This is a genomic window from Rossellomorea orangium (assembly GCF_019334305.1).
Classification (GTDB): domain Bacteria; phylum Bacillota; class Bacilli; order Bacillales; family Bacillaceae_B; genus Rossellomorea.
Genome location: NZ_JAHWGH010000027.1, coordinates 2,609 through 58,485, shown reverse-complemented (window position 1 = coordinate 58,485; position 55,877 = coordinate 2,609). Strand labels below are relative to the sequence as shown.

Sequence of the window (55,877 nt, the reverse complement as noted above, 5' to 3'; positions counted from 1 at the left end):
ACTCTCCGATAAAAGTTTGAATAGCTCTTAAAATAAATCTAGAATTAACGTTGACGTTATTGTCTTGTTTTGTTCAGTTTTCAAGGTTCAATGTGTAAATGCTTCGTTTGAAGCGACCCTTTAAATATTACATTATTAACTCGTTCGAGTCAATAACTTTTTTTAAAAAGTTTTTTGTGTTGTTTGTCGCGTTTTGCGGCAACAGATAATACTATACCACCATAAATAAACGTGCGCAAGAGTTTTATTGATTCTTTTTTGCTGAATGATTAATATCCGTCAATCGACACTGTTTTTATTCACTTTACCGTAATGCCAGCTGGAGGAAAGAGAGTCTTTCTTCCTAATGAGTGCACAATGCTAGTAACTACCATGCTCGTTATTGAGATTCAAAAAAAAAACAGCCGAGGCTAATGCCCCGGCTGTTTTTCATATCCTATTAGTCACGATGACGCATTAATGGGAATAATAATACGTCACGGATGGATGGGGAATTCGTTAACAGCATAACCAGTCTGTCGATCCCGATTCCCAGGCCACCTGTTGGCGGCATACCGTATTCAAGCGCCTCGATGAAGTCATTATCCATCATGTGGGCTTCGTCGTTTCCTTCTTCTCTCTCTTTTAACTGTGCCTCAAAGCGTTCTCTTTGATCGATCGGATCATTAAGCTCCGTGAAGGCATTGGCATGTTCACGGCCCACGATGAATAGCTCAAAGCGGTCAGTGAAACGTGGGTCCTCATCATTTTTCTTCGCAAGTGGAGAGATTTCCACTGGGTGACCATAGATGAATGTAGGCTGAATCAGTTTATCTTCTACTTTTTGTTCGAAGAATTCATTCACTACGTGACCATATTGCATATTGTCTTTGATTTCGATGCCGTGTTCCTTGGCAAGGGCACGAGCATCTTCGTCGGACATTTCCTTCCAGAAATCTACGCCAGTATGCTCTTTAACCGCGTCTACCATATGAAGACGGGTCCACTCGGGCTCAAGATTGATTTCGTATTCTCCATATTGAACGGTAGTTGAACCGAAAACATCCTTCGCGATGTGAGCGACAAGATTTTCAGTTAGAGCCATGATGTCGCGATAGTCTGCATATGCTTCATAAAGTTCGATCATCGTGAACTCAGGATTATGTCTTGTTGAGACACCTTCGTTACGGAATACACGTCCGATTTCGTATACTTTTTCAAGTCCACCAACAATCAGGCGCTTTAAGTGCAGCTCGATTGCGATACGCATGAATAATGGCATATCAAGAGCGTTGTGGTGTGTATTGAACGGGCGGGCAGATGCTCCTCCTGCTATGGCATGCATCATTGGTGTTTCTACTTCTAAGTAGCCATTGTTATCCAGGTATCTTCTCATTGATTGGATGATACGGCTGCGGGCGATGAATGTTTCCTTGCTTTCCTGGCTTGTAATAAGGTCCAGGTAACGTTGACGATAGCGTTGTTCTACGTCTTTTAAACCATGGAACTTCTCAGGCAGCGGGCGAAGTGCCTTCGTCAAAAGATGGAACTCTTTCGCTTTAACAGAAAGTTCTCCTACCTTCGTTTTGAAAACTGTACCCGTAATCCCAACGATATCCCCAAGGTCTGCAGTGTTGAACAGCTCATAGGCCTCTTCGCCGATTGCATCTTTACGGACATAGATCTGAACTTGTCCAGCAAGGTCCTGTAAATGTGCAAATCCTGCTTTTCCTTTTCCACGTTTGGTCATGATACGACCTGCGATGGTTACATTGATATCTTTCTCTTCTAACTCTTCTTTAGAAAATTCATCAAATTGAGATTTGATCTCAGATGAACTGTGTGTACGATCATAACGTTTACCGAATGGATCCTGTCCTTTTTCACGGATGGCCTCCATTTTTTCGCGTCTGACTCGAAGCTGGTCATTGATTTCTTCGTGACTCATATGTTTCACTCCTATTCTATCTGCTTGCTTTACTAGACTAATACGATTATATACCATACTATTTTACACAATATCTATGTTTGTAACACCCCTAAAGTATGAGTTATTTCAGAAACACACGATCAGGGGTTAGAAAGGGATTGAAAAAATCCAAAAAAGGCCGATCCAACCTGGTGACGGTGTCACGAATTGGTTCAAGCCTTTTCTAGGATAACATAAAAAGATATACAGGTGAATCAACCGGCATTCAACTGGCTTTACTGCCTGTAGCAAAGCTCTTACCCCCATATCTATTTCTGTATATTACTCGACTAAGTCGATTCACTCGCTGCGCTGAGTTTCTTCCTGCGGGATGAGGTCTTGCAGTGGTATGTTCAACACCTCTGCTACTTCCACTAAGAAGTCCTCTTTCGGTACCCGACTCCCTCTTTCCACTTCTCCAAGGACTGAAACGGAAATGTCCAATTCCTTAGCCAAACCTTCCTGGGTATAGCCCTTTAGCTTTCTGAATGCACGAATGCGTCTTCCCCATTTATCTGTTTCCATAACCGAACTCCTTCTCTGTCAGGTATTTCGTCCAGAAATTCAACGAACGGGGCATTAATGGACGGGTGCTCGATACGCGGAGCCACCTCTAATAACGGAATCAATACGAATGCTCTTTCTTGCATCCTTGGATGAGGAATGAGAAGATCCTCTGATTCAACCATTAAGCGATTATAGAGTAAAATATCAAGGTCTATGATTCTCGGACCCCATTTGAACTCCCTTTCCCTTCCAAGGTCGATTTCCACCTGCAAGCACTGATGTAATAGAGTTTCTGGACTTAAACTGGTACGAATTTCGATGACCATATTTAAAAATTGATCTTGTTCTGTAAATCCTACCGGGTCTGTTTCATACATAGAGGATCGTTTCGTTACTTCTATCTTACCATGACTGCCTAAAATGTTTATGGCTTTTTCTAAATAACTCTCACGGTCCCCCATATTGGAACCAAGGGAAATATATGCAGTATTCATCCTATCGACTCCTATTAATCTCCACTGCCACCGATTGGTAATGACCAGGAATAGGCGGGTCAGGCTTGATTAGTGTAATTTTACAGCTCTTTACGACTTTGAATGTTTCCAGGATTTGGGAAGAGATGTCTTCAGCCACCGCTTCGACTAAATTCTTGGGCACTCCCTCCACAACAGATTTAGTGATGGAATAGATCTCCGCATAGTTGACGGAGTCTTCAAGCTGATCGCTTTGTCCGGACTTCCTTAAATCTAAATGCAACTCTACGCTAACACGAAAACGTTGTCCAAGTTTGTTTTCTTCCTGGAACACACCGTGATAACCGTAAAACTCCATCTCATTCAATAGGATCTTATCCATTCATATTCTCCTTCCCGACTAATACGTCCATCATTTTCGCCATGCGTGCCATTTCTTTTACATCATGGACCCTCACGATCTGGCAGCCTTTTTGAATTCCATAACATACCGTCGCTCCCGTACCTTCCATTCGTTCCTCCACCGGCAGATCAAGCACATGTCCAATGACAGACTTTCGTGACGTTCCCAAGAGCACAGGATACCCCAGTGAAACAAGGACATCCAGGTTTCTCATCATTTCTATGTTCAATTGTACTGTTTTGGCGAAACCAATGCCAGGATCGAGGATGATTTGGTCGTCTTTCACACCCGCTTCTTTCACCAGAAAGATGCTTTCCTGCAGGTCCTGGATCGCATCCCGCATGAAGTGGCTGTAATGTTGGTTGTCCCGGTTATGCATGAGGATGATGGGGGCACCTGTCTCCGCAGCGACTTGTGGCATTTCTGGATCCTTTTTCGCACCCCACACATCGTTAATGATGCTTGCTCCCGCTTCGAGGGCTTTTCGTGCCGTTGCAGCCTTATAAGTGTCGATGGAGATCGGGACATTCACTTCTTGAGAGATCGCCTCTATGATCGGGACGACCCGTACTATTTCTTCTTCAGCAGGAACGAATCGGTGCCCGGGACGGGTAGACTCCCCGCCTATATCAATGATATCCGCACCCATGGCCACCATTTCTTTCGCGCGTTCTACCGCCATGCTTAACTCATTGAAAGATCCTCCGTCCGAAAACGAGTCGGGCGTGATATTTAATATTCCCATGATGAGAGTCTTCCTGGAATAATCAAGTTCATATTTACCGCACTTCATTTCATCATTCCCCCTTTCTTAATTCCTCAATTGAATTTAAGTGTCGTTTATATTTTTCGTACTGTTCATGAAAGAGCCCGACATACTTTCCGTTTGCCCCCGGAAAACGCGTAGAACTCAACTTGTTAACCGGGACGATTTCTTGAACAGAATTCGTGAAAAACACTTCATCGGCTTTAAGGATGTCTGCTTCTTCAAACATCCCCACCCGTACAGGCATATCCAGTATGCCGGAAAGAGCAAGGATGAACTGACGGGTAATGCCATTTAGCAATCCGGTTTCCACCGATGGGGTACATAATTCTCCGTCCTTTAACCAGAAGAGGTTGGAGGTGATCCCTTCACAAAGGTGTCCATCTCCCGTCAGAAAGATCCCTTCTTTATCCATTGATGCCCCGATTTCCCTTTTGGCCGCCATATTGTTCAGGTAATGGTGGGATTTCAGGCGTTCAGCCGTTTCAGGAGTATTTCGCCTTACGTTTAGAAACACCGCTTCTTTTTCTTTTAACGGTACCGAATGGGGTAAGTTTTTTTGAAACAGGATGACAGTTGCATCCTCATAGGGGCTGGTCCTTAACCCGACCTCCCCTGGGCCGCCAGAAATGTTGAAACGGCAGTAAGCATCCTTGAGACCGTTCTTTTTTAACAGGTCCGTGATGATACGCCGGATTTTTTCCTCATCCAGGTCTGCCTCGATATTCATTTCCTTCATGCCGGCAGCAAGCCTCTTTAAGTGGTCCTTTAGCAAAAACGGATGACCGTCATACGTTCGGAACGTTTCAAATACTCCCATACCGTACAAGTATCCGTGATCAAATGGAGAGATGACTGCTTCTGATGCATGAACGATCTTGCCATTTAAATACACATACATGGATCAGACCAACCCGACTTTTTTATATGCATTCAGGAAATTCAGTAACAGCCGTTTCCCCTGCTCTGTCATGATGGATTCGGGATGAAATTGTACTCCCTCGATAGGCAGATACTTATGCCGGATCGCCATGATTTCCCCTTGTGCCGTTTGGGCTGAAATATCAAAGCAATCTGGCAGGGTTTCCCGTTTTACGATCAGGGAATGATATCTCGTTGCATTGAACCCATCCGGCATTTCCTCGAAGATCGTTTTTCCATCATGGATCATCGGGGAGACCTTTCCGTGCATTAACCGTTCGGCACGCACAACATCGCCGCCAAACACTTGGGCAATCGACTGGTGGCCGAGACAGACGCCGAAGATCGGAATCTTCCCGGCAAATGTTCGGATGGCCTCAAGACTGATACCCGCTTCGTTCGGACTGCAGGGTCCTGGTGAAATCATCAGATAATCAGGGCATAAAGATTCAATTTCATCTAGGGTGATCTCATCGTTTCGTTTAACGATCAGCTCTTCCCCAAGCTCCCCTAAAAATTGCACGAGATTATAAGTGAATGAATCATAGTTATCAATCATGAGGATCATAGATTTTCTCCTTCCGCCATCGCCTTTGCTACCCATAGTGCTTTTGCTTTTTTAAGAGATTCTTTGTATTCATACGCTGGGTTGGAATCGATCACGACCCCTGCTCCTGCTTGGATATGACCTTTTCCTTCTTTTACAAGCATCGTCCTGATGACGATATTCAATTCCATATCGCCATTCACACCGATCCAGCCAATGGATCCTGTGTAAATGCCCCGTCTGACCGGTTCGAGTTCTTCGATGATTTCCATCGTCCTCACTTTGGGTGCACCAGTAATCGTTCCCCCGGGGAAAACAGACCTGATCAAGTCTGCTCCCGTTTTGGTTTCATCCAGAGTCCCTCTTACATTGGACACAATATGCATGACGTGGGAATACTTTTCGATCACCATGAATTCATCCACTTCTACTGTCCCGTATTGGCACACCCGTCCCAGGTCATTGCGTTCCAGGTCTACAAGCATGACATGCTCGGCTCTTTCTTTTTCATTGTTGATCAGTTCAGAGGCAAGTCTCTCATCCTCTTCGGCGTCCTTGCCGCGGGAGCGTGTACCAGCAATCGGCCTTGTGCTTACTTCCGTTCCTTTTTTCTTCACAAGCAGTTCTGGTGATCCGGATACAATTTGAAAATCGGGACTGTGAATATAACTCATATAAGGCGACGGATTTAATTCCCGAAGCTTTTGATATACCCTATAAGGCTCGACCTTCAATTGCTGAGACTGCCTGACGGATAGATTGACTTGAAAGACATCCCCGTCTGAGATATAAGACTGAATCTTCTTCACTGCCTCTGAGAATTCTCCTTCTCCCATCGAGACTTCAATTTCAGCCGGTTCGTGATGCACCGGAGGTTTCCCTGTCACTTCCATAGATGAGAGGGCATCCATCCAAGAACCCGTCCAATGTGCAAGCATTGTTTCAGCTAATTCCGGTTCTTCATCAGACAGAATCATCGTCCACATACAATTCTCCTCATGATCAAAGACCACCCATTGCTTCAAATAATAGAAATAAAGTTCAGGTATTTCCAGATCATCACGTCCGAGTGAAGGGAGACTTTCAATCTTTCTTGCATAATCATAGCTTATAAACCCGATCACTCCTCCTTGAAAGTCCGGGAGATCTTTCCTTCTTTCCGTTCGAAGGGGCTCCATCCATTTCTCAAGCTGAATCAACGGATCTCCAAGTATGGTTTCAGTTCCGGATAGGTCTTGTATTTCCAACCCTTCCGGAACACTTTGTAAAATGACGTCAGGTCGTAGTCCGGCAACACTATATCGTCCACCCCGTCCACTTTCTAGCAAAATATGATGTATCTCTTGCTGACTAAGCTGTTCGTATGCTGCAAAAAATTGCTCTTTAGTTGAATGGTTTTTATGAAAATATAGGTGCTGCACTGACCCCTCACACTCCTAATCTTTATCTCCCTTCATGATACATGAACTTTCGCATGGTTTCATCGTTAAAAAATTGAAATTCTTGACCAATCAACATAAAAAAACAGATCCTGAAATTCTTCAGGATCCGCAATCGTATTCTTATTCTTCGTCAAATTGATAAAGAGGGGTGCTTAGATAGCGTTCTCCGTTACTTGGGATGATGGCGAGTACTTTTTTACCCTTACCTAACTCCTTCGCCACTTCAAGGGCTGCATAGATGGCTGCACCGGAGGAAATACCACCCAGGATCCCTTCTTCCTTCGCCGCTCTTCTTGCATAGTCAAAAGCTGAATCTTTATCCACCTGAATAATATGGTCATATACTTCCGTGTTCAGAATATCCGGAATGAATCCCGCACCGATTCCCTGGATTTTGTGAGGGCCAGGTTTTCCTCCCGACAACACAGGGGAATCCGATGGTTCGACGGCATATAGTTCAACGGATGGGTAATGCTTTTTCAGGACTTCTCCCACTCCTGTTATCGTCCCACCTGTACCGATACCGGCAATGAAGGCATCCAGTTGATCGCCCATTTGCTCTACGATCTCAGGACCCGTTGTTTCCCGATGGACTTTAGGATTAGCCTCATTTTTAAATTGTTGCGGCATGAAGTAGCCTTTCTCTTTTGCTAATTCTTCTGCTTTACGTATGGCTCCTCCCATTCCTTCAGCACCTGGTGTCAATACCAATTCTGCACCATACGCGCGCAGCAGATTCCGTCGTTCCATACTCATCGTGTCCGGCATGACGAGTAACGAGCGGTACCCTTTAGCCGCAGCGACCATGGCCAAGCCGATGCCCGTGTTTCCACTCGTCGGTTCCACAATCGTATCTCCCGGTTTAATCGTTCCTGCCGCTTCGCCTGCTTCGATCATCGCTAGGGCAATGCGATCCTTTACAGAACTGCCCGGATTCATATATTCTAATTTCAAATAAACATCCGCACTGTTTTCATCAACTAATCGATTGAGTTTTACCACTGGAGTTTGACCTATTAATTCTGAAATTGAATTGGCTATCCTCACCGTTCATCACTCCTAATTCCAAGTAAATTTGTTGGTTTTAATAAAATGTAACAATATTCAATAAATTTGTCAACGATATTGCTTTCCTTTCCGAAGGCTCCCATTTACCTCAAGCCACCGGTCCCCTTACTCTATCACTCACCTACATTTATATGCACATGACACTTATCCTATGTTTCGTTGAAACGGAAAGAACTATGTAAAAGGAGCTGACCAATTGTAGGTCAGCTCCCCCTTTTATTCATGCTTACCGTAAAACCAATCGACTTTCATTTCATCCCAAAAGGATTCCGGTTTCAGAGGCGTTTCAACTTGTTCCAAAGCAATCTGTCTGCGAATTTGTGATTTTACATCTTTATACGCAAAATGCCTTTCCTTCAGGATGTCGTCTACATAATAGATGACATACCCTTCATCCTGTTGAATCGGAGACGTCCATTCACCTTGTGACAGAGGTTCCACTTCACCTTTCGCTTCATCAGAAAGAATATCCCCCTCAAGTGGAACATACCCTATGTCTCCTCCTAAATGTGCGCTTTGCTCATCAATTGAGCGCTCAATGGCGAGCGCTTCAAAATTTGACCCGGCATCCAGTTCTTCAATTACCTGCTCTACTTCGGTACGATCCGCTACCTTCAGCTGTTTAAGCTTGTACATTTTAGGGATGGAATATTGATCCTCATTTTGGGTGTAGAATTTCTCCAACTCTTTTTCAGGAATTTGAACATCCTTCGTAATAAGCTCTTCCAACAATAACTCAGATCTAATTTGCTTCTTTAACGTCTCTTCATCCTCGAAATTCTCTTCGTCATACGCATTATACACGGATTGGATCAGATAATATTCTTGCTCTACTTCTTTATTCGACACATCAATATCATATTTCTCTGCTAATTGTTCAATCACCTTTTGATTGATCAGTGCCCGAAGCTCTTCTTTACCATGCTGCTGTTCAAGTGAATACAACCAATCCTCCCGGGTTACGGACTCACCGCCAACCGATGCCACGACTTCCGGTGTACCGACTTTACCTGAAGACCAGTTCCACACAAGTGTGATCAGGTTGGTGACAAGGAGCACCCCGATGATACCCATGAGTACAGATCGTTTAATTCTCATTTCTCCCAATCTCCCTGGACGTGATTTATTACTCTGCGCTTGATTTCAGTTCTTCTAATTCCTCTTTAGAAAACACATACACTTCATTACAGAAGTGGCAGCTTGCTTCCGCACTGCCATCTTCATCGATCATTTCCTGGATTTCCTGCTCGCCTAAGCTGATGATGGCATTTGAAAAGCGATCTTTGCTGCATTGGCACTTAAATTCCACCGGCATCGTTTCCAGTACTTTGACTTCCCCTTCTCCCAGTACTTCTTCCAATACCTCTTCAGGCGTAAGCCCTTTTTCAATCAATTTCGAGATTGGAGGAATTTTAGCCAGGCGTTCTTCAATCTTCGTAATCGTTGCATCGTCTGTTCCAGGCATAAGCTGCAGGATGAATCCTCCTGCTGCAAGGATAGTATTATCGGGATTCACCAGGACACCCACCCCTACGGAAGAAGGCACTTGTTCGGATGTTACGAAATAATACGTGAAGTCTTCTCCAAGCTCCCCAGAAACGATCGGAACCTGACCTGAGAAATGATCCCTCATTCCTATATCTTTGACAATCGATAAAGTTCCGGTCGTACCAACCGCACGGGCGACATCAAGCTTTCCGTGCTCGTTCAAATCGAAGTGCACATGAGGATTGGTCACGTACCCTCTCACTTGCCCCTTTGCATTACTATCCACCAGGATGGCACCGATCGGGCCGCCACCTTCTACTTTGATCGTTAATTTATTATCACCTTTCAGCATAGCGCCCATCATGACACCGGCACTGATGCTCCGGCCCAGCGCTGCTGATGCAGTCGGCCATGTATCATGTCTTCGTTGCGCCTCTCCTACTGTATCCGTGCTTTTCACTGCATAAGCACGGACCTGCCCGTCATAGGCTAATGCTTTCACTAAATAGTCGCTCATGGTTGAAGCTCCTTTCTTCTCAGCTCATATTTCTCTTGTAGATTAATTTCAGCCCTTTTAATGTCAGGAATGGGTCTACGACATCGATGCTATTGGATTCTTTCGATATCAGTGTTGCTAATCCTCCCGTCGCAATGACCGTTGGTTCTTTCTTACTTTGTGCTTTCATTCTTTGAACGATACCCTCTACTTGTCCAACATACCCATAAAGGATACCCGCCTGCATGGCTGTAACGGTATTCTTTCCGATGATCTGCTCTGGACGTGCAATTTCAATCCTTGGCAGTTTGGCCGCCTTCGAGTAAAGGGCTTCCGTTGATATGCCTATTCCCGGTGCGATCGCACCACCCATATATTGTCGTTCCTCATTGATATAGCAATACGTTGTGGCTGTTCCAAAGTCAACGATGATGAGAGGTCCACCATATTCATGTATGCCAGCGACAGCATTCACAATTCGGTCCGCTCCGACTTCCCTTGGATTTTCATACATAATATTTAAACCAGTCTTGATCCCTGGACCAACAACCAGTGGAGTGATATGAAAATACTTCTCACACATACGTTCTAAACTAAACATGATTGGAGGAACAACGGAAGAAATAATAATCCCGTCAATCTCTTCAAACGTCAGATTCACATGCTCAAACAGATTCTTTACAAGCATCCCGAACTCATCTTCCGTTTTATGTCGATTCGTTTCAGCTCTCCAATGATATTTTAAGTGGTCATTTTCATACACACCAAACACGATATTGGTATTCCCTACATCCATTACAAAAATCAATATCCTCACCTACTAAGCCAATTGTTTTCACACTGCCAACATCATACCATAATTTATTTAGAATAGGTACAAAAGCGCAAGGGCTTTGCACAGAGGCGACAAGCATAAGATGAACATGACTAAAAGGCGGGTTTTTGCCTTTTGGGCATGTTTAGCTTATGACCTCGAGCCTCTAAGCCCTGGAGCTGGATGAAACAAAAGCGGAACCGGCTTGGTCAGATCCGACAAGCATAAGATGAATGGGCCGGGAAGGCGGTTTTGCTGGCCCAGCAAACCATGACAACCCGTGTGTCAGCAGAATCCAGCCGTTTTCTGGAATAATCCAGCGGAAATACTTCTTTATTCAGCCAGAATCGCTGAAAATCCAGACGATTCAAAGAAAGATCCGGCCGAAACAGAACATAATCCAGCCGTTAAACAATATTTCCCAAATCAACAAAAAATCTAATCCAGACTCTGCCCGGCACAATACAAAAAAGATGCACCCACGAATGGATGCATCCTTCTTTATTTACGTGCGATCAGAATTAGTATCGTCTTCCTTAGAAGCCGTGTCTTCTTCAATCACGTTCTCTTCATTTTTCTTTTGGATATTCACCTTCACGTCACCGTTATCCTGGTCGGATTCATATGTGCGTTCCGGTAGTTTGCCGTGATCCATTAAAGACTTGATCTGAGCGGCATCCAATGTTTCGACATCTAATAATGTTTTGGCGATGAGTTCAAGCTTGTCGCGATTTTCAGTAAGGATTCGCTTCGCTCTCTCATAGCTGTCTTTGATTAGACGCTGCATTTCTAAGTCAATTTCATAAGCGATGGCATCTGAATAGTTTTGTTCACTATTGATGTCACGGCCCAGGAATACTTGACCACCTTGTGATTGACCGAACTGAAGCGGTCCAAGTTTATCACTCATGCCGTATTCAGTGACCATTTTACGGGCAATTCCAGTTGCACGTTGGAAGTCATTGTGTGCACCGGTGGAAACATCACCGAAGATGATTTCCTCTGCCACACGACCACCGAGTAAGCCGGTGATCTTATCGAGAAGCTCAGGCTTCGTCATAAAGTAACGATCTTCTTTAGGAAGCATAACAGCATAGCCGCCTGCTTGACCACGAGGAACGATGGTCACCTTATGTACCATGTCTGCTTCATCAAGGACTAATCCGATCACGGTGTGACCCGCTTCGTGGAATGCCACGATTTTACGTTCTTTTTCAGAAATGACGCGGCTCTTCTTGGCAGGACCTGCAATGACACGGTCCGTTGCTTCATCGATATCGCGCATATCAATTTTCTTCTTATCTTCTCGTGCTGCAACAAGTGCTGCTTCGTTCAGAAGATTTTCTAAATCGGCTCCGGAGAAGCCAGGTGTTCTCATCGCAATCGCCTTTAGATCCACTGAATCATCAAGAGGTTTATTATGAGAATGTACTTTAAGAACAGCTTCACGGCCTTTTAAGTCAGGACGATCTACTGTAATTTGACGGTCGAAACGTCCTGGACGCAATAATGCTGGATCCAGAATGTCAGGTCGGTTCGTTGCAGCGACGATGATGATTCCTTCGTTCGCGCCGAAACCGTCCATTTCAACAAGTAACTGGTTCAGGGTTTGTTCACGCTCATCGTGACCTCCGCCCAAGCCTGCTCCACGTTGACGACCGACTGCATCAATCTCATCAATGAAGATGATACATGGTGCATTCTTCTTCGCGTTTTCAAATAAGTCACGTACACGAGACGCACCGACACCGACAAACATTTCAACGAAGTCGGAACCACTGATCGAGAAGAAAGGAACTCCCGCTTCTCCAGCGACTGCTCGTGCAAGTAGGGTTTTACCTGTACCTGGAGGTCCCACTAGAAGGACACCCTTTGGAATACGGGCACCCACTTCGGAGAACTTGCGTGGATCCTTAAGGAATTCCACTACCTCTACAAGCTCTTGCTTTTCCTCGTCCGCTCCGGCTACATCTTTAAAGCGGACTTTCTTCTTCTCTTCACTGTAAAGCTTAGCCTTACTCTTACCGAAGTTCATGACACGGCTTCCGCCGCCCTGAGCCTGGTTAAGTAAGAAGAAGAACAGAATGAAGATGATGACAAACGGAATGATGGTCGTGAAGAAAGATACCCAGCCGCTTGTTTCCTTGGCCTGTAAAACTTCCACATCGATGCCCTGCTCTGACGCAGCCGCATTGATCTTATCCATCAGTTTTCCATCTGTGGTAAGGACATAAGTCAAGAAGTACTCTCCTTCTTTAGCGCCTTCCATCTGTCCTTTTACTTCATAAACACCTCTGCCAGGTTGAATTGAAAAAGAAGAAACGTCTCCGTCTTCAAGGTTATTAATAAATGTACTGTACTCGATATTTTTGGTTGGCTCGTTGTTGTTGCTGAAATAACTCACCACACCTATGATCACTAAAAAGACCAGTAAATAGAATATGGTGTTTCGAAAGATCCGGTTCATCCCTTACCTCCTCCCACGGGTAAACAAACTAAGTAAAATAGTATCATAGAAAATCATGGCATTACAACAAATTGCACTTACAAGATTCCTCTTTAGAATATACTTATTCTCCTGTTGTATACACTCTTGGTTTTAAAACACCGATATACGGCAGATTACGATATCTTTCAGCGTAATCAAGGCCATATCCGACCACGAATTCGTCAGGAACGATAAAGCCTACGTAGTCTGCTTTGATGTCTGCTTTACGGCCGCTTGGCTTGTCTAGCAGAGTGACAATGCTGATGGATTTCGCTTTACGATAACGGAAAAGCTCAACCAGATAGCTTAATGTTAATCCGCTGTCGATGATATCTTCAATGATGAGGATATCACGGCCTTCCACTTTCGTATCTAAATCTTTCACAATCTTTACTTCTCCTGAAGAGACAGTAGAGTTCCCGTAACTGGATACATCCATGAAATCCATTTCCATATGTGTATCCATACGCTTGCAAAGGTCAGCCATGAATGGCATTGCACCTTTTAACACACCTATTGCCAAAGGAAAGCGGTCTTGATATTCCTCCGTTAATTGTGCACCCAACACTTTAATCTTTTCTTGAAGTTCTTCTTCTGAAATTAACACTTTCTCAATATCTTGGTTTAACAATGTTCAACTGCCTCCTAGAAGATGATTGCTTGTAAATTGTAGTACTAAACTATTCTCTTGCTCTTCTCCCAAATCGTAAATGGACTTTTTCATTCCCGGAACCCATAGTATATGGTTTTCTGCATCCACTACTATCGGCCATTCATCACGAAGATGTGCAGGGATTTTTTGGTCTATGAAGAGGGCTTTTAGCTTCTTAGAGCCTTCCATTCCCTTCACTTTCATTCGATCCTTACTTCTTCTCGTACGCACGTATAGCGGTAGGGACACTGTGCTTGGATCAAGATAGATCACATCACCGGCCCGGTCCAGAACGGGCGGGGAAGAATAGAGAAGGAACTGATATCCACCTTGGATGTCCAGCCTGTTGTTAACCTGAAGCTCATAACAGTATGGAACCTCGATTAAGGCTAAATCCCCAAAGTGAAAATAGCATGTATGATACGCACGCGTTACCTTTAGCCCCTTTGGTAAATCTAAGCTGGCATTCGGCGTTTTTCCTTTTAAAATACCCAATACATCGTAAATATGTATAGACGATAAGGAAGATGGTCTTAGTTTGTAAAGATAGTTTAATATTAGATTAATCCCTCTTCTTTGTAAAGGCTGAGCCATCGCAAGAAAACCATCGATATGTAAAGTCGAGTAATCCCCGGTGTTATTCCATACCTTATTCAACTTTTCCCTTGTTAATTCCTCTAAGTATGCCTCATCTTCTGTCAATTCTTCACTAAATCGTTGGAATTGGAGATGTACATGGGGGTTTTCCTGTTTCAAGAACGGAAGGATCCTCTTTCTAAACCGGTTCCTCGTATAATCTTCCTTTTCATTACTTGGATCTCTTCTCGGGATGAGACCATGTGTTTCACAATACCTTTCGATTTCCTCTTTTGTCACTGAAAGAAGCGGCCGGATGATCTCACCACCGGCAAATGGTCGCTTTACCGGTATACCAGCCCTGCCCGCACCGGATGCTCCCCTTGTCAATTTCATCAGGATGGTTTCCACCTGATCATCCCCGTGGTGACCGAGAGCCAATTTGGTAGCAGATACCTCTTCCATGACCTCTTTTAAAAACCCATAACGGATCTGACGTGCCTTATCTTGCAGGCTGCCATTTGTCCGCTCGATTTCCGTTGAAACATCTACCCTTTCTCCGTGAAAAGGGATGTGACGACGGTTGCAGAATTCCCTGACAAACAGAAGCTCCTGAAAGGACTCTTCGCCCCTGAACATATGATCAAGATGGGCCGCTTCTACATCTACTCCCAGTTCAACCTTGTTCTCATCAAGAAAGTGGAGCAGTGCTAAGGAATCGGGTCCGCCTGACACAGCCACTACGATGCGGTCTCCCTTTTCAATCAGCTGATGTTCGCGTATGAAACGTTTTGTTGTATCCTCAAACATTGTGATCCTCTTCCTCAAACCATTTTCCCCATTGTATCAATTTATTCTGCATTCTCACACTGATATGCTACAACAATTCTCCATAAATATACAAAACATACAGAAGTGACACAATGATGACAACAAGGACGGTTTCCAGGAAATGACCGGTCTTTTTACTCCTTTGGTTCTGATATCTGCTGGTGTGGGCAGAAGAGGTTCTTGCAGTGGAGTGATTAGGGACCGGCCTCTGCGCTTTCGGCTTCGGCTGCTGCGTTGCTTGGACATGGGATAGTCCGTGCAAGAGGCTCTCCCTCATTTCATTGGCGGATAGAAATTTCCCTTCCAATGCATCCTGGATCGTTCCTGCAAACCTTTTTAATTGGTCCCTGGAATCGATCGCCTTCCTCAGTTGTTTCATATTCCCCTCGGGAGCCTTCGTGAAACGCGTTGGATACGCGAGGTTGATGAGAATCATCCCTACGGAGAAAAGATCATAAGACGGCTCTGCCTTCCTTGATCCCCCTATCCAATATCCTCTATCAAAAAACTCCGTAAACTCCTTTATGGCACGGCCATTGATGGTGGTACCACCAACATCGATACAGCGAATACGGTAAGGAGGACCCGTCACGATCAAATTTTCCGGCTTTAAATCCCCGAACACCCATCCTTCTTTATGAATGCGTTCCAGATCTGAAAGAAGCTGGGCAATGAGGACACCTGTCCAGGAAAACCCCTTGGACTGCACAAATGAGAGCAGGTCGGTCCCCTGTATATATTCCATTACATAAAAGTGGATTTTTTGACCCCTGACCTCCCAATCATCCACATCAAGAAGCTTTGGCCCAAGGGGTGAGCCTTGGACCTTTGAGAAAGCTTTTAATACATTGACTTCTGAAGTGATCGAGACATTACTGTCACTCATCTTTAACGCCTGGTACCCTGCTGACCCTTGCACCAGATATACCATCCCATTGGCACCATAGCCCAGTTCCTTCACAATGGTATAAATATGCTTGTACCATTTACCTCTTATAACTGTTCCAGGGGGGAAACTAAATGGTTTCTTCGAAGTATTGTTCATCATCGCCACGAGAGAGCAATCCCCTTAATGAACGTTTTTTCTTAAAGTGTGTAATGGCCTCTGAAATCGCCGGTCCTGTTGGAGTGATCCCACCTGGAGACAGTTTAGAGAAAATACTTGTCAATGTTTCAAGCTTCGGTGTCCAATCCAGCAATTTTTCGACATCTTGTCGTTTCCCGGGAAATACAAAGACAGAAAACTTATTATCCCCCATCCTTGCATTCAAGCTTAACGATAGGTCCAATAAGGCTTCCTTGACTGTCGGAAGCTTATGTTTCATACTTGCAGACGTATCGACAAGAATCAACACTTCCATATCAACGGATTCACCGAGTTCATCGACTACTTCCATGACCTCTCCACGCTGTTCGGGAGGAAGCTCCTCCATGGAAGCGGATTTCCCAAGAATTTGTTTCAACTCTTTATTTACAACCCCCTGCAACGTCTGTGTCATCGCTTTGCGCGTGACCATCTGTACCGTTTGAGAAAGTTGTTGAGCATATACGATCTGGCTCACTCCACCCCCCGATAGAGCAATCCCTTCAATTTCCTGCATTCCATTATCATCTATGACATCATTGTCCATCACACCAATCACATTGACCGAAATCCCCTGCTCCTTGGCAAGGGCCGCCATTGCAATCGGGTCTTCTCCTTGATTCGAGCAACCATCCGTAATTAAAAGAATTTGACGAAGTGTACCTGGCTTCATCAGACTCCCCTCCTCATTCTAAAGTTGATATCATCTTCGCCGAATCAGGAGGGAATTATACTCTAGTTAACTATTTTTATAGGGCATACTCCAGCCTATGAAATTTTATCTTTCGTTTTCGCTTTATGCATCGGGATGGAGGACCACTTCGGTATATTATGTTTGATTTTCGACACCACAATGGTCATATCATCTTCTATTAAACCGGAACTCGACCGGATGACCTCCTCCATCAGAATGTCCGCCACTTCCTGTGGATCCTCGGTTTCAAGCTCCTTTATCTTCCTCTTCATCCACAGATCATAATTTTCTACATGTTTCGGTCCTTCAAATGCACCGTCACTCATCATGATGAGAAGATCTCCTGCCTTCAACTGCTCTGACACCACATCCACATCGAAATCCTGCTGAAGCATCCCCATCGGTAAATTACTGGCTTCCACCTTGAGGATCTTATCCCCACGCTTGATGAAACTTGGGGTCGAACCGATTTTCAAAAAACGTGATGAGGCATTCTGCAGATCGATCATGGCTAAATCCAGTGTAGAAAAAATTTCATCATTCGTCCTGAGGGACAAGATCGAGTTGATGGACTTGATTGCCACCTGTTCTTCAATTCCGGACTCCAATATCTTTTTCAATAATCTCAGTGTCTCATTGCTCTCATAATGGGCTCTTTCACCGTTGCCCATCCCGTCACTGATGGCAACTGCATATTTCCCCCTTCCTAATTCAATCATCGAATAACTGTCCCCTGAAACAAGGCCGCCTCCTTTCGCTGCATGGGAAGCCCCCGTATCGACGACAAACTTCTTGGCGGATTGAAAGGTGACATGACATTGACCATTCGGAAATTGGGCGCATTCCTCCTTCTGGACGACGATATTTTCTCCTAATATATCGGATAGCATCGGGGCAATGAGCTTTTCACCCTGACCATGCCCACCGCAATAAGGCATGGTGATATCGATATCGACATTCCCCTGTTCCAGATTATAGATTTCAATATTTTCAATTTCGATTCCAAACTCTCCTATACTCGTCAGGATCTGCTCTTCCTGAATATGATGATTTTCCCTTTCTCTTTGGATTTCTTTCGCAAAGTTCCCCATCACCTCCGAGACCCCGAGCAGCTGGTCAGCCACAAGCTTCCTGCTTTCCTGAACCTGCTTCTTCAATTTCAGGTTTGCCTGATAGAAAGTCAGCTCCTGATAGATTGTGTCCTTCAACTTCTTCTCCCTGGTACAATGCTTCTCCACTTCCCTTGCCAGTCTCGGGGAAAGCGGGACCCTTCCCTGGTCGTACTCGGTCATCACATCTTTCATAAGATTATAAGTTTTATCAAAATTGCGCGCCCAGCACTGATCTTTCTTAAAGCAGGTTTGACACGTCTTCTCCGTTACATTGCTGAGAAAATAATCAAATTCTTTATCTTCCTCCTCTTCAAACCGGTCTTCTATTTGTTGAAAACTGTTCGATAAAGCCTGGAAGACCGACGAGAACTGAGTGACCCGATGAGCGGTCACATCCCTGACCCGGCGCATGTACCCTTGTTGATCCTGCTGATATTCAGCCGTTCCGGGTATATGTCTCGCAATTTTAGACGTCAAACTTTGCGGGGTTAAAAAGAGGAGTAAGATCGCTACTCCCGATTCATAAAGTGTTTTCGTAATGACCGTATCTGTATCCCCGTACATTCCCATCAATAATGTAGCGATTAACAAACCGATTGCCGCTCCAAATTTCTTTCCTTCTTTCATGAGGCCGCCCAGAAGTCCGGAAAAAGCAAGCAAGCTCATTTGATAAAAGCTTGAAACATTGGCCAAGCTGAAGACAAGACCGGTTACCACCCCTACCGTTGAACCCATCGTGGCCCCTGCAATAAAGGAGAACAGCAGCACCAGATATCTTGATAGCACATGTTCCACAGATAAATTGTACACAGACCAACCGATTGTCCCCGTCAGGATGGAGGCCAGGAGAATGATCAAGCTGACCACTTCTTCGGTCTTCAACGACTTCCTTCGGCGCTGAACAGTCACAAGTGGTACACTCTGGATGAAAATATAGGTTAATAGAAACGCGAGGCTTGCTTCTATTGCCGCCATCACCCCGTTATAAATGGTGAGGGCTTGTCCTTGTTGAATATAATCAAAGCCCAGTTTGGCAGCCATGACCGTAAAGAATACATAGAAAGCAACAGCCCTCACATTATTCTTATGGTATTTCTGCGATAGCCGAAAAGCTAACAGGAATATTACCGCACTTCCGAACGTATAACTGATAGTAGGAATGGATAAGGTAAGCGCTCCTGCCAATAGCCCGATCAGTGCAATCGGCGATTTCTCTCTCCGAATGATATAAACAGAGGCAAAGAACGGCAGGGCAAATGGTGACAAATGTGAAAGGATTAAAGCTCTCCCGAGTAGAAATCCAATGACGAATAAGGCAATCCCCTTTTCTACAAATAACCATTCGAGCTTCGAATAAACGGACCGGATCCCCTTGGATAGTTCCAATTTCGTGTGTTCAATGTCAACGTTCTGAACAGGTTCGATGATCGACTGATCGACTTTCCCCATGTATGAAACACTCCCCATTTCTTTTTTGTTCAGTATAAATGGTACGAGCTTAAAACTTTGTCAAAATGAGGGAATGCATACCAAGAATGTTTCGACGACTTTCTATTGATTCCGGTAAAATATTCAGAATATTCACGAGGGATCTTCTAATAATTCCTTGTTTTTTCTTTTCAAATCCTTGTGTTACTATGCTTAAGGGAAATCTGACAAATTCTTTACAATCGTATATTGACAAGATAATTCTTTCTAGGTATCATAGATTTTGTGCCAAAAAGGTATAGATTGATATGGCGGTGTAGCTCAGCTGGCTAGAGCGTACGGTTCATACCCGTGAGGTCGGGGGTTCGATCCCCTCCGCCGCTACCATATTATATCGGCCCGTTGGTCAAGCGGTTAAGACACCGCCCTTTCACGGCGGTAACACGGGTTCGAATCCCGTACGGGTCATAAAAAAACGACTATCATGATGATAGTCGTTTTTATTTTGCTCTTTTCGCCATTCAAGTTCTTTCTAAAGATACTACCTCTTCGATCTGCTCTTGATGGTGTTTATCATGACCGATGAAGTCTTCAAAAAATTCTTCCAGGGTAAAATGTTGATCCCCCACTTTGAATGCTTGCAGGAAGTCATTCTCCGAAAGGTTTTTCACATAGGCTATGATTTGATCCCGTGTTCTGATCCCTTCTTCAACCAAGTCTTCCTGTTTTACCACTCGGTGCGCATATTCTTCAGCTTCTCCATTAAATTGTTTGAAATCCGGAAAAGGAGTGAGTTCTGCTCCTTCCACGACATATGGAAGAATCTCTTGTAATGAATATTGATCCCATTTGATGATATGGGAAACATTGGCGGCAATCGACCATTTACCCGATTCCATCGGTTGAAGCCATTCCACTTTGTTTATCGACTTCAACTCATTCAGCCACCTCTTAAACGATTCGTGATGATCGATGATTTGTTCTTTTTTCATACATCCTGCCTCCACTAAATGATATATATTAACTATTCGGTAAAGGATGACGAATTTCCTGTATGGGTCTTTAATCAAAATAACAGCCCTCTTTCAGAGACAATAAAAAAACAGGCACACTCATCATCATGAGTATGCCTGTTTTCCGTTCACAACCTGCTATATGGGTTAATAGACAGCAAGTTAACCTTTTTTCGCCCCTTTTCCACCACGACGAGACTCAGTGTTTTTCTTTAAAGATGATAAACGATCTTCACTGTCTTTTAAGAAACGTGCCATCTTTTGTTCAAAACTCTCTTTCGTACGAGTGTCGTTCGGTTTGTTATTACTACGCGGGCGCTGAGGACGCTGAGGGCGCTGCGGGCGTTGTGGTTGATCTTTCGCTTTACGGATGGATAAACCGATCTTTCCATCTTTCTCAACATTAATAACTTTAACTGTTACTTCGTCGCCGACTTTAAGGTGTTCGTTAATATCCTTAACATAGTTGTCTGCAACTTCACTAATGTGAACTAAACCTGTTGAACCTTCCGATAATTCCACGAACGCTCCAAAATTTGTAATACCTGTTACCTTACCCTGTAACTTGCTGCCTACTTCGATTGACATAAAAGAAATGCTCCTCCTTAAAATTATAAAAGATAAACCTTACTATATATTATAGCCAATTAAAAAAAAGAGTGTCAATAAGACACCTCTTCTTCTTTCTCTTTATCTGAGTCAGGTATGTTGAAAATAATTTCACCTTCATCTGATAAAAAGTAATCCCGGCGCGCCAGTTTGGCTATATATTCATCATCGTTAAGCTTCACAATCTCTTCTTCGAGTGCTGATTGCTTATCTTTCAGGTGTTCCAACTTTTTTTCCAATTGTGCTTTTTCCGTTTGTTTATCTTCTAAGACCTGGGCTCTGGAAATGAGGGTCGAGATTAAAAATCCACTAATTGCCAACACTAACACAAAGAAAACTGCTAATCGACGGACCAAACGCTTTTTTCTCTTAGATGAAGATTTATGCATATGCTCCTGATGACGGACATATTCATTTTCCATTGGTGTCACGTTCTTTCTCATTCCCATACCTCCTTTACAATATGGAGTGGCAAAGCCTTAAGCTCTATTCTTTATCTTTAGGTTTCCTTTTAAACTTATCTACCACTCTATATACTTTTTTGATATATGCGTTAAAAATTCCTGCCATTTTATTATATAACTTCTCGACTCTTTTTGTAAGATTTTTCGGCAATAAATTCCAAATACCCTTTAATATCCACCATATAGGTGTGATTATGAGCTTTATCGCCCATTGCATCACCTTCAAGATTACCTTTAAAAGGAATAATATGACGGATAAGAGCCCTTTTCCTACAGATAATACAATCGTGATCAGAAGCACTATCATCCATTTTATCGGTGAATAAATCAACTTTTTCACCATTTTCACACCGAAATTATACAGGGAGATGAAAAAGTGGATCAGACGTTCAAGAAAAGCAAGATAAAGCTGTTTAATCAAAGCCTGATACCCTGCAAAGCCACACAGCAATGCAATGAAAATATAAAAACGGATTTCACCGAAATTAACAACGAATAAGATATAAAAGATCGCCAGTGCCTGTAAAACCCAAAACAAGATGTCATTAATGAATACAAACCACCGTTTTCTCTCGGATCGGTTTAAGAACCGGGAGTACGTGTCGAGGGCCGCACCAAATAATGCCCCCATGCCGATCATGGAGAGCATGGTATAGAACTGGGTGGAGAGGGTCATCGAAACAGCTTGCTAAAGAAGCCTTTAGCCTTCTCCCCACTTTGTTCATCCAGGTAAACGAGATCGAACACCTTTCCTTTTATCGAGACGATGCCTTTATCCACGTCCAGATTCTTCATTTGAAGATTCTGTCCCCTGACAGAGAGGAATCCCATCACCGTTTCAAGGAGAAACTCTTCGTTATCGAAGCTCTCCACTTGCTTCACGCCTGTGATGTCCAGAAGCTTGCGCCCCCTCATCATCACGTCATGTTCCTGAAACGTCGTTTTATCTTTGTTTCCATCATAATATTGATTCATATCCATCCCTCACATTCCCATAGTACAAGCTTTGTAACTATGTTTATGTGTTTGGGGGAAAATTAGAACCAATTTACATACCTAGAGCTATGTATCCTTTACTCCGCTTCCTCGACTCTTTCTTCTGAGAGGACGGAATAAAGTCCGCTTGCTTCTTCTTTTTTGGTTGTTTCCAGAAGCCTTTCTATCTTTACCCTCATTATCCTCTGACCAAACCTTACGCTTAATTCGTCCCCCACCTTTACATTGGAGCTCGCTTTTGCCTGCAGGCCGTTCACCGTGATTCGTCCCTGATCGGCAATTTCTTTCGCCAAGGTTCTTCTTTTGATCAGTCTTGATACTTTCAGGAATTTATCTAATCTCATGGATACCATTGTATATCTCCCCTTATTCGATATTCATCTTTTTCGCTTCGTTCCAGAATTGATCCAACTCTTCCAGCGAATAGTCCTCAAAGCTCTTTCCGGATTTTTCAACCTGTTCTTCCACATAAGAAAAACGGCGGTAGAATTTCGTGTTCGTCATGGCTAAAGCTTCCTCAGGGTAAATCTTATAAAATCTGGCCACGTTGATAAGAGCGAATAACACATCTCCAAATTCTTTTTTCATGCTATTTTCACTATTATTCTCGACTTCACTTTCAAATTCCTTTAATTCTTCCCATACTTTCTCCCAGGCACCTTTAGGGTCTGCCCAATCAAAGCCCACTTTCGCAGCTTTTTTCTGATATTCAAACGCCTTCATGAGAGCCGGCATACCTTTTGCTACGTTCTTAAGCATTGGTTCCCTATCGTCCTGTTTTTCACGTTTCTTGATTTCGTCCCAGTTTGCTTTCACCTGTTCCGTGTTTTCCACTTGGACGGTTCCGAATACATGAGGATGCCTCCGGACCATCTTGGAAGCAAGGCCTTCAATCACTTCCTCCATGGTGAACATGCCTTCATCTTCGCCTATTTGAGCATGGAGCATGATCTGAAGAAGGACATCGCCCAGCTCTTCGATCATATGATCAATATCTTCTTCCTCGATAGCTTCTAATAACTCATACGTTTCTTCAATAAGGTATTTTTTCAGGGAGTGATGAGTTTGTTCTTTGTCCCACGGACACCCATTTGGACCCCGGAGCGTCGAAATGATCTCTCTTAATGTGGCATATTGCTTAAAGGAGGACTCCATTTCTTTCACTGCAGGAATGTATAAACTGGTCAGATTGCTCAGATGGGCCACCCGGTCAAGCTCCACCAGTGGAATCCGCTCCACTTTCTCTTCACTGCTCCCTGCAGCCGTTACAAGCATGACTTCATAATCATATGGATAGAGCTCCATCAGAGTGAGTTTCACCTCAGAAGCAATGAAGGCATCATATACTTGTCCGATGATGAGCTGCTGTTTCATATGAATATCTTGAAGCTTTAAGCTGGTCCCATCAAGGAGCTGGAACCCATCAATCGGATCCGCTCCGACAGAAGCAAACAGGGCATCAATAAAGCTCTGTCCCCCGCCGATCTCAACGTGGATCTTTCCTTCACCGTGAAGATGCAGTAGCATTTGGACAGCCTTTTCAGCGACCAAAGGGTGACCGGGAACGGCGTATACAAGTGAATGCCGCTCTGATGCGGCCACCAGTTCACGGACAATCTCTTCATATACGAGATCAAACTGATCATGTTTTTCATATACAGCGTCAAACGATTGAAACGTCACCCCTTCTGACAGTAAATCCTTTACGACGGGATGCCGATCCGTCCTCAAGTAAAGATGTGAGCTGCTTTTAATACGTCTATATACTCCAAGGGGAAGCTGTTCTAAATCTCCTGCCCCTAACCCGACTATCGTTATGGTATTCATGTTAATCTCCTCGCTACTTATTATTCGGCTGAACCTTATCCATCAGCCACGTCCATTTGCTCCCAAAAGGCAAGAAACTGATGTCTTCCCTTGAGAGGACATTCCCTCTTAATAGCACGACCAGAAAGATGGCGCCCCCAATCCCTACTCCACCTAATGAAAAGAGGATGGAAAGTGGACGATCAGGCATTCCTTTGTCTAAAAGTGTATCATAAATCTGCAATAATCCCTGTAAACCAATCGTCATGGCTGCACCGCTCATCAACAATGTTTTATAAAAAGAGAAGGTGAAAAAACGGATGGGAAACAGCTTTCGTAAATAACTCAGCATCATGATGGCCGTTATGCTTAAAGAGCCTACCGTAGATATGGATGCACCCATGATCCCCATGATCGGGATCAGCAAGGCATTGCCAAGATATTTTACAAAAATGCCTGTTACAATGCAGAATGCAGGGAAATAAATCTTCCCGATGCCTTGAAAAATACCGGCAAATGTCAAGATAAGACAGCTAAAGAATATCGACAGGCAGAATACAGCGATGACCTTTGAACCAAGGGCATTTTCAAATAGCATCGTGTTCGTCGGCACCATGATGTTAATGATCCCGAGAGTCGCAGCAAACCCGATGGTAATGCTTATTTTAAGGGCCAGCTGGCTGTATTCCCTCACTAAATCCTCTTTTCTTTTCAGATAGGCATTGGTGACGAGTGGAACAATGGTCAGTGAGATGGATGTAGCCACAACCGTTCCGAGCTGGACAAAAGGCTGTCCCCGGTCATAAATCCCTTTCCACGTTTTCGCACTTACTTCTTCCATCCCAGAGGATATAAGTAGGGAATATACGTTCAGTGAATCAACAAATTGAAGTAAGACGAGCAGCATCGCACTGACGCAGATGGCCGTACCATTCTTTAATAACCGGGACCAGATTTGTATATATCCGACAGGCAGAGAAAAGTATTTTCGTGAAAACAGCTTTTCCTTCCGCGCAGTCAGAAACGACAAAAGCACCAATAAGCCACCGAGACCACCGGTGATGGATCCGAACAGCGCACCGTTTCCTGTCATATACAAAGAGTACCCTTGAGATACCAAAATGGTTGAAAATAGAAGAATCGTCCCCACCCTGATGGTTTGTTCCGTTACCTGAGAAACCGCCGTGGGTACCATATCTTCTTTTCCTTGATAATATCCCCTTATGATAGATAGAGGTGCTAACAAAAGGAAGGACAATGAAATCATTTGAAGCAACGGCTTAAGCTTCGGGTCTCCCATCCACCGGGCGATCACCCCTGAACCGAAGTAGACAAGCAGGAACCAGGCCACACCGACGATACAGAGGAACAGGAAGGAGGTAACGGCCACATTCTTTGCACCTTCTTCATCATCTTCCTCCAGTTTCTCCGCTACCATTTTCGAAATGATGACAGGGAATCCATAGGTGGATAACGCGATGGCGATTCCGTAAAATGGATACACCTGCTGATATATATAAAATCCGATATCTCCAACAATGTTCTGAAACGGCACCCGATAGACAGCACTTAGTATTTTCGTTACCAATGCTGCGATCGTCAATACCATTGCACCTTTCAAAAATCGATTGGAAGAGTACTTCTTACCCAACCCGTTTTCCTGCCTTTCCTTACCACTATTTCGAAGCGTGAATCGATCAGCTTATGAAAAATCATATATGTACTGGTCATTTTACCATATTGATCCGGCTATGTTCTAAGATGGCTGATTGGAGGCAAAAAAAAAGAAGAGCGGCTTTTATGCCACTCCTTTACGTTATGACTCCATTTGTCTTGCTAAAAAGCCAGCTGCCGTTTCTACTGCCTTTTGTTCCACTTCACCTACTGTACGTTCCTTTGAGAAAATCGCAACGGCACCAATCGGATCTCCATTTGCGACAATCGGAGCGATCGTATAGGAAGCAAGATCTTCACCGTGTCCTTCGACAAGCTCAGCTTGTCCCTGTTGAGTGTGTAATAGAGACGTGCGGTCATCCATTACTTTCTCGATCAGCTCACTGATGTTCTTATTTAAATACTCTTTCTTCGAAGCGCCGGAGATGGCAATGACTGCATCCCGATCACAAATCAATACGGCACTTCCCAAACTGTCGTACAATGCTTCGCCGTATTCCTTAGCAAAGTCACCAAGTTCACTGATTGGGGAATATTTCTTTAAGATGACTTCTCCGTCACGATCAACGAAGATTTCAAGAGGATCTCCCTCGCGAATCCTTAATGTCCTGCGAATTTCTTTCGGAATAACGACACGCCCTAAATCATCAATACGACGAACAATACCAGTTGCTTTCATCTATAGTTGCCTCACTTTCATCAGATGATTTTATTTGGCAATGTACCCATCTCTGGATGAATACTTTACCATTGTTGAGTTTAGTATCTTACAACTTAGAAGTTCTATACACATTCAGTTATTTTTTCTGTAATTTCACTAAAATTCTAATGCAGGTATCTTTTTCCATTGTTGGCAGCTGCATAAATACTAATACCCTTATCATAGTAGAGTGAAACAATCCGCGCGTTTACATTTTGGTTACATTATTATAACGAAGGGAAGAAATGCCACTGGTTTTGTGTCGATATCGTGAAATGCTTACACGTTTTCTTCTACTTTTACTGCTTCATCCAGATGCTTGATGATGTCGTAGGCCATGTTGAACCATTTGGACGCTTCAAGTCGTGCTGTGTTGATGGATATTTTAAGCTTGGAGCCTTCCATTCCAAGTCCGACGGCACGTCCGTGTTTGTTGCAAAGGTTAAATACTTTGGAACCGTCGATCTTCGCCGTTCCTTCCGGTGACATGAAGATATTCACCGTTTTCTTATCCTGCTTGATGGATTCAAGATCCGTATTCTTTGCGTATATTTTCATTTCTGAGATCAGGAATAGATAACCCACCTCTTCAGGATACTCCCCGAACCGGTCCAGGATTTCTTCTTCCAGCTCTTCGATTTCAGGAAGGGAAGATAGGGAGCGGAACCGTTTATACATCTCGATTTTTTGATGACCATCCTTAATATAATCATCCGGAATATAAGCATCGATTTCTATATCGACCTCAAAGCTCGATTCAGGCTGCTTCGGGAGATCCCCTTTTCTTTCTTCGATGGCTTCTTTGAGCATTTGGGAATACAGATCGAATCCCACAGAGTCAATAAATCCGTGCTGCTGTGCCCCTAGGAGATTTCCCGCACCGCGGATCGTCAAGTCACGCATGGCGATTTTGAATCCCGATCCAAGCTCCGTGAATTCTTTAATTGCCTGCAGTCGTTTCTCTGCCACTTCCGTGAGGACCTTGTCTTTACGATAGGTGAAATAGGCATAGGCCACCCTGTTCGAACGTCCTACACGTCCTCTTAGTTGGTAAAGTTGTGATAAGCCCATACGATCTGCATCAAAGACAATCAACGTGTTCACATTCGGGATATCGACACCTGTTTCAATAATCGTCGTGGTAACCAGAACATCGTATTCGCCTGCAAGGAAGCTTAATATGACGGCTTCAAGTTCATTTTCACTCATCTGACCGTGAGCGTAGGCAATACGGGCATCGGGGACTAGCATGGATATTTCATCGGCTTTCCTTTCGATATCTTCCACGCGATTATAGAGGAAATACACCTGACCGTTACGTGCCATTTCCCTTTCGATCGCTTCTTTAATCAAGGCCCCATTGTACTCCATCACATAGGTCTGGACCGGGAATCGATTCTCCGGTGGTGTTTCGATGACCGATAAATCCCTTACCCCAAGCATCGACATATGCAACGTCCGGGGAATCGGTGTTGCCGTCAGGGTCAGTACATCGATATTGGTTTTTAACTGTTTGATCTTCTCTTTATGTGTGACACCGAACCTTTGTTCTTCATCGATGATCAACAGTCCCAAATCCCGGTATTGAATGTCTTTTGACAGGAGTCGATGGGTCCCCACCACAATATCAACCGTGCCGCTATTAAGACCTTTCGTTGTCTCCTGCTGCTGTTTCCTGGTTCGGAAACGGCTCAATAACCCGATTTCCACAGGAAAGTCCTGAAACCGTTCTTTAATCGTTTCATAATGTTGTTGAGCAAGGATGGTAGTAGGGACAAGGATGGCTACCTGTTTTCCATCAGCAATCGCCTTAAAGGCTGCCCGAATCGCAACCTCGGTCTTTCCGTATCCCACGTCCCCGCATAGTAACCGGTCCATCGGACGTTCTCTTTCCATATCGTGTTTGATTTCGGTCACAGAACGGAGCTGGTCATCTGTTTCTTCATATGGGAAGGCCATTTCAAAATCTCTTTGCATCTCCCCATCAGGAGAAAAGGCATACCCTTTTGCCGCTTCCCTTTCAGCATAGAGCTTGATGAGATCATCCGCTATATCCTGGACAGAAGATTGAACCTTAGACTTGACCTTCTTCCATTCACTTCCGCCCAGCTTATACAGCTTCGGATCTTTATGCTCTGAAGCAACGTACTTTTGTACCAGTTCGATTTGATCGACCGGGACATAAAGTTTGTCATTCCCCTGGTATTTCACATGAAGATAGTCTTTATGGACGCCATTGATCTCCAATGTTTCAATCCCCAGGAATTTACCGATCCCGTGGTTCACATGAACGACATGATCCCCAACTTTCAGCTCGGAATAGCTTTTGATTCTCTCTGCATTCGAAAGCTTCTGCCTTCTCGGCTTCTTCTGAGTCTTCTTATTGAATAGTTCTTCTTCTGTGATAACGGCAATCTTCTGAAGTGGGAGCTCAAACCCGCTTGTCAGGCTTCCATTGATCATTTGGACTTTACCAGGTAACAGCTTATCTCCATCTTCCACAAAGGCAATCTCGATTTTATAATCATCCAGTACTCTTTGCAGCTTCTTGACCCGTTCTTGATCCGGTCCCAATAACACAACGGTATAGTTTCCTTTTTTCCAGCGATCCAGTTCTGCCTTCAATACGTTCATCTGCCCATGGAAATTCTGCATGGGTTTCGTAGACACATTAAAGATGTTCTGGGGGCTAGTATTGGCAATATGACGAAGGAACAAAGAGAAATACACCTTCGGAAGCTTCGTCCTGTTAACCAGCGTCGAAAAAGCATGAGAGACCGCTACGTCATGAATGATCTGTCCTTCTTGAAGGAGGGAAGTATACCACTCCGCTTCCTCTTTCTCGAGTGACTCACTCATTTCCTGTACGCGACTGAACTCATCAAAGAACAGAACCCCATCATTAGGTAAATAATCTAGCAAACTACTAGGATTCTCATACGCCAGTGATAAGTATTTGAAGATCTGCTCAGGCACCTGCCCATTTTCAAGCTGATCCACCTCATGCCCTATGTACTCTGTCATCTTCTCCTTGACGGCTGCAGATTTTACCTTCTTTAAGCTGGTGGACAATCCGGCATTTATTTCCTTAATGAGCCTTTCCATGTTCTCATATTTCAACAAGACCTCTGTGGCAGGGCCTATTTCCATTTCATTCAGTTTATCGATGGAACGCTGGTCTTCAGCAGAAAATATGCGGATAGAATCGATTTCGGTATCGAATAATTCGATTCGTACAGGATTTTGGGATGTTAAAGGGAAAATATCTACAATTCCCCCGCGCAGGCTGAATTCCCCTGGTGTGCTGACCATCCCTGTACGCTGATACCCCATCTGCACCAATTGATTCAATACTTCATCCAAGTCGATATCTTCACCCATCTGAAAACGGATCTGGTTTGTTGCCCACATCGATGGAGGAGGAAGGATTTTCCGTAAACCTGCGACCGGAACGATGTAGATACCCTGGTGATGTTTTGAAAGTTTATTCAATACCTCGATCCGCTGAGCCCTCAGCTCCGGACTCGCCACGCTTAACTCAGCTGCGATTAACTCATTAGCAGAATATAAATATACCTCATCCTCTGATACAAACTGAATGAGATCGTCATAGACTTTCTGAGCTTGAAATAAATTATGTGTGACCACTATAGTGGATTTATTCGTTTGCAGATACACATCTGCAATATACGCCGTCCTCGATGAACCGGACAATCCTGCAACAAGTTGTTCAGACAGTCCTTCCTCCACTCCGGCGATGATGGACTGGATTTCTTCACTTTGATGGACCTGTTTTAAAATACCTTTCAAGTGTACGCTCCTCCCCTTGAACCCTTTTATAGCTAAGTGCAAACAGAAAAATGCTTTGGTTTCGAACCAAAGCGTTCTTACTGAATGATATGATCTAATTCATGATAGCCTGGATTCCTTTCCAGACTCTCCTGACAATCTTCACAGATCGTCTTTACCTGGATGTCCCCGTTGTCCTGGTACTGAACCATATGTAACCGCTCTTCATCCGTCAGCATGTGAATCCCCAGCTGCTCTGAATGCACGGATACGTTTGAAAGGGTCCCTACATTTGTGCCGCAATGTCGACACTGATAATGGATCGCCATCTCTTTCCCTCCATACACATTTATATGGTTAGTATGAACCTGATAGAAGGGAGTTATTCAATGTTGGCGGTGAAAGGACCCGGGGAATTCAGTATATGAATCAATTAGTTAAATTTATTCATCACTTCAAGAAATGGCTTATCCAACCATGTCTCACATGCTTCCACGCTTGATATAATGGCTTTATCCAGTTCCGGCTGCTCTTCCTTTGAGAATTTCCCCAAGACATAGTCAGGAACACTCATCCCATTGGTCGGACGGTCGATGCCTACCCGCAGACGGTTGAACTGCTGGGAACCTAAGTGAGCAATGGTCGATTTAATGCCATTATGCCCCCCGGCGCTTCCCTTTTGCCTTAATCGTAATTTCCCTACCGGCAAGTCAAGGTCATCATATATGACAAGTAAATCCTCATCATCAATTTCAAAATAATCCATTAGGGGGACAATGCTCTCCCCGGATAAATTCATATACGTAAGCGGTTTTAACAGGACGACTTTTTCACCTTTGTGATGGTATGTTCCATAAACCCCTTTAAACTTAGATTGATTCAGTGAAACACCCAAGCGATCGGCTAACGCATCTATAATTATGAATCCAATATTGTGTCTCGTTTTTTCATACTGTGATCCCGGATTCCCGAGTCCCACGATTAACTTCATCTCTAACACCTCTTCTGACCTTATACATCTAGAATAACGTAAAAAGCGCAACCTGCAAAAGGTTACGCGAAAAAATCAGTGATTTTTATTATTCTTGTGATTCACTTTCTTCACTGGCTTCTGATTCTCTTCCTTCTTCGTTATCAGGTGTGCCGGCTTCCTGCTCTTCCCCACTGTCGATTTCTTCTTCTTGTCTTGGAGCAAGGATCGAAGCAATCGTGCGGTCATCCTCTTCATTCAAGGTAACGCTGTACTTGCTACGTATATCACTGATCGTTACCGTTTCCCCGACTTGAAGCTCTGTAACATCCACTTCGATGGATTCAGGAATATCATTCGGCTTGGCAGTAACGGATACCTCATGCAATGGCTGCTGCATGACGCCGCCGTCCTTCACTCCTGCCGCTTCTCCTACAAGCTCAATACGTACATCGGCATCAATCTCCTCTGACATATTCACAGCAAGGAAATCAACGTGTGTAACAGCATCCTTCAGGTGATCCTGCTGGTAGTCACTTAAAATGACGTTTTGCTTTTTGCCATCTACGTTCAAGGAAATAATTCCGTTTCTTCCTACTTCGCGTATCGTTTTAATAAATGTTATGGAATCTACCATGATGGGTGTATTGTCTGCCTTGTAGCCGTAGACAACTCCAGGGATATTCCCCTCATGTCTCAGCTTTGTTAATGAAGATCGTTTAAAATCTTTCCTCGTATTTGCTTTCAATTCTGTTGCCATGTCTAATCCAACACCTTCCCTAATCTTTTATGTTAGTTAAAGTTCTATATATAGTAATTACCCCAATCCTATTTGAAATAAACATATAAAGCCCAATTAATCCCGTCTTAACGGGTGGGCGAGTGTTGACACATGAGGGTTTTGCGGGGACTGAGCGAGGTACATATACAAAAAGAAGAGCCCGTCCCATGTGAAGGAGAGGCTCTTCTTTCTATGCACAAACTACATATATTAATTCTTAATCAAAAAGTGTGCTGACAGACTGCTGTTCGTAGATCCGGATGATCGCTTCACTGATCAGGGGAGCCACAGACAGGGATTTCACTTTACTGATCATTTTCTCTTCGCCAAGTGGAATCGAATTTGTTACAACCAGCTCTTTAATATTAGAGTTTTGGATACGCTCGATGGCAGGACCGGAAAGAACCGGATGCGTACAGCATGCAAACACTTCTTTTGCTCCGTTTTCTACTAACGCATTGGCTGCAAGTGTGATCGTACCGGCAGTATCGATGATATCATCGATCAAGATCGCGATTTTCCCATCGATGTTACCAACGATATTCATCACCTCTGCCACATTTGGCTTCGGACGACGCTTATCAATGATCGCGATTGGAGCTTTCAGACGCTCTGCAAGCTTACGAGCTCTTGTCACCCCTCCATGGTCAGGAGATACAATGACAAGATCTTCAGTATTGAATCCTCTTTCCTCAAAGTAATCCGCTAAGATCGGCACACCCATCAGGTGATCGATCAGGATATCAAAGAAACCTTGAATTTGAGGAGCATGCAGGTCCAACGTGATGACACGTGTAGCACCGGCTGTTTCCAGTAGATTTGCCACCAATTTAGCAGTGATCGGCTCACGCGCTCTTGCTTTACGGTCTTGACGGGCATAACCATAATAAGGCATCACGATGTTAATCGTCTTGGCAGAAGCACGCTTCAACGCATCTACCATGATGAGAAGTTCCATCAGGTTTTCATTTACGGGCTGGCAAGTAGATTGAATGACGAATACGTCACAACCACGGATACTTTCTTCGATGTTGATCTGGATTTCACCGTCGCTAAAACGTTTAACAGACGATTTCCCTAATTCCACACCTACTTCATCAGCGATTTCCTTTGCGAGATGGTAGTTTGAATTAAGAGAGAAAATTTTCAATTTGGAATTAATATAAGAGTTTGGCATTGTGGACCTCCAATTATTTCTTATGATTTAGATTTTGAACATAATTTTCTTTGTTTACTTGACGAGCCCTAGCAATCGATAGAGACTCACCTGGAACGTCTTCGGTGATTGTAGAACCAGCGGCAATATATGCCCCTTTCCCTACATTGACAGGTGCAACCAGATTTGAATTACAGCCGACAAATACACCATCTTCTATCTTCGTCAGGTGCTTGTTCTTCCCATCATAGTTCACGGTAATAGATCCACACCCGATATTGACGTCGCGACCAACCTCAGCATCACCAATATAGCTTAGGTGTGAGGCCTTACTCGCTTTACCAAATGTCGCTTTCTTGATCTCGACAAAATTACCGATCTTCACTTCATCTTCAATAGTGGAAGCGGGGCGAATATGGGCAAATGGCCCGATTTGAACATCCGAACCAATCGAGCTGTCATGGGCGACAGACTGCTTCACTGCCGTCCGGTCTCCGATCTGACAGTCCTTCACTTCTGAGTTCGGACCGATTAAGGCGTCTTCACCAATTGCTGTATTTCCCTTCAGAACGGTTCCAGGCAGGATAACCGTATCCCTTCCAATTGTCACATCCGCATCGATATACGTATTGTTCGGATCTTTAATTGTTACGCCGTTACGCATATGGTACTCATTGATGCGCTTTTTCATTGTAATCTCCGCTTGAGAAAGGGCCACACGATCATTGACACCAAGCGTCTCATCGAAGTCACTTGTTTGATACGCACTCACGATTTCACCTTCGGATTGAAGGATCTCAATGACATCCGGAAGGTAGTACTCACCTTGTACATTATCATTCGACACCTTCTTCAATGCGTCGAATAACGCTTTATTATCAAAACAATATGTTCCTGTGTTGATTTCCTTAACGCTTCTTTCTGCTTCCGTCGCGTCCTTATGTTCCACAATGCGCTCAACTAACCCATCCTGGTTACGGATAATTCGTCCGTATCCATCTGGGGATTCTGTATGACCTGTCAAAATGGTCGCTTTGGCGCCCTGACCCTCATGGTGCTTCACCAATGCTTCCATCGTCTCTCCTTTAATGAGCGGTGTATCACCACACACTACTAAAGTCGTACCCTCCAAGTCACCCAGGACATCTTCCGACTGCATAACGGCATGTGCCGTTCCTAATTGCTCAGCCTGAAGAGCGAACTCACTCTTACCTTCTAAATGTGACTTCACAAGCTCGGCACCATGACCGATGATCGTGACAGTCTTCTCTATATGTAGTGTTGAAATTTGGTCGACCACATGTTCCACCATCGGCTTGCCACACACTGGATGAAGAACTTTATAAAGCTTTGACTTCATTCTCGTCCCTTGTCCGGCAGCTAATATAACGGCATATCGATTTGTCATTTTTGGTCCTCCAATAACCTTTTTATCCATAACGAATATATCCTAAAAACTTTATCATTTCAAGGATTCATATAAAAGTACATATATTTGTCATTAGAAAAGCGGAGGCGGCTTGGTCAGAGGCGACAAGCATAAGATGAATGGGCCATGAAGGCGCTCTTTGCCTTCTTGGTCCATTTAGCTTATGACCTCGAGCCTCTAGCCGCCGAAGCTGGACATGGAGAAAAGCGGAAGGGGCTGCTCTGGGGCGACAAGCTTAAGACGAGTAACCCGGAAAGGCCCACCAAAACCCATGTCGAATTTTCTTTACCTCAAAAATACAAAAATTCTATCTTTTGAGGTTTCAACTCTTTATTTGCTTGGGTATACAAAAAACGTAAGAACCGCAGGACTCTATAGACAAAAAAAAGAGCCTTACAAAAGTAGGCTCTTGATGCTATAAATCTTAATTAGGAAGCCCCAGCTTCTTCTAACTCAACTTCTTCCAGCTCTCCTAAACGATGATACTCAGCTAAAACGGCATCTTGGATCTTACCGCGAGTACCCGAATTGATTGGATGAGCAATATCACGGAATTCTCCATCTGGAGTCCGCTTACTTGGCATTGCTACAAATAAGCCATTGTTCCCATCAATAACGCGAATGTCATGAACAACAAATTCATTATCCAGCGTAATAGATGCGATAGCTCTCATGCGACCGTCGGTGTTTACTCGGCGTAATCTTACGTCTGTTACTTCCATTCTGTTCACCACCTTTTTCCCTAGATGAAATCTACTGTATGTATTCAACGAATTTAATAGATATTCCTTCTTAAATTGTAAAATTTTTTGAAAAATTTTATTTTTCTCATCTTTTTTCTGTTTCATTTGAACTACACTTCCATTTTGGTACAAAAAAACACCCGTGAATATTACTTCACGAGTGCAATTACTTCTATTTCAACCTGTGCATCTTTAGGTAAGCGGGCTACTTCTACACAAGAACGGGCAGGCTTATGAGTACTGAAATATTCCCCATATACTTCATTGATCGTTCCAAAATCATTCATATCTTTAATGAAAACCGTTGCTTTGACTACCGTTTCCAATGATGCACCGGCTTCCGATAGCACGGCTTGTAGATTGCGAAAGACTTGATGTGTCTGATCTGCAACATCACCTTCAATCATCGTCCCCTCGGATGTTAATGGGATTTGACCTGAACTGTAAAACAGGTTATTCACGACAATGCCTTGCGAATATGGACCAATTGCTGCTGGTGCTTCCTTAGTAGACACTACACGCATGCTAAACGCCTCCCCTTATGGTAGAAATGTTAGATTGGATTCAAAATAATTTCCTTCTTTTAACGAAATCTGCTTATCCTTTTCATTGACATCGGATAATTTTAACAATGATACATAATCATCCACCAGTCGACCGTCCAGGCTGTTGGATTCAACCAATACCCCAATTCCGGACAAAGTAGCAGAAAACTCTTCCAGCAGGTTCTTCATTCCATTGATGGTTCCCCCTGCTTTCATGAAATCATCGACAACCAATACTTTAGAACCTTCCTTCAGGCTTCTCTTTGAAAGCACCATGGATTGGATTCTCTTCGATGAACCCGAAACATAATTGATGCTTACAGTCGACCCCTCGGTGACACGGCTGTCGCGTCTGACAATGACAACGGGAACATTCAAGTAAGAAGCAATCGCATTAGCAATCGGTATCCCTTTTGTCGCCACTGTCATGATGACATCGATATCTTTCTCTGCAAAAGCAGATGCCAGCAATTTCCCGACACTCTTCATGAGCTGAGGATTCCCAAGGAGGTCCGTCATGTATAGGTACCCGCCTGGTAAAAGGCGATCGGAGCTTTCCAGATGGAGACATAACTCTTCGATCATTTCTTTCGCTTCCTGACTGTTCACCTTTGGAACGTATTTCACTCCACCTGCAGCCCCGGGAACCGTTTGAACCGTACCGACACCCCGTCCTTCAAATGTTTCCTTCACAATCGTCAAATCTTCGCTGATGGAAGATTTGGCAGAACCGTACCGTTCCGAGAAAAAAGTCAAAGGCACAAGTTGATGGGGCCGTTCTAATAAATAGTGCGTCATATCAATCAATCGTTCGCTGCGCTTAAACTTCACCAAAGAAACCTCCTAAATCCGAATATTATAAAGTAAATATATCATTAATATACGGATTTCGGCAAGGGTTCTTAATCTCCAAGCATTCGCACCGCAAATACCTGGTCACAAAAGCCTCTTAAACCATTGTAGATTCGATGGAGCCTTGATTCATATTGCACCAATCCATATACTGTAGGACCGCTTCCGCTCATCAGAACGGCGTCGGCGCCAAAACGCTCCATTTGATCTTTGATCTGGGAAACCTCTGGATGCATATCCAATGTAACCGATTCAAGAACATTCCCAAGATTGGAGCAAATATCATGATAATTCCCATGTTCCAAGGCAGAAACCATTGCCTTTGTATTCGGATGTGTCATATTTTTCAGATCTAAATTTTTATATACATCCGCTGTTGAAACACCTATTGTCGGTTTTGCAAGAATCACCCAACAGTTCGGAGGAGCAGGAAGATGTTTGATTTTCTCTCCCCTGCCCGACGCTAAAGCGGTACCTCCGTAAACACAAAAAGATACATCGGAACCAATTTCTGCACCAAGCTCTGCAAGCTCGTCCATACTCAGGCCTAAATCCCATAAACGATTCAAACCTTTTAACGTCGCAGCTGCATCACTGCTCCCCCCTGCTAAGCCTGCGGCGACAGGAATCACTTTATCGATGGAAATGGCTACACCCTTCTTAATGTTCATTTTCTCTTTAAGGAGCTGTGCAGCTTGATAAGCAAGATTCCTTCCATCGTCCGGTACAAATCGATTGTGCGAAAGAATTTTGATCGTGTCATCTGAAAGATTCGTGAGTTCAATTCTATCCGCTAAATCGATTGTCGTCATAACCATCTCAACTTCATGGTAACCATCTGAACGTTTATGTAAAACATCAAGTGATAGGTTAATTTTTGCCGGCGCCTTCACTAATAACCTCATATCATCACCTTCTTACCAATACTCTTTTTTATATTGTATCATACACTTCATTATAGGGAGTGTTAACTTCTTAACATACTCATACAAGTATGTTATTTTATCACGTAAAGTAATGATAGGAAAGACAGTCTGATGTTAAACGAAACAAAGGCCGCCCAAAAGCATGACACTTTGAGACGGCCCTTTACATATGGTACGTATAAAAGATGTAATCCAATTGTGTAATAAGAGTTAGTTTGGCTGGCTTTCTGAGAGTTGCCGACTTGCGCGCTCAACTGCGCGTTTCACCATATTCCCAGCGTCACGGGACGAGATTCCACCCCAACCATCCTTCTGAACAACATCGTAAAATCCTAATTCCTGAGCGATTTCTTCTTTTAATTGATCAGACATAATTCCTCTTCTTCTACTCATTGTCTACCTCCTTCAAAATGCACCACATATTTAGTATGTGTATAGGAGGTCAAAAAATGACGAAAGATATTATGTAAAACATGTATGTTTAAACAAATAAAAAAGCAGCAAACAATTGTCTACTGCTGGCTAAAGATGATATTTCCTGTTGCTTCATCATAAAATGTTAATTGAACTGTCTCAGTGAGAACATCTGCATAGCTGTAAGAAACTCGTTCGAACGCATTCTCTTCTTGATCCAGTTGAACCACGAATACAGAAGGATACGTTTCGGCTAGAACACCTGAACGCTCAATTGTTTTTCGACGTCCACCGTTTGCTTTAAGCATTAAACGTTTCCCCAGATTAGAATCAAGGGATCTTTTAATGTCGGCTAATGTTTTTGGCATTTCGCTTCCACCTCACTGTTATTAAATATAACACATTATGTAATTTTAGTCAAATAAATTTATTATTTTAACAAGAATCATGAACACCTGTCAATATATTTTATTCAACAAAAAATACGTTTTTTCTACATCTCTAACATTCCCCATACAATGAAAAATTATGTAAACAAATTAAAGCGGAGGCGGCTTGGTCAGAGGCGACCAGCATAAGATGAATGGGCCATGAAGGCGTTTTTTGCCTTCTTGGCCCAATTTAGCTTATGACCTCGAGCCTCTAGCCGCCGGAGCTGGACAGGTGAGACCCCACAGGCGCAGCCGAGGAGGCTCACCGCCAGCCCCGCGGAAAGCGCACCTGTAGCGGAAATCAACCGCCACTCGCTATATTCAAAAGCAACAATGTATACGAAAAAAGCCTTTTAAAAGAACTTTGACCAGTCGTGACAATGAAGAAAAATTCAACACCTAACCAATATATGTCACATCAAAATGAAATAGACCTCGCATAAATTGCAAGGTCTTCAAAGGTTTTGTCGAACCTTTCTTATTCATCTTCCGTGATTTTGTATGGCATTCCTGTACGAAGGACACCTTTCGTTTCGATGCCACCCAATCCTTTGTCCCCCGTCAATGTATTTCGGATGACATCCCACACATTCACCGAATCCTTAAACCCGGTAAAACATATCTTAGCCACAATATACACTGGATCCAGAGCATGGATATTGACTCTTGAAGGAGAACTTGCAAAGTTGGCTCCTGCATGGATCAGGGACTCAAAGTGGGATTGACAAGCCCCTGCGAAGATCACAAGCTGATCCAGGTGAGGGGATTTACTACGGGCTTCTCTTACTGCTTGAACAAAATATTTCGAATGTCGATAGGCGTTTATGTCAGCCTTTGCCCCTTTCGACTTGGAATAGGCGTCATGACCTGTCAATACGATGATATTCGGTCTATATTTATCGATAAGGGACCCGATTTGTTGAGGCATCTCTGTTTCGCTGCAGTGGACACCTTTTACCGGAACTCCAATTTTCTCATAAAGATCTAGGCATTTTCTTAAATAACTGGGATCTCCATCAAGATGAAGCACTTTCCCCGGAACTTGGAAATAGTTGTAATCGTCTCGATAAGCATTCGTCACCCTGTACTCCTGCTTATACTTAAGAAGCTCTATATCCTGTCGGAACAGATCTAAGGATTGTTCTTCCTTTGAACGGAACTCCTTCGTGATCCGATCCTGTTCCCTGGGGTCCATCTTCTTCAAATCATGAAAAGGAGCATCCGCTATCAATCGGAAATCTTCACCATACAGTACTGCCGTTTTATGACCATCTATCATGCGGATATCTATTACCCTGAATAAAATATCACAGTGATATGAAAGGCGACCTACGACATCATTGATTTCGATATTCACATCAGTCACTCCCATGGGCTAAACATTCGTTGAGAAATCAAAAAAGGAAATCAACAAGCCGAGGAGGATCAGCATATGCCCTACCCTTCTCCATCAAGTAAATATATATTCCCTGTGATAACCTATGCATCCCTGGAATATTAGGTGCCAATAAAATGGGATTGAGCTTAAAGTGTCCACGTAAACAAAAATGGCTAAACGCATCTTCGCGTTTAGCCATTTGGATTTTCATTTGAAATGTGGGTATAATGCATCGCTTAACGCACCGAATTCTTGTATCGTCAGTGTTTCCCCACGACGTGTAGGTTCCACCCCTGCTGTAGACAAAGCATTCAGGATCACGTCCTTTTTTTCTTTGCCTTGAGGAAGCTGACTTGTCAGGTTATTTAAGATCGTCTTTCTTCTCTGAGCAAAAGACGAGCGTGTAACGGTGAACAAGAAGTCTTCACTGATTACATCTACAGGAGGCTTCTCACGCTTCGTTAGACGGATGACGGCAGAGTCAACATTCGGTTGGGGCATAAAGACCGTCTTCGGAACAGTCATGACCATCTCAGCCTCTGTATAATACTGTATAGCAATCGAAAGGGATCCGTAAGCCTTTGTCCCTGGTTGGGCGGATATACGATCTCCCACTTCTTTTTGGAGCATGACACATATTCCCCTGATAGGGAGTCTCTCCATCAATAGCTTTAGAATGATAGGCGTTGTGACGTAATACGGAAGATTGGCCACGACCATAATATCGTCGAACCCTTCGAACTCTTTGTTAATAATCGCTTCGACATCCGCTTCCAGGATATCTTCATTGATGATTTTCACATTATCATAAGGTGATAAGGTATCGTCCAAGATTGGTATCAGCCGCTGATCGATTTCAAAGGCCACGACTTTCCCTGACGTGCGTGCAAGATGTTCTGTCAAGGCTCCGATGCCTGGTCCGATTTCAATGGCTGCTGTTTTCTCTGATAGACCTGCGTGTTCCGTTATGTTCCTTAGGATATTAGGGTCGATTAAAAAATTCTGACCCAGGCTTTTCTTAAACGAAAATCCATACTTGGCAAGGATTTCTTTCGTGCGTAGCGGTGTAGCAATATCTTTATGCATGTTCTTCCTCCTGAATGATTTCCATTAACGCTTGTGTAAACTCTTCTTTTTGAATATTGAACATCCGTAATCGTTTGTGGAGCTGTTTCCCATTAGTGTAGCCGATTCTCAGCTTCTCACCAAGTGCTACCCGCCGGTCCTTGGACTGAGGACTGCCGATCAAACCGGCATCGATTAGATCTTCTTTCGAAATGACTTCCTCCTGCTCAGTATCGAGTAAATGAGCTTCCCTTAAGGATTCCCGGATGACATCAGGGGTCGCATGTTCAACACCTATCCCCCTGCCCGACTTAGGCAGTGCGTCCTTCTTATGTACAAAGGCATGCTTACATCCCGGCACTGCTTCCGCCACAATCTTCCGGATTCGTTCTCCCGGATAATCCGGATCCGTAAATATGATAACGCCCCTTTTTTCCTGAGCGTGTCTGATTTTCTCTATTGTAGCAGGGGACACAGCAGAACCATTCGTCTCAATCGTATCCGCATCGACGGCGCGCTGAATCGCAACTGTATCATCTTTCCCTTCAACTACGATGATTTCTTTAATTTTCATAATTCCTCCAAAAAAGTTGAAACATTTCTTCTTTTCATTTCGTCTAATAAATGAAAACCTAAAGCTATTATAACGGTTTTAACCAAGAAATAAAAAAAAAGCAGGAAAACTCCCTGCTATTAGTTCAGTATTTTCACCTTGATGGTTTTTCTACCCCATCGATACGCGTCTGATTTGGATGAGAAGAATACATCGATCTTATTCCCTTTGATCGCTCCTCCTGTATCTGCGGCGACGGCATAGCCGTACCCTTCTACATAAACCTTTGAACCTAAAGGAATGATGGAAGGATCAACTGCAATCACTTTAACATTTGGATTGGCTTTTAAATTGATGCCTGTTGCCGTATGTCCGGAACATCCGTTACATGAAGCTGTGTATGCGGTTGAACTGACATAGAATTCCCTGCCTCCACTTGGAGCGGCTGAAGCTGAACTTGAGGATGAACTTCCCCGTGAAACCTGGGCCACTAAAACCTTTGTGCCGACATTGATGATTTTATCCTGGCTTTCTTCCACTACTTTTTCACTCAGCAATTTTCTGGAAACTTCTTTGCCATTCTCTTTTACAATTTCATACTTCTTTTCAATCTTTCCGTTTTTACCTTCTTGAACGACTTTTTCTTTCCCCTTGGAAAGGTCAGAATCTTTCTTGGAAATAACGGTGAAATTTTTTGTCTCTTCCACTACATCGGTGACTTTTTCAACTCGAACGACATTTACGACATCATTTGCTTTAACAACTTTGTCTAAACTTGGTTCAACACGGTCTGAATCTTTTAGTGTAATTCCTTGTTGCTTTAAAAAGTCAGCGACCGTAGTCGAAGTAGACCATACCTTTTGCTCTTTTCCACCGTTTACAAGCTTAAGTGAAAATGCGGTATCAATCTTTACATCCATGTTCCCTGTTACTTTTTCTGATAAGCCGGGTTGGACCTTATCATGTTCTCCTACTTGAATGTCATTTTCAGAGAGTAACTCTTTTACTGTATCTGCAGTCGTCCAGAATTTTTTCTCCTGGCCTCCTACTGTGATCCCTACCTGTTTTGCCGGTTCCCAAACAACATTCATATTATTTGAAACCTTCGTATTCCCCGAGGGGTACAAATAGTCTTCTGAGCGGGGTGAAATCTCTAATTCTTGTAATATATCCTGAATCGTGTTTGCATGCGTCCTAATCTCTTTTTGCTCGCCGTCTAAGGTCAATGCTACAGTGTTCTTCGATCCTTCATAAAAAAGAATTCCAAATACAGCTGCAGATGTTATCAATGTTCCAATTGTAACAATCCATTTCCTTCGACTCAAAGACTTGGAAAACAGGCTTTTCATGGCTTTAAAGTTCATGAAAAACGCCTCCTTTTCTCGGAGTGATTATATAGAGTTATCCAGTGACTGTCAACCCTTACTTCTTCTAACCTAATCTAGCAAAATATTACAACCCGGGGAACACAAAACATATTATGCAGAAAATGAAAGAAAAAGAAAAGAGAGAGTTATCGACACGTTTATCCTATGAAACAAGATTCCTATGTAGAACTATTTGTTTTCATTTCCTATTTGGACAAGCTCTCTCAATTCTCGACAAATGTTGATGTCAGTTTATGTTGAATAATTTCTTTGCATTTTCTGTTGTCATCTTCTCTACTTCTTCCAATGACACTTCTTTCAGTTCTGCTATTTGTTCTGCCACAAGCTTGACGTAAGCCGGTTCATTCCTCTTCCCTCTGTATGGATGAGGGGCCAGATAAGGGCAATCAGTCTCGATCAGAAGCTTTTCCAAAGGAATTTCCTTTGCTACTTCTTTTGGCTTCTTTGCATTTTTAAAGGTTACGGGACCTCCAAGGGAAATATAGAAATTCATATCTACACATTCCTGGGCAATTTCCGGACTTCCGCTGAAGCAGTGCATGATTCCACCAACTTCATCTGCTCCTTCTTCCCTCAGAATATCCACTATATCCTGTGTAGCATCACGGTTGTGTATAACGATCGGGAGTTTCACTTTCTTAGCTAATTGAATCTGTTTCCGAAATACTTCTTTTTGAACATCCTTCGGGGATTTATCCCAGTGATAGTCAAGCCCCATCTCCCCTATGGCCACTACTTTAGGGTGTCGGGAAAGCTCTTCTATCCAAACAAGATCTTCATCCTTCATATCAATTGCATCCACTGGGTGCCACCCAATCGCGGCATATAAGAAATCATACTGACCTATGAGCTCCATGGCGCGATCAATCGTTGGCCGGTCAAAACCGACGACCACCATATTTTCAACTCCAGCTTCTCTTGCTCTTGAAATTACCTCCTCCAGATCTTCGTCAAATTGTTCGGCATTCAGATGTACATGTGTATCAAATAGCATGTAAGACACTCCTTGTAATAAAGATAAGTTTAATATAAAAACGCATGACAAGCATCACATTCATGTAACATTCGTATTACATATTATGGTTACTATGGGTATTTTTTATTTAATCTGTTCCGTTTCCAGTCCGCTTTCATTCTACCATTTCAGATGGAGAACCAAAATAATCTGCTTCTTCCTCAATGAATAATTATTCCAACATAGTGAAAAAGAAATAGATCCCTACTATAGATAAATAATTAATTATTTCAATATAGCAAAGGGATGTTCCACGTGGAACATCCCTTTACCTTAAAACCATATGAATGACTTATTTTACTTTTGTTCCATTAGGTAAAGATTGATCGATGGAAGCAAGAGACAATGTTCCATTTTCTTCTCCTGCAAGGATCATTCCTTGTGAAAGCTCCCCACGAAGTTTTACCGGTTTCAAGTTCGTCACACATATCACTTTTTTCCCTACCAGTTCATCTGGCTGATAGAACTTAGCAATCCCGGATACGACTTGACGTTTTTCAAACCCAAGGTCCAATTGCAGCTTTAGAAGCTTATCGGCTTTTTTAACCGGTTCCGCTCCAATAACCTCCGCTACGCGAAGCTCGACTTTCATGAAATCATTGATATCGATTTCCTCTGCTTCTTCCTTTACCGGTGTATCTTTCTTTTCTTCCTCAACCGGGGCTGAACCTTGCATTTTATCTTTAATAAAGCTTACTTCTTCTTGGAGTTCAAGACGCGGGAAAATCGGCTCTCCTTTTTTGACTACTTCGGTGCCTGCCGGAATGGTTCCAAATTGCTCCAAGCTTTCCCACGTATGCATTTTTTCATCATGTAGATTCAGCTGTTCAAAAATCTTCTTTGGAGTCCTTGTCAAGAATGGCTGCAATAAAACGGCTACCCTTCTTAAGGATTCTGCCAAATGACTCATGACACTGCCAAGCTCTTCTTTTTTGCTTTCATCTTTCGCAAGGGCCCAAGGCTGGGTTTCATCAATGTACTTATTCGTACGGCTGATTAACTGCCAAAGACTCGATAGGGCTACTGAAAACTCCATGTTCTCCATCGCATCTTCATACTTCTTGACGGTTTCATCATTCATAGCAAGGAGGGCTTGATCAAATTCCCCTTTAGAATCAACGTAAGCTGGAATGACACCATCAAAATATTTATTGATCATGGCTACTGTACGATTTAGCAGGTTGCCCAAGTCATTGGCCAGATCGAAATTGATTCTTTCTACAAATCCTTCCGGAGTGAAGACCCCGTCAGAGCCAAACGGCACTTCTCTTAACAAGTAGTAACGAAGGGAATCAAGACCATAACGATCAATGAGGGTTACGGGATCCACGACATTCCCTTTTGATTTGGACATCTTTCCATCTTTCATCAGAAGCCATCCATGAGCGAAAACCTTCTTCGGAAGGGGCAGGTCTAATGCCATCAGCATGATCGGCCAATAGATTGTATGGAAACGGACAATTTCTTTCCCTACGAGATGTACATCAGCCGGCCAATATTTTAAGTAGTTGGCATCATTTTCGCTTCCGTAACCTAAAGCGGTAATGTAGTTGGAGAGGGCATCGATCCAAACGTAGATCACGTGCTTAGGATCTCCTGGAACCTTCACTCCCCAGTCAAAGGTCGTACGGGACACGGCCAGGTCTTCCAATCCAGGCTTAATGAAATTATTCACCATCTCATTTTTACGTGACTCCGGCTGGATGAAGTCCGGATTCTCCTCATAATAAGCAAGAAGTCGATCGACGTATTTACTCATTTTAAAGAAATACGATTCTTCTTTTACTTTTTCAACCGGACGCCCACAATCAGGACAATTCCCGTTTTCTAATTGTCTTTCAGTAAAGAAGGACTCACATGGCGTACAGTACCATCCTTCGTACTGATCCAAGTAGATATCACCCTGCTCCACAAGCTGATTGAAGATCTTTTCGACAATATCCTTATGGCGCGTTTCCGTTGTCCGGATAAAGTCATCATAAGATATATCTAATTTCCCCCAAAGATCTTTAATTCCGCTCACAATGCCGTCTACATATGCTTGAGGAGTAATTCCCTCTTCCTGAGCTTTTCTTTGGATCTTCTGTCCATGTTCATCCGTTCCTGTAAGATACATGACATCAAATCCACGCATTCTCTTATAGCGGGCCATGGCATCACCTGCAACCGTGGTGTATGCATGTCCAATATGTAAATTTCCACTTGGATAATAAATCGGTGTTGTAATATAGAAGGTGTTCAACTTTTCTTCCACTTTTTATTCCTCCTCTTTTTCATTTACCCCCATAAAGCCAAAAAAGCCTCCGAATGGTTTATAGCGGTAAGTTTGTTATAAACATCCAATTAAAAGACACTTACCTATCATCTTAACCTCTTATCTCATCAAAATATACCTAAAATAAAGGGTTTCTGCAACTAAACAATGCTAATATTGAATTTTGTCGAAATGACACTTCGTTTCTGTCGAATTATGTCGAAAAAATAATTTGATGAATGAAAATTCGACAAAATCACCTTCTATTACTTTCTTTACAATAATATTTAATTGGTAATACAATATTTTACAATAAAGCGTAAAGCTTATTACAACAGTCTTTGAACATCCATTTTTTATTAATAATTTACAGATTTAATTATTGACGAGATTTACAATCGTTGGTATGATAGTATCAGTTAAAGAAATTTGTCGAATATTGACGAAATAGATAGAGATAAATCATATTTATTTGGAGGAGATTCTCAAATGAAGTCTACAGGTATTGTAAGAAAAGTTGATGAATTAGGTCGTGTCGTTATTCCAATCGAATTACGCCGTACATTAGGTATTGCTGAGAAAGATGCTTTGGAAATTTATGTGGATGATGAAAGAATCATCTTAAAGAAGTATAAGCCAAGCATGACTTGCCAAATTACTGGGGAAGTTTCTGATGATAACATCAAGCTTGCCAACGGTAAATTAGTTCTTAGCCGTGAAGGTGCAGATCAATTACTGAAAGAAATCCAGGAATCATTACAATCAAAATAATTTGTTGTTAACATATTAAAAGGCCTGAGTGACTGAACTCAGGCTTTTTTTCTTTTGCAAAACGGCTTTTATTCAACATGATAGGCTTGATACACTTCACGTTTCGGGAGGGATCGCTCTTTGGAAACGTGTTTGATGGCTTCTTTCGAAGACAGGCTTTTTTCATTTACATAGTGCTGAACATGCTCTTGAAGAGAGTAGCTGCTCCACCACTCTTCTTCCTGTACCTTCTCCATGGGGCCCGCCCCTTCGATCAAAAGGCAAAACTCTCCACGTACTTCCCCGTCATTTGCCCATTCCATGACCTCTTCAAGTGTCCCTCGGATGAATTCCTCGAATTTCTTTGTAAGTTCACGGCAGATAACGATTTGTCTGTTCCCCAAGGCTGTATACAATTCCTTTAATGTTTCCTTTAATCTGTGTGGAGACTCATAAAGGATAAATGTGTCTTCCAATGATTTGAGTGTTTCAAGCTCAGCCCTTTTATCTTTTTTCCCCCTATGTAAAAATCCATAGAAATAAAACGGCTGGGGACATAGGCCAGAAGCGATCAAAGCCGTAAGGGCAGCGTTCGCCCCGGGTAGTGGGATGACAGCAATATCGTGATCGATGGCTTCTTTCACCAGTTCATAACCTGGATCTGAAATCGAAGGCATTCCTGCATCACTTACAAGGGCAACGAGCTCTCCCCTTTCCATTCGTTCAATCAGCTTCTGCCCGCTTGTTTCTTTGTTATGCTCATGATAACTAATGATAGGCGTGTCAATCTCAAAATAATTGCACAGCTTTTTTGTATTTCTTGTATCTTCGGCTGCAATCACTGATGCCTCCTTCATCATACGGATGGCACGAAAGGTCATATCCTCTAAATTCCCTATCGGCGTAGGGACAAGATACAAGCTTCCTTTATCACTATCTTGAAAACTTTTTTGCTGATTCATTGTAAAGCTCACCTCCTGCATTACGTTTGGGTATTTTCATTATGTCCAAATAGCATATCATGTACTTCTTTAGAGTACTCATTCTTTTCATCGTATACATATAATGGCGGAAGGATTTTTAGGTCTGGTTTCCCATCTTTTATTCCTTCTATTAATATGGTGTTGGCTTCTCTTCCCGGCTTCGGATAAACAAAGCGCAGGCGCTTTGGTTCAAGACGATGCTTCCTCATTAATGAGAGGATATCCATCAAGCGACCCGGGCGGTGAACGAAGGAAGCCTTCCCTCCCTGCTTCAACAGATAGCTTGAAGCTTTGATCGTATCCTCAAGGGTGCATAGGATTTCATGTCGGGCTATGGCATAATGCTCATTCACATTTCTCTTATCCCCTGGGGGCGTATTGAAATAGGGTGGATTACATGTCACAACGTCATAATGTGAATGATGAAGCAGTCGATTAATCTCCTTTACATCTCCCATTTTCATGGATATCTGGTCTTGGCGATCATTATACTCGATACTTCTTTGAGCCATATCAAACAATCGTTCCTGAATTTCCACACCCGTAATCTCTACATTGGTTCTGGCACTTAGTAATAAAGGAATGATACCATTACCAGAACACAAATCAACCACTTTCCCTCTATTAACCGGTAAATAGCTGAAATGGGCCAATAGGACAGCATCTGTAGAAAAGGAGAAAACAGATGGACTTTGAATAATCCTCATGTTTTCAGCCAATAAGTAATCCAAACGTTCATCTTCTTTTAACTGAACCATAGGTTTCCTCCATTTTTGCTTCTATTATATGTTGTTTCCGCTTTGGGACTTTTCAAGCCGCCTGCACTTTTCGATTGGCTGTTTTCATAAACATTGTTGCTTTTGGATGTAGCGAGTGGCTGTTGATTTCCGCTACAGGTGCTCGCTTTCCGCGGGGCTGGCGGTGAGCCTCCTCAGGCTTCGCCCTGCGGGGTCTCACCTGTCCAGCGTTTCCCGCAGGAGTCGAGCACCTTCCGCTCCAATCAACTATGTTTTAAAACCATAAAGAAAATGTGGAGATTGCTTATGCCACTGCTTTTTCATTTGTTGTAGAGAACGATTTTATTTAATCGTACATTACCCTTCCACAACCGATTTTCACGATCTATTTTGCTCTGTCAACACTTACTACTCTAGAGGGTGAAGGGAACTGCGTAGACTCCTACGGAAAACGGGCGTGGAAAGCGAAGCAGTTCCCTGCACCACAACTTAAAAGACAGAGCATCGAAAATCTTAATTGGTATGTGAACAGCAACAATCTTTGCGAAAACAGCCTTTCGATTAAAAAGGACCAATCCTTTTGTATGGATTAGTCCTTTTTAGTCTTTATTCTATTCCAAAGAATGAAACGTTCCTTATTTCTTGTTTAAGAAAGAAAGACAGAACAGGCAATCTTCATCCTTACGGGGACTTCCGAAATGTATATTACAAATATGGAATCCTTCCTGGTATAGTCGGGCAAGGTTGTCATATCCTTCTCCGATATCCAGTGTTTTATCTTCTAAGTCTGACTCACCCGTCGTACCCGCATCGCTGTTTGTTTGTACCTTTTTTGGTGAGTTCTCTGTTTGTTCCAGTCTACGGCGCAAATGCTCATTTTCAAGCTTCAGAGAGTTATTCTCCTCTAACATTTCAGCTAGGCATTGTTTGAGCTCACCTAATTGATGATATAAATGACCAATTTGTTGTTCCATGTTACTGACTGAATCAAAGAACTCTTTCTTATCCACGACACTACACCCCGTTACTCTGTGGCTTGGAATGATACGGCACCCTCGTTCATAATTTCATCTAATGTGAATTCAAGAACCCGTTCTTCTTCTTTTATTTCTACCTGAAGAATACGCTCAAGAATATTAAGACCTACCACTTTACCTTTTCCATTAGGTGTTTTAATCACTTCTCCGATATCAGGTAATTCTTCTTTCGCTGCTTCATATTCGTCATTCTCATATTTCAGACAGCACATTAATCGTCCGCATAAACCTGAAATCTTCGTAGGATTAAGGGATAGATTTTGATCCTTCGCCATTTTGATGGATACAGGTTCAAAATCCCCTAAAAAGGTAGAACAACATAGCATGCGGCCACAAGGACCAATACCACCCAGCATTTTTGCTTCGTCACGAACGCCAATCTGACGAAGTTCAATGCGCGTACGGAAAATGGAGGCCAGATCTTTCACCAGCTCTCGGAAATCAACACGTCCATCAGCCGTAAAATAGAATATGACTTTATTGCGATCGAATGTATATTCTACATCTACCAATTTCATATCCAATTGATGCTGATTAATTTTATCACAACATACGTTATAGGCTTCCGTTGCAGATGACTTATTCTCATCTACGATCAAACGATCTTTTTGATCGGCGATCCGAATCACTTTCTTCAATGGAAGTACTACATCGTTTTCTCCGACTTGTTTTCTCTCTACGACTACTTTTCCAAATTCGACTCCGCGGACGGTTTCAACGATTACATAGCAATCTTTTTGAATGTCCAATTCACCCGGATCGAAATAATAGATTTTACCCGCTTTTTTAAAGCGAACTCCTACAACATCGTACAAAGGACCATCACCCCTGCAGTTTTAGCATAAGCTGTTCTACTAGCAGCTGCGAATTCATATTGGCGTTTAATTTGCGTTTTGCTTCAAGTATCACCGTCATATTAGTAGAAAGACGATTCGTAGACACTTGAAGTGCGTTTGATTTCCAGTTTTCCTTTTGGTCCGGGTACACGAGCTGTTCTTCTTTTCCCAGCTGGATATGAAGTAAGTCTTTATATATTAGAAGTAAAAGATCCAATGCTCGATCGACTTGATCTTTTTCTTTGAAGTGCTGTACAAAATCCTCTTGTATTTTGACCATTGCTTGGAAGGGACTTTTCTGGAGGACTTCATATAATTTTAACACTATTATTCTTGCTTGTGCAAACCACTCATTTTGACATATTTCTACAGCTTCCTCATAATGGTTCGTCAAGTTGGCTGCGAGGGTGGCAAAATGGGGTGGAATCCCTTCTTCCAATAACTGTTTTGTCAGCTGCTCTTTCGGCAACGGCTTAAATGAAACCGTCTGGCAGCGCGAAAGAATGGTAGGCAGGATCCGATGAATATTTTCCGTGATCAGGATCGCAGTTGTATCCGCTAAAGGCTCTTCAAGAAACTTAAGTAGGCTATTAGCCGCATTCGCCGTCATCTTATCTCCGTGAACGATGATGTAAATTTTCTTCTTGGACTCTACACCCGTTTTCGAGAACTCTTCCTGAAGGCTTTTGATCTGATCCTTCTTTATCGATAGACCATCAGGCTCAACAATGTGAAGATCCGGATGATTCCCATGATTGATTCTTTTGCAGTTGGTGCATTCTTCACAAGGTTTACCGCCCACTTGGTTGAGACAAAGCAAAGCTTTGGCAAACAGAATGCTCATTTCTCTCTTTCGTGTCCCTTTTTCACCCTCGAATAAATAAGCATGAGCGACACGATCCTTCAATATACTATTCTGCAGCATCTGAAGGACGACGGGCTGAAATGGTTGTATCTCTTCAAACAACATGTCTTAACATCACTCTCTTACATATAAAGATTAATAAGGAGACCTTTTATTTCCCCGATTTTCCCTAATATATCAATGGATTTCTTTTCTTTATCCAATACATCCTCTGTTAGACCCACAAGATGCTGATCAACTGTTTCAACGATATTGAGCTTCCGCCCTTCCCCATACTGATTCCATGTATGGGACTGCTTCAGATCCATCCCAAAATCGACGGCTTCCCGCACAAACTTCTTCACCAATGTTTTATACTTGGCAAGGTCCTTGAATGTCCTGGATTGAGCTAAACGGCTGCCGGCATCCTCTATAGTCGTGAGAAGCTTATTGAGCTGGTCCATCTGCAATTTCTGGTCATGTTTCTGAACAAGCTGTCCGAATTTAACTTGACCCGTGCCGGTGGATCTCTGGTCTTTCCCTACACTATCTATGGCCACGCGATGGTCTTGGTTAATTTTCATAAGATGACCCTCACTTTAAAACTGATGGAATTGCTCTACAGGGAGAACAAAAACGGTTGCTCCGCCGACGGCCACTTCAACAGGATATGGTACATAAGAATCAGCATTTCCACCCATAGGGGATACAGGAGCCACCATCTGTTCACGTGATTGACAGTTTTCTTTAATGACCTGTAACGCTTTATCCACACGGATATCATCTGTACCAATAATGAAAGTGGTATTGCCGGACTTTAAAAACCCGCCCGTACTCGCTAATTTTGTCGAACGAAAATTATGTTCCATCAGGGCATTAGACAAACGATTGCTATCTTTATCCTGTACAACTGCCATAATTACCTTCATGAATAAATTCCTCCGTTATAAAGCCATTTACTTCCTTCTATTATATCATTGAACAGACTTCAATGCTTCATCTAAAAAAGAGGAGGACTACTTGGAGCCCTCCTCTTCTTTATTCAATCGTCTTTAAGTACCTCGTCACGATTTCATAGGCATCATTAAAAACCTCATCTTTACTCTTACTGGCATCGACGATCCGGATACGATCAGGGTATTGTTTGATCACCTTCTGATACCCTTCCCGCACATGGGTATGGAACTCCACCGATTCCAGATCCAGCCGATTCACTTCTCTGCCATTATGTTTAGCAATCCTCTTCAGTCCTTCTTCGGGATCGATATCAAAATATAATGTTAAATCCGGCATCTTATCTTCAATGGCAAATTGATTGATGTCCATAACTTCATTCATTCCGATTCCACGTGCATTCCCCTGATACGCAAGGGAGCTGTCAATGAACCGGTCGCACATCACAATCTTTCCCGCGTCGAGGGCAGGAATCACTTTCTCCACCAAATGTTGCCGTCTCGCAGCGGCATATAGCAGGGCTTCTGTCCGTTTGTCCATTTCTGTGTTCTTTGTGTTCAAGATGACTTCCCGAATCTGCTCGGCAATCGAAATGCCACCCGGTTCCCTTGTCAGAACAACATCGAAGCCATCCTGTTCCAATCGGTGATACAACTCTGATAATATCGTTGATTTCCCTGCTCCCTCGGGTCCTTCAACGGTAATGAACAATCCTTTTTTCATCTGTTTCCCTCCGCTAATCGATACACAAACACACAGTGGTCAGCTAAACGATGATGACCTTGTATGTTTGCCTTATTCACTATATACTCTTCTAATCTCCGGATGATCTCGCCAGTGATCCTTTCACCAGGTACCAATAGAGGGATTCCCGGTGGGTAAGGTGTCACCATGCCAGCAGCAATTTCTCCCTCGGATTCTTCCAAGGGTACAAGGACTTCTGCCTTCCCGTCCATTTCCTCCAGCGTTAACGCCAAAGTAGAGAAATGCTTTTTCCTATCCAATGGGATTGACTTTATCCCAGGGCTTACCTCCACAACCGGCTCTTTCTTAAGTGCACTCGATATCCTGCTGACCGCCTCTTCATATGGAAACGAAAGGTCCCTTTTTACAAGAGGAAGAATCAGCAATACTTGAGAAGGGTCAGCAAGTTCCGGATATATTCCTTCTGACTCTAATAATCCCTGAAGAACATATCCCGTCCGTCCTTCAAGCTTCATCATAAGCTTTAAAGGATCATGTGACTGTTGAACAGTAAGCTGAGGGTGGATTCGTTCGACTGCCTGTACAAAGAAACTGACGTCCTGCAGCGTTCGATCCAGATCCTCCCCAGAAAACGTCCCGACATATGATCTCGCATAATCAAGTGAAGCCATAATCGGATACGACGGACTACTTGATTGTAGCATAGATAAATACTCTTTTACCTTTCGTCCATTAACCCGCTTACTTCCAATATGTAAATACGATCCCATCGTCATGGCCGGAAGCATCTTATGCGCCGAGTGGATCACAATATCGGCTCCACATTCCAATGCCGACTCCGGAAAAGGTGAACCAAGCGTGAAATGAGCGCCATGGGCTTCATCAATGATACACGTAACATCGTGTTTATGTACTTCTTCAATGATCTGTTTAATAGTATACGAGAATCCATAATAAGTCGGATACGTCAGTACACATGCTTTCACACGGGGGAACTCCTTCAGCGCTGCCTTCACCGCCTCAATCCGAATACCAAGGGCGGTCCCAAAGTCACTCCACTCTGTTTCAATGAATACCGGCACAGCACGGGCGAGTTTGATACCGTTCAGCACCGATTTATGACAATTCCGTTGAACAAACACCGTATCGCCTGGTTCACAAGAAGCAAGAATCGCCGCTATGTTCCCAACTGTACTTCCATTCACCAAAAAATAACTCTTCATAGAACCATAAACATCTGCAAGCATAGCCTCTGCTTCTTCTATTGCCTCATGGGGATCATGTAAATCATCCAGCCCGTTTAACTCTGTCAGATCGCCCTGAAAAAAAGGATGATTTTCCCTCATCAATAAACCATTCTTATGGCCCGGCACATGAAAAGAAATAGGATTGGCGGTCCGATGTCTCCTTATCGCTTCAATAAGCGGGGTTCTCGTATGATCTCGTTTCATTCGATCTAGCTCCTCAATAAAAATATCCATTCATATCGTATCACAATCCCGCTGTTCCATGCGCCGTCAAATCTTATGAATCGTATACGGGGTTCCTTGACAAAAAAAATCATAACCATGTATACCATCTGGTTATGAGTAGATTTGAGGAGTATTCACTTTTTTCAACCTCTGTATGAATAATTTATACACAGGATCAGTCGTTTCTGTATGAACCATTTCATTCTCACACTCTGTGCAGATAAACGATGTGTATAGATGGATTCCAACTTTCTTCTCAACATGACAAACAATACACTCTTCTAAAGCCGCCTTACGTTCCTGATCTAACATAGGGCCCTCCACCTCCATACAATCAATTCTGCCTCAAAACCACTAATTGTATACATAATTTTAAACATTTAAACTGACAGAATAATCAAGTGTACTCTAATCTTATGTTTCAGGCACCATGTCTGTGTATGTCTCTCTAAAAAAGATTGAGAAAAGATGTTTGCATATTGGTGATGTTTTAGATTGGGAGATGCGTAGGTGTTGAATTTATAGTGGTCTATGGGATAGGGGGATCAAGTGACAACGAGGGGGCAATTGTGCCACTACGATTGAAATTTGTAATAAAAATGAGGTCATGATGAGCTTATTTAGTGTTGAAATGGTGGGAATAGAGGCATTAGTGGACTTTTGAAGGGTTGATTTCTGGATGGAATGGATGACTTGGTGGAAATTGCGTCGTTTTTGAATTTATTGCGTTATTTTCGAGGGGGATTGCGTCATTATTTTATTATTTGCGTCATTCCCACCCTTGATTGCGTCATTTTTTCGTTAATTGCGTCAATTACCAATTATTACCTTAAAATGACTAACCTCTCACCCATTTATCACAATTCAATC

Annotated in this window: 56 protein-coding genes and 2 tRNA genes; 3 read left to right on the top strand and 55 right to left on the bottom strand. The window is 43.1% G+C overall.

Annotated elements, in window-relative coordinates; genetic code table 11:
• Window positions 1–439: 439 nt before the first annotated feature.
• The 18 genes from lysS to spoIIE form a co-directional block, all read right to left on the bottom strand.
• Entirely contained in the window at window positions 440–1,936 is a 1,497-nt protein-coding gene (gene lysS, locus KYJ26_RS23120) for a lysine--tRNA ligase (RefSeq protein ID WP_219170425.1), read from the bottom strand.
• A 312-nt stretch (window positions 1,937–2,248) separates the two neighbouring features.
• Window positions 2,249–2,473 (bottom strand): helix-turn-helix domain-containing protein, encoded by a 225-nt coding sequence (locus tag KYJ26_RS23115; RefSeq protein WP_219170423.1) that lies wholly within the window; start codon window positions 2,471–2,473, stop codon window positions 2,249–2,251.
• Complete coding sequence (gene folK, locus KYJ26_RS23110; RefSeq protein ID WP_219170421.1) at window positions 2,425–2,949, bottom strand: 2-amino-4-hydroxy-6-hydroxymethyldihydropteridine diphosphokinase; 525 nt, start codon at window positions 2,947–2,949, stop codon at window positions 2,425–2,427. The genes KYJ26_RS23115 and folK overlap by 49 nt, the downstream gene beginning before the upstream one ends.
• A gap of 1 nt (window position 2,950) precedes the next feature.
• The gene (gene folB, locus KYJ26_RS23105) at window positions 2,951–3,310 is read right to left on the bottom strand and encodes a dihydroneopterin aldolase (protein ID WP_219170419.1); all 360 of its coding nucleotides are present in this window, start codon (window positions 3,308–3,310) and stop codon (window positions 2,951–2,953) included.
• A complete protein-coding gene (gene folP, locus KYJ26_RS23100; RefSeq protein ID WP_219170417.1) occupies window positions 3,303–4,124 on the bottom strand; it encodes a dihydropteroate synthase in 822 nt (273 codons plus the stop codon). Before folP ends, folB begins: the two co-directional genes overlap by 8 nt.
• 4 nt (window positions 4,125–4,128) lie before the next feature.
• Window positions 4,129–4,998 carry an aminodeoxychorismate lyase gene (gene pabC / locus KYJ26_RS23095; protein WP_219170415.1) on the bottom strand — a complete coding sequence of 290 codons (870 nt, stop codon included), beginning with the start codon at window positions 4,996–4,998 and terminating at the stop codon, window positions 4,129–4,131.
• 3 nt (window positions 4,999–5,001) lie between these two features.
• A complete protein-coding gene (gene pabA, locus KYJ26_RS23090; RefSeq protein ID WP_219170413.1) occupies window positions 5,002–5,586 on the bottom strand; it encodes an aminodeoxychorismate/anthranilate synthase component II in 585 nt (194 codons plus the stop codon).
• On the bottom strand, window positions 5,583–6,986 hold the full coding sequence (pabB, locus tag KYJ26_RS23085) for an aminodeoxychorismate synthase, component I (protein ID WP_219170411.1): 1,404 nt from the start codon (window positions 6,984–6,986) through the stop codon (window positions 5,583–5,585). The genes pabA and pabB overlap by 4 nt, the downstream gene beginning before the upstream one ends.
• Before the next feature lie 141 nt (window positions 6,987–7,127).
• The gene (gene cysK / locus KYJ26_RS23080; RefSeq protein ID WP_219170409.1) at window positions 7,128–8,054 is read right to left on the bottom strand and encodes a cysteine synthase A; all 927 of its coding nucleotides are present in this window, start codon (window positions 8,052–8,054) and stop codon (window positions 7,128–7,130) included.
• 237 nt (window positions 8,055–8,291) lie between these two features.
• Window positions 8,292–9,173 carry a peptidyl-prolyl cis-trans isomerase gene (locus KYJ26_RS23075; RefSeq protein WP_219170407.1) on the bottom strand — a complete coding sequence of 294 codons (882 nt, stop codon included), beginning with the start codon at window positions 9,171–9,173 and terminating at the stop codon, window positions 8,292–8,294.
• Between the two features lie 28 nt (window positions 9,174–9,201).
• Entirely contained in the window at window positions 9,202–10,080 is an 879-nt protein-coding gene (gene hslO / locus KYJ26_RS23070; RefSeq protein WP_219170405.1) for an Hsp33 family molecular chaperone HslO, read from the bottom strand.
• Between the two features lie 19 nt (window positions 10,081–10,099).
• On the bottom strand, window positions 10,100–10,867 hold the full coding sequence (locus KYJ26_RS23065; protein ID WP_219170403.1) for a type III pantothenate kinase: 768 nt from the start codon (window positions 10,865–10,867) through the stop codon (window positions 10,100–10,102).
• Between the two features lie 511 nt (window positions 10,868–11,378).
• A complete protein-coding gene (gene ftsH, locus KYJ26_RS23060; protein WP_219170401.1) occupies window positions 11,379–13,340 on the bottom strand; it encodes an ATP-dependent zinc metalloprotease FtsH in 1,962 nt (653 codons plus the stop codon).
• A 103-nt stretch (window positions 13,341–13,443) separates the two neighbouring features.
• Window positions 13,444–13,992 (bottom strand): hypoxanthine phosphoribosyltransferase, encoded by a 549-nt coding sequence (gene hpt, locus KYJ26_RS23055; RefSeq protein WP_219170399.1) that lies wholly within the window; start codon window positions 13,990–13,992, stop codon window positions 13,444–13,446.
• Window positions 13,993–13,995: 3 nt separating this feature from the next.
• Window positions 13,996–15,399, bottom strand: coding sequence for a tRNA lysidine(34) synthetase TilS (gene tilS / locus KYJ26_RS23050; protein ID WP_219170397.1), 1,404 nt, complete (start codon window positions 15,397–15,399; stop codon window positions 13,996–13,998).
• A 67-nt stretch (window positions 15,400–15,466) separates the two neighbouring features.
• Complete coding sequence (locus tag KYJ26_RS23045; protein WP_219170431.1) at window positions 15,467–16,468, bottom strand: protein kinase domain-containing protein; 1,002 nt, start codon at window positions 16,466–16,468, stop codon at window positions 15,467–15,469.
• Complete coding sequence (locus KYJ26_RS23040) at window positions 16,437–17,177, bottom strand: VWA domain-containing protein (RefSeq protein WP_044340612.1); 741 nt, start codon at window positions 17,175–17,177, stop codon at window positions 16,437–16,439. The genes KYJ26_RS23045 and KYJ26_RS23040 overlap by 32 nt, the downstream gene beginning before the upstream one ends.
• 95 nt (window positions 17,178–17,272) lie before the next feature.
• Complete coding sequence (spoIIE, locus tag KYJ26_RS23035) at window positions 17,273–19,759, bottom strand: stage II sporulation protein E (protein ID WP_219170395.1); 2,487 nt, start codon at window positions 19,757–19,759, stop codon at window positions 17,273–17,275.
• A gap of 289 nt (window positions 19,760–20,048) precedes the next feature.
• On the opposite strand from spoIIE, the gene KYJ26_RS23030 reads away from it, so the two are divergent.
• Together KYJ26_RS23030 and KYJ26_RS23025 are read left to right on the top strand one after the other, a co-directional pair.
• Window positions 20,049–20,125: transfer RNA gene (locus tag KYJ26_RS23030), tRNA-Met, on the top strand.
• Window positions 20,126–20,134: 9 nt separating this feature from the next.
• Window positions 20,135–20,206 (top strand) — tRNA-Glu (locus tag KYJ26_RS23025).
• Between the two features lie 53 nt (window positions 20,207–20,259).
• On the opposite strand, the gene KYJ26_RS23020 is transcribed toward KYJ26_RS23025, so the two are convergent.
• From KYJ26_RS23020 to metG, 27 genes are all read right to left on the bottom strand, one after another.
• A complete protein-coding gene (locus tag KYJ26_RS23020) occupies window positions 20,260–20,730 on the bottom strand; it encodes a DinB family protein (protein WP_219170393.1) in 471 nt (156 codons plus the stop codon).
• Window positions 20,731–20,913: 183 nt separating this feature from the next.
• Entirely contained in the window at window positions 20,914–21,339 is a 426-nt protein-coding gene (locus KYJ26_RS23015; protein WP_098353691.1) for a S1 domain-containing RNA-binding protein, read from the bottom strand.
• 74 nt (window positions 21,340–21,413) lie between these two features.
• The gene (locus tag KYJ26_RS23010) at window positions 21,414–21,803 is read right to left on the bottom strand and encodes an FtsB family cell division protein (RefSeq protein ID WP_226677537.1); all 390 of its coding nucleotides are present in this window, start codon (window positions 21,801–21,803) and stop codon (window positions 21,414–21,416) included.
• 43 nt (window positions 21,804–21,846) lie between these two features.
• On the bottom strand, window positions 21,847–22,500 hold the full coding sequence (gene yabQ, locus KYJ26_RS23005; RefSeq protein ID WP_219170389.1) for a spore cortex biosynthesis protein YabQ: 654 nt from the start codon (window positions 22,498–22,500) through the stop codon (window positions 21,847–21,849).
• The gene (gene yabP / locus KYJ26_RS23000) at window positions 22,497–22,799 is read right to left on the bottom strand and encodes a sporulation protein YabP (RefSeq protein WP_219170387.1); all 303 of its coding nucleotides are present in this window, start codon (window positions 22,797–22,799) and stop codon (window positions 22,497–22,499) included. The genes yabQ and yabP overlap by 4 nt, the downstream gene beginning before the upstream one ends.
• Window positions 22,800–22,897: 98 nt before the next feature.
• Window positions 22,898–23,164: an RNA-binding S4 domain-containing protein gene (locus KYJ26_RS22995; RefSeq protein WP_206858024.1), complete on the bottom strand. Its 267-nt coding sequence runs from the start codon at window positions 23,162–23,164 to the stop codon at window positions 22,898–22,900.
• Between the two features lie 22 nt (window positions 23,165–23,186).
• Window positions 23,187–24,647: a bifunctional methyltransferase/pyrophosphohydrolase YabN gene (gene yabN / locus KYJ26_RS22990; protein WP_219170385.1), complete on the bottom strand. Its 1,461-nt coding sequence runs from the start codon at window positions 24,645–24,647 to the stop codon at window positions 23,187–23,189.
• A 13-nt stretch (window positions 24,648–24,660) separates the two neighbouring features.
• A complete protein-coding gene (locus KYJ26_RS22985; RefSeq protein WP_257475210.1) occupies window positions 24,661–26,277 on the bottom strand; it encodes a putative polysaccharide biosynthesis protein in 1,617 nt (538 codons plus the stop codon).
• A 165-nt stretch (window positions 26,278–26,442) separates the two neighbouring features.
• Window positions 26,443–26,979, bottom strand: a complete 537-nt coding sequence (gene spoVT / locus KYJ26_RS22980) for a stage V sporulation protein T (RefSeq protein ID WP_219170383.1) — start codon at window positions 26,977–26,979, stop codon at window positions 26,443–26,445.
• 300 nt (window positions 26,980–27,279) lie between these two features.
• On the bottom strand, window positions 27,280–30,810 hold the full coding sequence (gene mfd / locus KYJ26_RS22975) for a transcription-repair coupling factor (protein ID WP_219170381.1): 3,531 nt from the start codon (window positions 30,808–30,810) through the stop codon (window positions 27,280–27,282).
• Window positions 30,811–30,887: 77 nt separating this feature from the next.
• On the bottom strand, window positions 30,888–31,118 hold the full coding sequence (locus KYJ26_RS22970; protein WP_219170379.1) for an anti-sigma-F factor Fin family protein: 231 nt from the start codon (window positions 31,116–31,118) through the stop codon (window positions 30,888–30,890).
• Between the two features lie 104 nt (window positions 31,119–31,222).
• Window positions 31,223–31,780, bottom strand: a complete 558-nt coding sequence (gene pth / locus KYJ26_RS22965) for an aminoacyl-tRNA hydrolase (protein ID WP_219170377.1) — start codon at window positions 31,778–31,780, stop codon at window positions 31,223–31,225.
• A gap of 88 nt (window positions 31,781–31,868) precedes the next feature.
• Complete coding sequence (locus tag KYJ26_RS22960; protein WP_219170368.1) at window positions 31,869–32,519, bottom strand: 50S ribosomal protein L25/general stress protein Ctc; 651 nt, start codon at window positions 32,517–32,519, stop codon at window positions 31,869–31,871.
• A 238-nt stretch (window positions 32,520–32,757) separates the two neighbouring features.
• A complete protein-coding gene (locus KYJ26_RS22955; protein WP_060674223.1) occupies window positions 32,758–33,717 on the bottom strand; it encodes a ribose-phosphate diphosphokinase in 960 nt (319 codons plus the stop codon).
• 13 nt (window positions 33,718–33,730) lie between these two features.
• Complete coding sequence (glmU, locus tag KYJ26_RS22950; RefSeq protein ID WP_219170366.1) at window positions 33,731–35,104, bottom strand: bifunctional UDP-N-acetylglucosamine diphosphorylase/glucosamine-1-phosphate N-acetyltransferase GlmU; 1,374 nt, start codon at window positions 35,102–35,104, stop codon at window positions 33,731–33,733.
• Between the two features lie 449 nt (window positions 35,105–35,553).
• The gene (gene spoVG / locus KYJ26_RS22945; protein WP_032085215.1) at window positions 35,554–35,847 is read right to left on the bottom strand and encodes a septation regulator SpoVG; all 294 of its coding nucleotides are present in this window, start codon (window positions 35,845–35,847) and stop codon (window positions 35,554–35,556) included.
• A 170-nt stretch (window positions 35,848–36,017) separates the two neighbouring features.
• Window positions 36,018–36,392, bottom strand: a complete 375-nt coding sequence (locus KYJ26_RS22940; RefSeq protein ID WP_219170364.1) for a RidA family protein — start codon at window positions 36,390–36,392, stop codon at window positions 36,018–36,020.
• 15 nt (window positions 36,393–36,407) lie between these two features.
• Window positions 36,408–37,244 (bottom strand): pur operon repressor, encoded by an 837-nt coding sequence (purR, locus tag KYJ26_RS22935; RefSeq protein WP_219170362.1) that lies wholly within the window; start codon window positions 37,242–37,244, stop codon window positions 36,408–36,410.
• Window positions 37,245–37,315: 71 nt separating this feature from the next.
• Window positions 37,316–38,170 (bottom strand): 4-(cytidine 5'-diphospho)-2-C-methyl-D-erythritol kinase, encoded by an 855-nt coding sequence (gene ispE, locus KYJ26_RS22930; protein WP_219170360.1) that lies wholly within the window; start codon window positions 38,168–38,170, stop codon window positions 37,316–37,318.
• A 231-nt stretch (window positions 38,171–38,401) separates the two neighbouring features.
• Window positions 38,402–38,584 carry a small, acid-soluble spore protein, alpha/beta type gene (locus tag KYJ26_RS22925; RefSeq protein ID WP_219170358.1) on the bottom strand — a complete coding sequence of 61 codons (183 nt, stop codon included), beginning with the start codon at window positions 38,582–38,584 and terminating at the stop codon, window positions 38,402–38,404.
• Between the two features lie 119 nt (window positions 38,585–38,703).
• Window positions 38,704–38,973, bottom strand: coding sequence for a biofilm formation stimulator Veg (gene veg, locus KYJ26_RS22920; protein ID WP_032085220.1), 270 nt, complete (start codon window positions 38,971–38,973; stop codon window positions 38,704–38,706).
• Window positions 38,974–39,514: 541 nt separating this feature from the next.
• Entirely contained in the window at window positions 39,515–40,393 is an 879-nt protein-coding gene (gene yabG / locus KYJ26_RS22915; protein ID WP_219170356.1) for a sporulation peptidase YabG, read from the bottom strand.
• A gap of 228 nt (window positions 40,394–40,621) precedes the next feature.
• On the bottom strand, window positions 40,622–41,500 hold the full coding sequence (gene rsmA / locus KYJ26_RS22910; protein ID WP_219170351.1) for a 16S rRNA (adenine(1518)-N(6)/adenine(1519)-N(6))-dimethyltransferase RsmA: 879 nt from the start codon (window positions 41,498–41,500) through the stop codon (window positions 40,622–40,624).
• The gene (gene rnmV / locus KYJ26_RS22905) at window positions 41,493–42,053 is read right to left on the bottom strand and encodes a ribonuclease M5 (protein ID WP_219170349.1); all 561 of its coding nucleotides are present in this window, start codon (window positions 42,051–42,053) and stop codon (window positions 41,493–41,495) included. The genes rsmA and rnmV overlap by 8 nt, the downstream gene beginning before the upstream one ends.
• Before the next feature lie 119 nt (window positions 42,054–42,172).
• Complete coding sequence (locus KYJ26_RS22900; protein WP_257475208.1) at window positions 42,173–43,396, bottom strand: ubiquitin-like domain-containing protein; 1,224 nt, start codon at window positions 43,394–43,396, stop codon at window positions 42,173–42,175.
• A gap of 250 nt (window positions 43,397–43,646) precedes the next feature.
• Window positions 43,647–44,414, bottom strand: coding sequence for a TatD family hydrolase (locus tag KYJ26_RS22895; protein ID WP_219170347.1), 768 nt, complete (start codon window positions 44,412–44,414; stop codon window positions 43,647–43,649).
• A gap of 313 nt (window positions 44,415–44,727) precedes the next feature.
• Complete coding sequence (gene metG / locus KYJ26_RS22890) at window positions 44,728–46,689, bottom strand: methionine--tRNA ligase (protein WP_219170345.1); 1,962 nt, start codon at window positions 46,687–46,689, stop codon at window positions 44,728–44,730.
• 489 nt (window positions 46,690–47,178) lie between these two features.
• Between metG and KYJ26_RS22885 the strand changes: the two genes are divergently transcribed.
• Window positions 47,179–47,460, top strand: a complete 282-nt coding sequence (locus KYJ26_RS22885; RefSeq protein ID WP_034762946.1) for an AbrB/MazE/SpoVT family DNA-binding domain-containing protein — start codon at window positions 47,179–47,181, stop codon at window positions 47,458–47,460.
• 68 nt (window positions 47,461–47,528) lie between these two features.
• Here the strand turns inward: KYJ26_RS22885 and rsmI are convergent, their stop codons facing one another.
• From rsmI to KYJ26_RS22835, 10 genes are all read right to left on the bottom strand, one after another.
• Window positions 47,529–48,401, bottom strand: a complete 873-nt coding sequence (rsmI, locus tag KYJ26_RS22880) for a 16S rRNA (cytidine(1402)-2'-O)-methyltransferase (RefSeq protein WP_219170343.1) — start codon at window positions 48,399–48,401, stop codon at window positions 47,529–47,531.
• A 20-nt stretch (window positions 48,402–48,421) separates the two neighbouring features.
• Entirely contained in the window at window positions 48,422–49,180 is a 759-nt protein-coding gene (locus KYJ26_RS22875; RefSeq protein WP_219170341.1) for a tRNA1(Val) (adenine(37)-N6)-methyltransferase, read from the bottom strand.
• 614 nt (window positions 49,181–49,794) lie between these two features.
• Window positions 49,795–50,169 carry a DNA replication initiation control protein YabA gene (gene yabA, locus KYJ26_RS22870; protein WP_148971327.1) on the bottom strand — a complete coding sequence of 125 codons (375 nt, stop codon included), beginning with the start codon at window positions 50,167–50,169 and terminating at the stop codon, window positions 49,795–49,797.
• A 14-nt stretch (window positions 50,170–50,183) separates the two neighbouring features.
• Complete coding sequence (locus KYJ26_RS22865; protein WP_219170339.1) at window positions 50,184–51,011, bottom strand: PSP1 domain-containing protein; 828 nt, start codon at window positions 51,009–51,011, stop codon at window positions 50,184–50,186.
• Window positions 51,012–51,018: 7 nt separating this feature from the next.
• Window positions 51,019–52,002 (bottom strand): DNA polymerase III subunit delta', encoded by a 984-nt coding sequence (gene holB / locus KYJ26_RS22860; protein WP_219170337.1) that lies wholly within the window; start codon window positions 52,000–52,002, stop codon window positions 51,019–51,021.
• A gap of 17 nt (window positions 52,003–52,019) precedes the next feature.
• The gene (locus KYJ26_RS22855) at window positions 52,020–52,460 is read right to left on the bottom strand and encodes a YaaR family protein (RefSeq protein ID WP_219170335.1); all 441 of its coding nucleotides are present in this window, start codon (window positions 52,458–52,460) and stop codon (window positions 52,020–52,022) included.
• 15 nt (window positions 52,461–52,475) lie between these two features.
• On the bottom strand, window positions 52,476–52,805 hold the full coding sequence (locus tag KYJ26_RS22850; protein ID WP_206858016.1) for a cyclic-di-AMP receptor: 330 nt from the start codon (window positions 52,803–52,805) through the stop codon (window positions 52,476–52,478).
• Between the two features lie 109 nt (window positions 52,806–52,914).
• Entirely contained in the window at window positions 52,915–53,553 is a 639-nt protein-coding gene (gene tmk, locus KYJ26_RS22845; RefSeq protein ID WP_219170333.1) for a dTMP kinase, read from the bottom strand.
• Complete coding sequence (locus tag KYJ26_RS22840; RefSeq protein WP_219170331.1) at window positions 53,550–54,986, bottom strand: aminotransferase class I/II-fold pyridoxal phosphate-dependent enzyme; 1,437 nt, start codon at window positions 54,984–54,986, stop codon at window positions 53,550–53,552. Before KYJ26_RS22840 ends, tmk begins: the two co-directional genes overlap by 4 nt.
• Before the next feature lie 132 nt (window positions 54,987–55,118).
• On the bottom strand, window positions 55,119–55,319 hold the full coding sequence (locus KYJ26_RS22835) for a sigma factor G inhibitor Gin (RefSeq protein ID WP_257475207.1): 201 nt from the start codon (window positions 55,317–55,319) through the stop codon (window positions 55,119–55,121).
• Between the last annotated feature and the right edge of the window lie 558 nt (window positions 55,320–55,877).

Excerpts from the sequence above, each read along its gene's own strand:
- glmU (WP_219170366.1), bottom strand. The coding sequence starts at position 35,104 with ATGACAAATCGATATGCCGTTATATTAGCTGCCGGACAAGGGACGAGA.
- KYJ26_RS22970 (WP_219170379.1), bottom strand. The coding sequence starts at position 31,118 with ATGGCGATCCATTATCAGTGTCGACATTGCGGCACAAATGTAGGGACC.
- veg (WP_032085220.1), bottom strand. The coding sequence starts at position 38,973 with ATGCCAAAAACATTAGCCGACATTAAAAGATCCCTTGATTCTAATCTG.
- KYJ26_RS22855 (WP_219170335.1), bottom strand. The coding sequence starts at position 52,460 with ATGAAAATTAACCAAGACCATCGCGTGGCCATAGATAGTGTAGGGAAA.
- KYJ26_RS22900 (WP_257475208.1), bottom strand. The coding sequence starts at position 43,396 with ATGAACTTTAAAGCCATGAAAAGCCTGTTTTCCAAGTCTTTGAGTCGA.
- folK (WP_219170421.1), bottom strand. The coding sequence starts at position 2,949 with ATGAATACTGCATATATTTCCCTTGGTTCCAATATGGGGGACCGTGAG.
- KYJ26_RS23115 (WP_219170423.1), bottom strand. The coding sequence starts at position 2,473 with ATGGAAACAGATAAATGGGGAAGACGCATTCGTGCATTCAGAAAGCTA.
- KYJ26_RS23010 (WP_226677537.1), bottom strand. The coding sequence starts at position 21,803 with ATGAGAAAGAACGTGACACCAATGGAAAATGAATATGTCCGTCATCAG.
- KYJ26_RS22850 (WP_206858016.1), bottom strand. The coding sequence starts at position 52,805 with ATGAAGGTAATTATGGCAGTTGTACAGGATAAAGATAGCAATCGTTTG.
- KYJ26_RS22940 (WP_219170364.1), bottom strand. The coding sequence starts at position 36,392 with ATGCGTGTAGTGTCTACTAAGGAAGCACCAGCAGCAATTGGTCCATAT.
- ispE (WP_219170360.1), bottom strand. The coding sequence starts at position 38,170 with ATGAGGTTATTAGTGAAGGCGCCGGCAAAAATTAACCTATCACTTGAT.
- KYJ26_RS23040 (WP_044340612.1), bottom strand. The coding sequence starts at position 17,177 with ATGAAGCCAGGTACACTTCGTCAAATTCTTTTAATTACGGATGGTTGC.
- pabC (WP_219170415.1), bottom strand. The coding sequence starts at position 4,998 with ATGTATGTGTATTTAAATGGCAAGATCGTTCATGCATCAGAAGCAGTC.
- KYJ26_RS22955 (WP_060674223.1), bottom strand. The coding sequence starts at position 33,717 with ATGCCAAACTCTTATATTAATTCCAAATTGAAAATTTTCTCTCTTAAT.
- yabP (WP_219170387.1), bottom strand. The coding sequence starts at position 22,799 with ATGAATCAATATTATGATGGAAACAAAGATAAAACGACGTTTCAGGAA.
- folB (WP_219170419.1), bottom strand. The coding sequence starts at position 3,310 with ATGGATAAGATCCTATTGAATGAGATGGAGTTTTACGGTTATCACGGT.
- pth (WP_219170377.1), bottom strand. The coding sequence starts at position 31,780 with ATGAAGTTAATCGTGGGACTCGGGAATCCGGGATCACAGTATGAAAAA.
- KYJ26_RS23015 (WP_098353691.1), bottom strand. The coding sequence starts at position 21,339 with ATGTCAATCGAAGTAGGCAGCAAGTTACAGGGTAAGGTAACAGGTATT.
- tilS (WP_219170397.1), bottom strand. The coding sequence starts at position 15,399 with ATGTTTGAGGATACAACAAAACGTTTCATACGCGAACATCAGCTGATT.
- rsmI (WP_219170343.1), bottom strand. The coding sequence starts at position 48,401 with ATGAATCAGCAAAAAAGTTTTCAAGATAGTGATAAAGGAAGCTTGTAT.
- KYJ26_RS22960 (WP_219170368.1), bottom strand. The coding sequence starts at position 32,519 with ATGGCAACAGAATTGAAAGCAAATACGAGGAAAGATTTTAAACGATCT.
- rsmA (WP_219170351.1), bottom strand. The coding sequence starts at position 41,500 with ATGCATAAAGATATTGCTACACCGCTACGCACGAAAGAAATCCTTGCC.
- rnmV (WP_219170349.1), bottom strand. The coding sequence starts at position 42,053 with ATGAAAATTAAAGAAATCATCGTAGTTGAAGGGAAAGATGATACAGTT.
- KYJ26_RS22925 (WP_219170358.1), bottom strand. The coding sequence starts at position 38,584 with ATGAGTAGAAGAAGAGGAATTATGTCTGATCAATTAAAAGAAGAAATC.
- spoVT (WP_219170383.1), bottom strand. The coding sequence starts at position 26,979 with ATGAAAGCAACTGGTATTGTTCGTCGTATTGATGATTTAGGGCGTGTC.
- KYJ26_RS22995 (WP_206858024.1), bottom strand. The coding sequence starts at position 23,164 with ATGAGATTAGATAAATTCCTGAAAGTATCAAGACTGATCAAAAGAAGA.
- tmk (WP_219170333.1), bottom strand. The coding sequence starts at position 53,553 with ATGAAAAAAGGATTGTTCATTACCGTTGAAGGACCCGAGGGAGCAGGG.
- pabA (WP_219170413.1), bottom strand. The coding sequence starts at position 5,586 with ATGATCCTCATGATTGATAACTATGATTCATTCACTTATAATCTCGTG.
- yabQ (WP_219170389.1), bottom strand. The coding sequence starts at position 22,500 with ATGACCCTCTCCACCCAGTTCTATACCATGCTCTCCATGATCGGCATG.
- KYJ26_RS22835 (WP_257475207.1), bottom strand. The coding sequence starts at position 55,319 with ATGTTAGATCAGGAACGTAAGGCGGCTTTAGAAGAGTGTATTGTTTGT.
- KYJ26_RS22840 (WP_219170331.1), bottom strand. The coding sequence starts at position 54,986 with ATGAAACGAGATCATACGAGAACCCCGCTTATTGAAGCGATAAGGAGA.
- yabN (WP_219170385.1), bottom strand. The coding sequence starts at position 24,647 with ATGAATACCATAACGATAGTCGGGTTAGGGGCAGGAGATTTAGAACAG.
- hslO (WP_219170405.1), bottom strand. The coding sequence starts at position 10,080 with ATGAGCGACTATTTAGTGAAAGCATTAGCCTATGACGGGCAGGTCCGT.
- KYJ26_RS23045 (WP_219170431.1), bottom strand. The coding sequence starts at position 16,468 with ATGATGAACAATACTTCGAAGAAACCATTTAGTTTCCCCCCTGGAACA.
- spoIIE (WP_219170395.1), bottom strand. The coding sequence starts at position 19,759 with ATGGGGAAAGTCGATCAGTCGATCATCGAACCTGTTCAGAACGTTGAC.
- KYJ26_RS22885 (WP_034762946.1), top strand. The coding sequence starts at position 47,179 with ATGAAGTCTACAGGTATTGTAAGAAAAGTTGATGAATTAGGTCGTGTC.
- holB (WP_219170337.1), bottom strand. The coding sequence starts at position 52,002 with ATGTTGTTTGAAGAGATACAACCATTTCAGCCCGTCGTCCTTCAGATG.
- folP (WP_219170417.1), bottom strand. The coding sequence starts at position 4,124 with ATGAAGTGCGGTAAATATGAACTTGATTATTCCAGGAAGACTCTCATC.
- KYJ26_RS22895 (WP_219170347.1), bottom strand. The coding sequence starts at position 44,414 with ATGCTATTTGATACACATGTACATCTGAATGCCGAACAATTTGACGAA.
- KYJ26_RS22875 (WP_219170341.1), bottom strand. The coding sequence starts at position 49,180 with ATGGTTCAGTTAAAAGAAGATGAACGTTTGGATTACTTATTGGCTGAA.
- KYJ26_RS23075 (WP_219170407.1), bottom strand. The coding sequence starts at position 9,173 with ATGAGAATTAAACGATCTGTACTCATGGGTATCATCGGGGTGCTCCTT.
- KYJ26_RS23020 (WP_219170393.1), bottom strand. The coding sequence starts at position 20,730 with ATGAAAAAAGAACAAATCATCGATCATCACGAATCGTTTAAGAGGTGG.
- ftsH (WP_219170401.1), bottom strand. The coding sequence starts at position 13,340 with ATGAACCGGATCTTTCGAAACACCATATTCTATTTACTGGTCTTTTTA.
- spoVG (WP_032085215.1), bottom strand. The coding sequence starts at position 35,847 with ATGGAAGTAACAGACGTAAGATTACGCCGAGTAAACACCGACGGTCGC.